The 55,807-nt window shown below is 63.6% G+C and carries 52 protein-coding genes (1 of these 52 cut by a window edge); 34 read left to right on the top strand and 18 right to left on the bottom strand.

The features are described from left to right. Positions 1 to 125, bottom strand: the 5' end (the start) of a protein-coding gene (locus ACQ5ID_RS12245) for a VOC family protein (protein WP_429912722.1). Its footprint begins 259 nt before the window's first position; 125 of the gene's 384 nt are visible here — the first part of the coding sequence; it begins with the start codon at positions 123 to 125; its stop codon lies off the left edge, out of view. A 125-nt stretch (positions 126 to 250) separates the two neighbouring features. Here ACQ5ID_RS12245 and ACQ5ID_RS12240 point away from each other — a divergent pair, with 125 nt between their 5' ends. Then, positions 251 to 505 (top strand): type II toxin-antitoxin system ParD family antitoxin, encoded by a 255-nt coding sequence (locus ACQ5ID_RS12240; protein WP_371394097.1) that lies wholly within the window; start codon positions 251 to 253, stop codon positions 503 to 505. Further along, positions 489 to 785, top strand: a complete 297-nt coding sequence (locus ACQ5ID_RS12235; RefSeq protein ID WP_429912721.1) for a type II toxin-antitoxin system RelE/ParE family toxin — start codon at positions 489 to 491, stop codon at positions 783 to 785. Before ACQ5ID_RS12240 ends, ACQ5ID_RS12235 begins: the two co-directional genes overlap by 17 nt. 4 nt (positions 786 to 789) lie before the next feature. Here ACQ5ID_RS12235 and ACQ5ID_RS12230 read toward each other — a convergent pair whose 3' ends face one another. Next, a complete protein-coding gene (locus ACQ5ID_RS12230; protein WP_429912720.1) occupies positions 790 to 1,881 on the bottom strand; it encodes a DUF5694 domain-containing protein in 1,092 nt (363 codons plus the stop codon). A 158-nt stretch (positions 1,882 to 2,039) separates the two neighbouring features. Between ACQ5ID_RS12230 and purQ the strand changes: the two genes are divergently transcribed. From purQ to purL, 3 genes are all read left to right on the top strand, one after another. Beyond that, on the top strand, positions 2,040 to 2,702 hold the full coding sequence (purQ, locus tag ACQ5ID_RS12225) for a phosphoribosylformylglycinamidine synthase subunit PurQ (RefSeq protein WP_429912719.1): 663 nt from the start codon (positions 2,040 to 2,042) through the stop codon (positions 2,700 to 2,702). Between the two features lie 232 nt (positions 2,703 to 2,934). Beyond that, the gene (locus ACQ5ID_RS12220; RefSeq protein ID WP_429912718.1) at positions 2,935 to 3,246 is read left to right on the top strand and encodes a type II toxin-antitoxin system HicB family antitoxin; all 312 of its coding nucleotides are present in this window, start codon (positions 2,935 to 2,937) and stop codon (positions 3,244 to 3,246) included. Beyond that, on the top strand, positions 3,243 to 5,477 hold the full coding sequence (gene purL, locus ACQ5ID_RS12215; RefSeq protein WP_429912717.1) for a phosphoribosylformylglycinamidine synthase subunit PurL: 2,235 nt from the start codon (positions 3,243 to 3,245) through the stop codon (positions 5,475 to 5,477). The genes ACQ5ID_RS12220 and purL overlap by 4 nt, the downstream gene beginning before the upstream one ends. A 98-nt stretch (positions 5,478 to 5,575) precedes the next feature. Here the strand turns inward: purL and ACQ5ID_RS12210 are convergent, their stop codons facing one another. The 5 genes from ACQ5ID_RS12210 to ACQ5ID_RS12190 form a co-directional block, all read right to left on the bottom strand. After that, the gene (locus ACQ5ID_RS12210) at positions 5,576 to 6,055 is read right to left on the bottom strand and encodes a hypothetical protein (RefSeq protein WP_429912716.1); all 480 of its coding nucleotides are present in this window, start codon (positions 6,053 to 6,055) and stop codon (positions 5,576 to 5,578) included. A gap of 315 nt (positions 6,056 to 6,370) precedes the next feature. After that, the gene (gene rpoD, locus ACQ5ID_RS12205; protein ID WP_429912715.1) at positions 6,371 to 8,422 is read right to left on the bottom strand and encodes an RNA polymerase sigma factor RpoD; all 2,052 of its coding nucleotides are present in this window, start codon (positions 8,420 to 8,422) and stop codon (positions 6,371 to 6,373) included. Between the two features lie 66 nt (positions 8,423 to 8,488). Next, a complete protein-coding gene (gene dnaG, locus ACQ5ID_RS12200) occupies positions 8,489 to 10,312 on the bottom strand; it encodes a DNA primase (RefSeq protein WP_429912714.1) in 1,824 nt (607 codons plus the stop codon). 18 nt (positions 10,313 to 10,330) lie between these two features. Further along, entirely contained in the window at positions 10,331 to 10,756 is a 426-nt protein-coding gene (locus ACQ5ID_RS12195) for a VOC family protein (protein WP_429912713.1), read from the bottom strand. Between the two features lie 15 nt (positions 10,757 to 10,771). Further along, entirely contained in the window at positions 10,772 to 11,239 is a 468-nt protein-coding gene (locus ACQ5ID_RS12190; RefSeq protein WP_371394086.1) for a GatB/YqeY domain-containing protein, read from the bottom strand. A gap of 169 nt (positions 11,240 to 11,408) precedes the next feature. Between ACQ5ID_RS12190 and carA the strand changes: the two genes are divergently transcribed. The 17 genes from carA to ACQ5ID_RS12105 all read left to right on the top strand — a co-directional run bounded on the left by carA (position 11,409) and on the right by ACQ5ID_RS12105 (position 30,417). Next, positions 11,409 to 12,614 carry a glutamine-hydrolyzing carbamoyl-phosphate synthase small subunit gene (carA, locus tag ACQ5ID_RS12185; RefSeq protein WP_429912712.1) on the top strand — a complete coding sequence of 402 codons (1,206 nt, stop codon included), beginning with the start codon at positions 11,409 to 11,411 and terminating at the stop codon, positions 12,612 to 12,614. Between the two features lie 100 nt (positions 12,615 to 12,714). Continuing rightward, positions 12,715 to 14,991: a S8 family peptidase gene (locus ACQ5ID_RS12180; RefSeq protein ID WP_429912711.1), complete on the top strand. Its 2,277-nt coding sequence runs from the start codon at positions 12,715 to 12,717 to the stop codon at positions 14,989 to 14,991. A gap of 39 nt (positions 14,992 to 15,030) precedes the next feature. Continuing rightward, positions 15,031 to 16,617, top strand: a complete 1,587-nt coding sequence (locus tag ACQ5ID_RS12175) for a peptide ABC transporter substrate-binding protein (protein ID WP_429912710.1) — start codon at positions 15,031 to 15,033, stop codon at positions 16,615 to 16,617. Positions 16,618 to 16,752: 135 nt separating this feature from the next. Beyond that, entirely contained in the window at positions 16,753 to 19,995 is a 3,243-nt protein-coding gene (carB, locus tag ACQ5ID_RS12170; RefSeq protein WP_429912709.1) for a carbamoyl-phosphate synthase large subunit, read from the top strand. An 88-nt stretch (positions 19,996 to 20,083) separates the two neighbouring features. Beyond that, positions 20,084 to 20,557, top strand: a complete 474-nt coding sequence (gene greA / locus ACQ5ID_RS12165) for a transcription elongation factor GreA (protein ID WP_371394077.1) — start codon at positions 20,084 to 20,086, stop codon at positions 20,555 to 20,557. A gap of 126 nt (positions 20,558 to 20,683) precedes the next feature. Continuing rightward, positions 20,684 to 21,619 carry a mitochondrial fission ELM1 family protein gene (locus tag ACQ5ID_RS12160; RefSeq protein ID WP_429912708.1) on the top strand — a complete coding sequence of 312 codons (936 nt, stop codon included), beginning with the start codon at positions 20,684 to 20,686 and terminating at the stop codon, positions 21,617 to 21,619. Between the two features lie 38 nt (positions 21,620 to 21,657). Next, on the top strand, positions 21,658 to 22,158 hold the full coding sequence (locus ACQ5ID_RS12155; RefSeq protein WP_429912707.1) for a hypothetical protein: 501 nt from the start codon (positions 21,658 to 21,660) through the stop codon (positions 22,156 to 22,158). 49 nt (positions 22,159 to 22,207) lie between these two features. Further along, a complete protein-coding gene (gene trxB / locus ACQ5ID_RS12150) occupies positions 22,208 to 23,197 on the top strand; it encodes a thioredoxin-disulfide reductase (protein ID WP_429912706.1) in 990 nt (329 codons plus the stop codon). Then, on the top strand, positions 23,194 to 23,901 hold the full coding sequence (locus ACQ5ID_RS12145; protein WP_429912705.1) for an ATP-binding cassette domain-containing protein: 708 nt from the start codon (positions 23,194 to 23,196) through the stop codon (positions 23,899 to 23,901). Before trxB ends, ACQ5ID_RS12145 begins: the two co-directional genes overlap by 4 nt. Further along, positions 23,898 to 25,157 carry an ABC transporter permease gene (locus tag ACQ5ID_RS12140; protein ID WP_429912704.1) on the top strand — a complete coding sequence of 420 codons (1,260 nt, stop codon included), beginning with the start codon at positions 23,898 to 23,900 and terminating at the stop codon, positions 25,155 to 25,157. Before ACQ5ID_RS12145 ends, ACQ5ID_RS12140 begins: the two co-directional genes overlap by 4 nt. 33 nt (positions 25,158 to 25,190) lie before the next feature. Next, positions 25,191 to 26,099, top strand: a complete 909-nt coding sequence (locus ACQ5ID_RS12135) for a LysR family transcriptional regulator (protein ID WP_429912703.1) — start codon at positions 25,191 to 25,193, stop codon at positions 26,097 to 26,099. A 290-nt stretch (positions 26,100 to 26,389) separates the two neighbouring features. After that, positions 26,390 to 26,743 (top strand): DMT family protein, encoded by a 354-nt coding sequence (locus ACQ5ID_RS12130; protein WP_429912702.1) that lies wholly within the window; start codon positions 26,390 to 26,392, stop codon positions 26,741 to 26,743. Further along, positions 26,740 to 26,964 carry a ribbon-helix-helix domain-containing protein gene (locus ACQ5ID_RS12125; RefSeq protein ID WP_371394064.1) on the top strand — a complete coding sequence of 75 codons (225 nt, stop codon included), beginning with the start codon at positions 26,740 to 26,742 and terminating at the stop codon, positions 26,962 to 26,964. The genes ACQ5ID_RS12130 and ACQ5ID_RS12125 overlap by 4 nt, the downstream gene beginning before the upstream one ends. A 69-nt stretch (positions 26,965 to 27,033) precedes the next feature. Further along, positions 27,034 to 27,507: a hypothetical protein gene (locus tag ACQ5ID_RS12120; protein ID WP_429912747.1), complete on the top strand. Its 474-nt coding sequence runs from the start codon at positions 27,034 to 27,036 to the stop codon at positions 27,505 to 27,507. 32 nt (positions 27,508 to 27,539) lie between these two features. Further along, entirely contained in the window at positions 27,540 to 28,022 is a 483-nt protein-coding gene (locus ACQ5ID_RS12115) for a hypothetical protein (protein WP_429912701.1), read from the top strand. A gap of 54 nt (positions 28,023 to 28,076) precedes the next feature. Continuing rightward, the gene (locus tag ACQ5ID_RS12110; protein WP_429912700.1) at positions 28,077 to 28,583 is read left to right on the top strand and encodes a CC0125/CC1285 family lipoprotein; all 507 of its coding nucleotides are present in this window, start codon (positions 28,077 to 28,079) and stop codon (positions 28,581 to 28,583) included. A gap of 91 nt (positions 28,584 to 28,674) precedes the next feature. Then, positions 28,675 to 30,417, top strand: a complete 1,743-nt coding sequence (locus tag ACQ5ID_RS12105; RefSeq protein ID WP_429912699.1) for a cation:proton antiporter — start codon at positions 28,675 to 28,677, stop codon at positions 30,415 to 30,417. A 12-nt stretch (positions 30,418 to 30,429) separates the two neighbouring features. On the opposite strand, the gene ACQ5ID_RS12100 is transcribed toward ACQ5ID_RS12105, so the two are convergent. The 3 genes from ACQ5ID_RS12100 to pepF all read right to left on the bottom strand — a co-directional run bounded on the left by ACQ5ID_RS12100 (position 30,430) and on the right by pepF (position 34,153). Then, the gene (locus tag ACQ5ID_RS12100) at positions 30,430 to 30,912 is read right to left on the bottom strand and encodes a MarR family winged helix-turn-helix transcriptional regulator (protein WP_429912698.1); all 483 of its coding nucleotides are present in this window, start codon (positions 30,910 to 30,912) and stop codon (positions 30,430 to 30,432) included. A 6-nt stretch (positions 30,913 to 30,918) separates the two neighbouring features. Continuing rightward, a complete protein-coding gene (gene hppD / locus ACQ5ID_RS12095) occupies positions 30,919 to 31,989 on the bottom strand; it encodes a 4-hydroxyphenylpyruvate dioxygenase (RefSeq protein ID WP_429912697.1) in 1,071 nt (356 codons plus the stop codon). Between the two features lie 229 nt (positions 31,990 to 32,218). Continuing rightward, a complete protein-coding gene (gene pepF / locus ACQ5ID_RS12090) occupies positions 32,219 to 34,153 on the bottom strand; it encodes an oligoendopeptidase F (protein ID WP_429912696.1) in 1,935 nt (644 codons plus the stop codon). A 100-nt stretch (positions 34,154 to 34,253) separates the two neighbouring features. Between pepF and ACQ5ID_RS12085 the strand changes: the two genes are divergently transcribed. Both ACQ5ID_RS12085 and ACQ5ID_RS12080 read left to right on the top strand, forming a co-directional pair. Continuing rightward, positions 34,254 to 35,558: an amidohydrolase family protein gene (locus ACQ5ID_RS12085; RefSeq protein WP_429912695.1), complete on the top strand. Its 1,305-nt coding sequence runs from the start codon at positions 34,254 to 34,256 to the stop codon at positions 35,556 to 35,558. Beyond that, the gene (locus ACQ5ID_RS12080) at positions 35,555 to 36,625 is read left to right on the top strand and encodes a phosphotransferase (RefSeq protein ID WP_429912694.1); all 1,071 of its coding nucleotides are present in this window, start codon (positions 35,555 to 35,557) and stop codon (positions 36,623 to 36,625) included. Before ACQ5ID_RS12085 ends, ACQ5ID_RS12080 begins: the two co-directional genes overlap by 4 nt. A 238-nt stretch (positions 36,626 to 36,863) precedes the next feature. Here the strand turns inward: ACQ5ID_RS12080 and ACQ5ID_RS12075 are convergent, their stop codons facing one another. Together ACQ5ID_RS12075 and ACQ5ID_RS12070 are read right to left on the bottom strand one after the other, a co-directional pair. After that, positions 36,864 to 37,331: a Dps family protein gene (locus ACQ5ID_RS12075; RefSeq protein WP_429912693.1), complete on the bottom strand. Its 468-nt coding sequence runs from the start codon at positions 37,329 to 37,331 to the stop codon at positions 36,864 to 36,866. Positions 37,332 to 37,459: 128 nt separating this feature from the next. After that, on the bottom strand, positions 37,460 to 38,671 hold the full coding sequence (locus ACQ5ID_RS12070) for a pyridoxal phosphate-dependent aminotransferase (protein ID WP_429912692.1): 1,212 nt from the start codon (positions 38,669 to 38,671) through the stop codon (positions 37,460 to 37,462). Between the two features lie 229 nt (positions 38,672 to 38,900). Between ACQ5ID_RS12070 and ACQ5ID_RS12065 the strand changes: the two genes are divergently transcribed. Beyond that, positions 38,901 to 39,068 (top strand): hypothetical protein, encoded by a 168-nt coding sequence (locus ACQ5ID_RS12065; protein WP_429912691.1) that lies wholly within the window; start codon positions 38,901 to 38,903, stop codon positions 39,066 to 39,068. A gap of 72 nt (positions 39,069 to 39,140) precedes the next feature. Then, positions 39,141 to 40,175: a hypothetical protein gene (locus tag ACQ5ID_RS12060; protein ID WP_429912690.1), complete on the top strand. Its 1,035-nt coding sequence runs from the start codon at positions 39,141 to 39,143 to the stop codon at positions 40,173 to 40,175. Here the strand turns inward: ACQ5ID_RS12060 and ACQ5ID_RS12055 are convergent. After that, positions 40,161 to 41,228: a 5-(carboxyamino)imidazole ribonucleotide synthase gene (locus ACQ5ID_RS12055; protein WP_429912689.1), complete on the bottom strand. Its 1,068-nt coding sequence runs from the start codon at positions 41,226 to 41,228 to the stop codon at positions 40,161 to 40,163. The two genes, ACQ5ID_RS12060 and ACQ5ID_RS12055, sit on opposite strands and share 15 nt — an antisense overlap. 10 nt (positions 41,229 to 41,238) lie before the next feature. Continuing rightward, positions 41,239 to 41,742, bottom strand: coding sequence for a 5-(carboxyamino)imidazole ribonucleotide mutase (purE, locus tag ACQ5ID_RS12050; RefSeq protein WP_429912688.1), 504 nt, complete (start codon positions 41,740 to 41,742; stop codon positions 41,239 to 41,241). Positions 41,743 to 41,895: 153 nt separating this feature from the next. Between purE and ACQ5ID_RS12045 the strand changes: the two genes are divergently transcribed. The 6 genes from ACQ5ID_RS12045 (at position 41,896) to ACQ5ID_RS12020 (ending at position 50,589) form a co-directional block, all read left to right on the top strand. Next, positions 41,896 to 42,627: a GGDEF domain-containing protein gene (locus tag ACQ5ID_RS12045; RefSeq protein ID WP_429912687.1), complete on the top strand. Its 732-nt coding sequence runs from the start codon at positions 41,896 to 41,898 to the stop codon at positions 42,625 to 42,627. Positions 42,628 to 42,647: 20 nt separating this feature from the next. Next, on the top strand, positions 42,648 to 43,682 hold the full coding sequence (locus ACQ5ID_RS12040; protein ID WP_429912686.1) for a restriction endonuclease: 1,035 nt from the start codon (positions 42,648 to 42,650) through the stop codon (positions 43,680 to 43,682). A gap of 53 nt (positions 43,683 to 43,735) precedes the next feature. Further along, complete coding sequence (locus tag ACQ5ID_RS12035; protein WP_429912685.1) at positions 43,736 to 44,758, top strand: threonine aldolase family protein; 1,023 nt, start codon at positions 43,736 to 43,738, stop codon at positions 44,756 to 44,758. Positions 44,759 to 45,132: 374 nt separating this feature from the next. Beyond that, positions 45,133 to 45,852 carry an ImuA family protein gene (locus ACQ5ID_RS12030; RefSeq protein WP_429912684.1) on the top strand — a complete coding sequence of 240 codons (720 nt, stop codon included), beginning with the start codon at positions 45,133 to 45,135 and terminating at the stop codon, positions 45,850 to 45,852. Next, positions 45,767 to 47,326, top strand: a complete 1,560-nt coding sequence (locus tag ACQ5ID_RS12025) for a Y-family DNA polymerase (RefSeq protein WP_429912683.1) — start codon at positions 45,767 to 45,769, stop codon at positions 47,324 to 47,326. Before ACQ5ID_RS12030 ends, ACQ5ID_RS12025 begins: the two co-directional genes overlap by 86 nt. Further along, the gene (locus tag ACQ5ID_RS12020; RefSeq protein WP_429912682.1) at positions 47,323 to 50,589 is read left to right on the top strand and encodes an error-prone DNA polymerase; all 3,267 of its coding nucleotides are present in this window, start codon (positions 47,323 to 47,325) and stop codon (positions 50,587 to 50,589) included. The genes ACQ5ID_RS12025 and ACQ5ID_RS12020 overlap by 4 nt, the downstream gene beginning before the upstream one ends. A 3-nt stretch (positions 50,590 to 50,592) precedes the next feature. Here the strand turns inward: ACQ5ID_RS12020 and ACQ5ID_RS12015 are convergent, their stop codons facing one another. The 4 genes from ACQ5ID_RS12015 to ACQ5ID_RS12000 all read right to left on the bottom strand — a co-directional run bounded on the left by ACQ5ID_RS12015 (position 50,593) and on the right by ACQ5ID_RS12000 (position 53,960). After that, on the bottom strand, positions 50,593 to 51,768 hold the full coding sequence (locus ACQ5ID_RS12015; protein WP_429912681.1) for a PQQ-dependent sugar dehydrogenase: 1,176 nt from the start codon (positions 51,766 to 51,768) through the stop codon (positions 50,593 to 50,595). A 109-nt stretch (positions 51,769 to 51,877) separates the two neighbouring features. Further along, positions 51,878 to 52,282 carry a TadE/TadG family type IV pilus assembly protein gene (locus ACQ5ID_RS12010; RefSeq protein ID WP_429912680.1) on the bottom strand — a complete coding sequence of 135 codons (405 nt, stop codon included), beginning with the start codon at positions 52,280 to 52,282 and terminating at the stop codon, positions 51,878 to 51,880. Beyond that, positions 52,282 to 52,710, bottom strand: coding sequence for a TadE/TadG family type IV pilus assembly protein (locus tag ACQ5ID_RS12005; RefSeq protein ID WP_429912679.1), 429 nt, complete (start codon positions 52,708 to 52,710; stop codon positions 52,282 to 52,284). Before ACQ5ID_RS12005 ends, ACQ5ID_RS12010 begins: the two co-directional genes overlap by 1 nt. 5 nt (positions 52,711 to 52,715) lie before the next feature. Then, positions 52,716 to 53,960, bottom strand: coding sequence for a pilus assembly protein TadG-related protein (locus tag ACQ5ID_RS12000; protein WP_429912678.1), 1,245 nt, complete (start codon positions 53,958 to 53,960; stop codon positions 52,716 to 52,718). 231 nt (positions 53,961 to 54,191) lie between these two features. Between ACQ5ID_RS12000 and ACQ5ID_RS11995 the strand changes: the two genes are divergently transcribed. Next, the gene (locus ACQ5ID_RS11995) at positions 54,192 to 55,199 is read left to right on the top strand and encodes a virginiamycin B lyase family protein (protein ID WP_429912677.1); all 1,008 of its coding nucleotides are present in this window, start codon (positions 54,192 to 54,194) and stop codon (positions 55,197 to 55,199) included. Then, positions 55,199 to 55,738: a choice-of-anchor V domain-containing protein gene (locus ACQ5ID_RS11990; RefSeq protein WP_429912676.1), complete on the top strand. Its 540-nt coding sequence runs from the start codon at positions 55,199 to 55,201 to the stop codon at positions 55,736 to 55,738. The genes ACQ5ID_RS11995 and ACQ5ID_RS11990 overlap by 1 nt, the downstream gene beginning before the upstream one ends. Positions 55,739 to 55,807: the final 69 nt, after the last annotated feature.

The following is a 55,807-nucleotide window of genomic DNA, read 5'->3' as shown; positions in this document are numbered from 1 at the left end:
CCGTGGCGGAAGGTGAAGCCGCCATGCTCATCCAGCTCCATGCCCAGCACATCGCGATACCAGGCCTTGCTGGCCTCCGGGTCCGCTGATTTCACGAACACACCGCCTACACCCAGAACACTCATGCCCGCCTCCCCGGCTGACCTGGGAGGAGGCTATCACTAGCCCCGGACGCTGGCGAGAATTGCATTTTGCGCAATTTTTAGCAAAAATTGGCAATCGTGCTGCAGACAAGCGAGGAGCGCCCGCCATGGCCACTATGAATATCTCCCTGCCCGACGCCCTGAAATCGGTGGTGGATGCGCAAGTCGGGTCCGGCCAATACGCTAGCGCAAGCGACTATGTGCGCGACCTGATCCGGCGCGACGACGAGAACAGGCGCAAACGCGCCGAGTTCGAGCGCCTCATCCAGGAAGGCATTGATAGCGGCGTCAGCGAAAAGTCATTCGACGACGTGAAGGAGGACGCCTTCCGGCGCGCGAAGGCCCATGGCGCGCCGGATTGAGTTTTCCTCAGCAGCACTCTCTGACCTGGACGAAATCGCCTATTTCGGCGCCATGGAGTTCGGAATGAGTGCGGCGCGCCGATATGTGCAGGCGCTGGATGACGGGCTGAAACTACTCTTGGCCTTTCCCGATTCCGCGCCAGCCTATGCCTGGTCCGGCACTCGGGTGCGGATCCGGTCCATCAGATCTCATCGCATCGTCTACATGGTTCAACCAGGCAACAGCTTGCGCGTGTTACGTATCCTTCACGCCCGTCAACTTCCGCCCGAACTGGCGTAATGCCCTATTCCAGCACCGCCAGCATGTCGCCGCTGCGCATATCGGTCATCATCTCCAGATAGGCATCAAGCCAGGGCTTATGCGCGGAACCGACGATCGCCAGCACGCGTCCGCCTACAGCATCGGCCGATGCCTCGCGAATATGGGCGGCCATGCGCAGATTGCGGGTATCCCATTCGGCGATACGTACCCGGCCGGCGTCTTCGGGCCATTCCCGGTCAATCATCACCAGCCACTGCCCTTCCACATCCATCACGCCGTGTTCAGGCGCGTTCAGCCGCCGGAAATAGTCCAGCATAGCTTCCGGGCTCTGCCAGTCATCGGAACCCAGCGCACTAGCCGTGAAAACCGGGTGGTCGAAAATGCTGGCAAATTCCGGTGTCTCCAGCGCGGCGGTCATTGGGCCAGCCACCCGGCCCATCAGGTGAGAGGCCGTATGGTCGTCAGCCGGGTAGATACGCTCATGGCCCAGCCGCACAGCCAGCGCCACAGCGATCTGGACGTTCTCGTTATGGGAGGCCGAGACCCTCTCCAGCAGGGCCACAAGCTCATCGGTGACGCCATCGCCCGCCACCCGCTCCGCCGCATCAAGGCGCAGCCATTGCACCAGCGCGGAAAAGATGTCGCCGGACGCCGCGAAGAGCGCGGCGAGATGGCGGCGCTGCGCTGCTACAGGTGTGTCCGGCCAGTCTGCCAGCGCCCCGTCTACAGCGACGCGGGCTTGCGGCATATCAAGGCCGGTTTCCTCTCCGGCGAGACTCACGCCTTCGAGCGCGGAACGGGCAAAAAAGCCCGCCGCCCCGTCATAGCGGGTATCATAGGCCCGCATCAGGAAAATCGTTTCCGGGCCAAGCGCCTCAATGGTGATGACGTCCGGTGCCAGCACTTCAAGACGGTCCAGCAGACCGGAGAGCGCCGCCGGATCAAACCCTTCCGCCTGCGCCAGATGCGCCGTGCCCAGCACATACGCCTCCGTCACGTCCCCATGCACCTGGGCGGCGTAGGGCCGCGGATCGAAGGGCTCGAAACGCGCCTGCGCTTCATTGGCGGCGAGTGTTGCGAGACCGGCCAACGCGGCAACGGCAAGTTTCAGCATGATGACATTCTCCCCGTCGGACCGGCACCCGTGTGCGCCAGCCTTCCTGTGTCAGATGCAGCAGATGCTGCCATCGGATGCGGCAAAGATGCAACGCGGTTACCTTAGCCGCACCCGCCTCTCGCCTTGACGGGAATCCCCTGCTAAAGCCTCGCGCCATGAAGACCGCTGTCATTGTATTCCCCGGCTCTAATTGCGACCGCGATGCGGCCGAGGCTTTGCGCATGGTTACGGGGCAGGCCCCGGCCATGATCTGGCACCAGGAAACCAGCCTGCCGGACGGGCTTGATCTCGCCGTCATCCCCGGCGGGTTCTCCTATGGCGACTATCTGCGCTCTGGCGCGATTGCCGCCCGCTCGCCGATCACGCGCGATCTGGTAAAGCGCGCCGGAGATGGCATGCCCGTGCTGGGCGTATGCAATGGCTTCCAGATCCTCATCGAGACGGGGCTTCTGCCCGGCGCGCTGATGCGCAATGCCGGCCTGCTGTTTGTCTGCGAGCGCACCCCGCTTCAGATCGAGAACACCAATTCGCGCTTCACCCGCGCCTATGGCGAGACGCGCGAGGTGACCATCCCCGTCGCGCACCATGATGGCAATTATTTCGCCGATAACGAGACGCTGGACCGGCTGGAGGGCGATGGACGGGTAGCCTTCCGCTATCTGAACAATCCCAATGGTTCGATCCGCGATATCGCCGGGATCACCAATGCAGCCGGTAATGTACTCGGCATGATGCCCCACCCCGAACGCGCGGTTGATCCGCTCCATGGCGGTACAGACGGGCTGGGCGTATTTGAAAGCCTTCTGGGGCGGGGTTAGTGTGTTGGTCGATTGTTCGCGCCAAGTGAATCAAGCCGCCGCAGAATTTCGGCCAAACGCCGTTCAAGCCACTGCTTTTGCTCCTGCGTCTGATATGCTTGTGCGTTGTCGCCCAATCGAAAATACTCGCTCTCAAGATCTTCGATTTCTTGCTGTTCGGTCTGCTTCTTCTGCCTTCGAGGCATCACGTGTCATCCATCGCATGTTTTCTAGCGGGCAGCAGGAGAGTGCCATGAGTCTTCTCAGCAACTATCCCGCCATTCTCGAGGGCGATGCTGAAACCGGTTTCAGCGTCTACTTTCCCGATCTCGACGGCTGCGTGTCAGCTGGCGACAGCGCCAACGAAGCCGCGCTCAACGCGCAGGAAGCCCTCGCCTTGCATCTTGAAGGGCTGATGGGCGAAGGCCTGCCCGTTCCCGCCCCGTCTGATCTTTCCGCGATCCGGCCAGAACCCGGCGCGCCGGAGGCCGCACGCCTCCTGGTCACCGCCTATCTGCCTGATCCCTCCCCGCTCCACCAGCCGCAACGGACGCATGCCGAATGAGTGTTGAACCCAAATACGCCCCCGGCATTACCGAACAGATCGCGCTCGAGCACGTCACGGCGGATGAGTACGAGACGATCCTGCGCGTGCTGGGCCGTGCGCCGAACACGGTCGAGCTCGGCATTTTCTCGGTCATGTGGTCGGAGCACTGCTCCTACAAGTCGAGCCGGGTGCATCTGAAGAAATTCCCCGTGACCGGCAGCCGCGTCGTCTACGGCCCCGGCGAGAATGCGGGCGTGATCGACATTGATGATGGCGATGTCGCCGTCTTCAAGATGGAGAGCCACAACCACCCCTCCTTTATCGAGCCCTATCAGGGCGCGGCGACGGGCGTGGGCGGCATTTTGCGTGACGTCTTCACCATGGGCGCACGCCCCGTGGCGCTGATGAATGCGCTGCGCTTTGGCGCGCCCGATCATCCCAAGACCCGCCAGCTCGTCTCCGGCGTCGTCGCGGGGATTGGCGGCTATGGAAACTGCGTCGGCGTGCCGACGGTCGGCGGCGAGACCAATTTCGACAAGGGCTATAACGGCAATATCCTCGTCAACGCGATGGCGGTCGGCCTGGCAAAGCGCGAAGGCATCTTCACCGCTGCCGCCAAGGAAGCCGGCTTCCCGGTTCTGTACGTGGGCGCCAAGACGGGCCGGGACGGCATTCACGGCGCGACCATGGCCTCGGCCGAGTTCGGCGAGGGCAGTGAAGAAAAGCGCCCGACCGTGCAGGTGGGCGATCCTTTCACCGAGAAAAAGCTGATCGAGGCGTGCCTTGAGCTCATGGCCGAGGACGCGATCAGCTCCATTCAGGATATGGGCGCAGCCGGCCTTACCTCATCGTCGGTCGAGATGGCCTCGCGCGGCGGGCTCGGCATCGAGCTGGAGCTTGATAACGTGCCCCAGCGCGAAACCGGCATGACGGCCTATGAGATGATGCTGTCGGAATCGCAGGAACGCATGCTGATGATCCTGAAGCCCGGCGCAGAACCCATCGCCGAGCGCATTTTCAGGAAATGGGATCTGGACGTCGCCACCATCGGCAAGACAACCGACAGCGGCCGCATGGTCCTCAAACACAAGGGCGAAGTGGTCTGCGACCTGCCGCTTGATCCCATCGGCGAGGAGGCCCCGGCCTATACCCGCCCCTGGTTCGAGCCCGAAGCGCGCGCCAGCATTGATCCGCGCTCCATGAGGGGCCCCGAGCACTTGAGCGAAGCGCTGCTGACCATCATGGCAAGCCCGGACATGGCCTCCAAACGCTGGATCTGGGGCCAGTATGACCGCCACGTCATGGCCGACACGGTAGCCTCTTCCGAAGACCCGGCAGATGCCGCCATCGTGCGCGTGCACGGCACGAACAAGGCGCTCGCCATCACCACCGACTGCACGCCGCGCTATTGCCAGGCCGACCCGTTCGAGGGCGGCAAGCAGGCCGTGGCCGAGACCTGGCGCAATCTGACCGCCGTGGGCGCAGACCCCATCGCCATCACCGACTGCCTGAATTTCGGCAATCCCGAACGCCCGGAAATCATGGGACAGTTCGTGGGTTGCGTCGAAGGCATGGCGGAAGCCTGCAAACAGCTTTCCTTCCCCGTCGTGTCGGGCAATGTCTCGCTCTATAACGAGACCGACGGCAAGGCGATCCCGCCCACCCCGGCGGTCGGCGGCGTGGGCCTGCTGCCCGATCTTTCCAAGCGCGCCGGGTTTGGCGGCATGAAAGAGGGCGATGTGTTGCTCGTCATCGGCGAGACGCGCGGGGAGCTCGGCGCTTCGCTCTACATGCGCCATGTCGAGGAGAAAGAGGACGGCGCGCCGCCCCATGTCGATCTCGCGGCTGAAAAGCGCAATGGCGACTTTGTTCGCGCGGAAATCCGCGCCGGGCGCGCACGCGTGGTTCACGACATTTCAGACGGCGGTCTGGCCTGTGCTGCCGCCGACATGGCGATGGCGTCCGGCGTTGGCGTGAAGCTCGCCTTCAACGGCAAGCTGCCCGTCTATGCGTGGATGTTCGGCGAAGATCAGGCCCGCTATCTGGTGGCCGCCGATGCGCAGACCGCAGAAGCCATCCGCCAGAACGCGATTGCCGCCGATGTGCCGGTCAGCGTGGCCGGCATTGCAGGCGGGCGGGCCATCACCATCAATGGCGGCCATGCGCTTGATCTCATCCGCCTGAAGCAGGCCCATGAAACCTGGCTGCCCCATCTGATGACGGCTGAGGCCGCCCGCGCCGCCGAATAGGCAAAAAAAGAGCCGGACCCCGCTAGAGGGGTGTCCGGCTCCACATCGCTGTCCCGGGCGGGGGGATACATGCCCGATCAGCGGAATTCCTTATCGCTCTAGCGGCAGGAGGCCGCGTTGGCTGCCGCTTGCGGGCCTGCGCCCTCAAGCGCTGCTGCTGCCGCAAAATCGGCTGCTGCCGCTGCTGTGTTGCCGGCGAGATAGTGGGCCGCGCCGCGGTTATTGAGCGCTTCCCAGCCGCCTTCATTGGCCTCTACGGCTGCGTCGCAGGCGTCCGCCGCACCGGCATCGCCCAGATTGGCCAGCGCTGCGCACAGATTGGTGCGGGCCGCTGCCATGGTCGGCGCTGCATTGCGGCGCGACAGGGCCTCGTTGGCGAAGTGGGCGGTCTCGCGCCACTGGCCGCGCTCAAGGCGCTGGACCGAGGCACGCACCGAGCGGTGCGCCGTGCTCTGCGCGACGAAAGACGGCTCGCAGGCCTGCGCCTCGGCAGCGCTGGCACTGGCGACCGAAAGCCCGGCCGCCATCATGGCGGCGGCTGCGGTCATCAGGATCGGGGAGGAGAATTTCAGGCTCATCATCAGTCTCCAAAAGATTGCCGCCCTGTTGACCGGGCGTTGCGGTGAACTCGCTCTGCCAAGATAGGGCTATGACTCGCGTTTGAAAAGTGAACATCGTTCATTTTTTCGCGAAAAAGGATGTTGCAATGCAATAGAGACCCTGTCCAGCGCAGGGCTGCATATCAGTCCATCTGACTGGTTTTAAGGGATGATCTGGCATGCTGCGGGTGCGTGGCCGACAGAGATTGCCGCGCCTGCCTGCACGCGCATACCAAAACGCCGCCGGACGAAAATCCGGCGGCGCTGCAAGAATGAAACCGAAAAGGAACCGCCCTAGCTATCCAGGAAGCTGCGCAGTTTGCGGCTGCGGCTGGGGTGTTTCAGCTTGCGAAGGGCTTTCGCCTCGATCTGGCGGATACGCTCGCGCGTGACCGAGAATTGCTGGCCCACCTCCTCCAGCGTGTGATCGGTATTCATGCCGATCCCGAAGCGCATGCGCAGCACACGCTCCTCACGCGGGGTCAGGCTGGCGAGCACCAGCGTCGTGGTTTCGCGCAGGTTTGAATGGATCGCCGCATCGATGGGCAGGACCGCATTCTTGTCCTCGATGAAATCGCCGAGATGGCTGTCTTCCTCGTCGCCAATCGGCGTTTCAAGGGAGATCGGCTCCTTGGCGATCTTCATCACCTTGCGCACTTTTTCCAGCGGCATGGAGAGCTTTTCAGCCAGCTCCTCAGGGGTCGGCTCGCGGCCGATCTCGTGGAGCATCTGGCGGCTGGTGCGCACGATCTTGTTGATCGTCTCGATCATGTGGACCGGGATGCGGATGGTACGCGCCTGATCCGCGATGGAGCGGGTAATCGCCTGACGGATCCACCAGGTCGCATAGGTGGAGAATTTATAGCCGCGGCGATACTCGAACTTGTCGACCGCCTTCATGAGGCCGATATTGCCTTCCTGAATGAGATCAAGGAATTGCAGGCCGCGATTGGTGTATTTCTTGGCGATGGAGATGACGAGGCGCAGATTGGCTTCGACCATTTCCTTCTTGGCGATACGCGCCTCGCGCGCGCCCTTCTGAACGGTCGCGACAATGCGGCGGAAATCGTCAATCGGCACGCCGGATTCCTGCGCCAGCTCGGCGATCTGCTCGCGGATCTGGGCGGCTTCCTTTTCCTCACGCTCGGCGAATTTCTTCCACGCAGCAGACTTGGTTTTCCAGTCGTCCAGCCAGTTCGGGTCCAGCTCATGGCCCTGATAGGCTTGCATGAATTCGTGGCGCGGCACGCCGTGCGCCTCGGCAGAGCGCAGTAGCTTGCCTTCCAGCACCACCAGACGCTTGTTGATGGCGTCGAGCTGTTCGACCAGCGCCTCGATACGCGCATTATTGAGGTTCAGGGAGTTGAGGTTGGCCACGATGGACTCGCGCACGCCCTCATAGGTCTCGCGGTCCTTCTTGGAGAGGTCCTTGCCCTCCATGCGCAGGCCAACCAGCTTGTCCTGCAGCTTGCGGAAAGAGGTGAAGTCACCGGCTACCGCGTCCAGCGTCTCCATGACGCCTTCGCGCAGCTCGGCTTCCATCGCCGCGAGGGACAGGTTTGCACCGTCCTCATCATCTTCCTCATCGTCGGTGGAGTTGGCGTTCTCGTTCTCTTCGCCTTCCTCGCCCTCTTTTGCGGCCTTTTCCTCGTTCTCCTCGGCGCGCGAACGCACCTGGGCGCGGATATTGGCGGCCGGGCCACGGCCGGCGTCAGGCGCACCGGTTTCGGAGTGATCCTCGCGCACGCCACCATAAGTGGCGTCCAGATCGATGATATCGCGCAGCAGCACCTGGCCGGACTGAAGCTCTTCGCGCCAGACCATGATGGCTTCAAACGTCAGCGGGCTTTCGCAAAGCCCGCGGATCATCGCGTTGCGCCCGGCCTCGATGCGTTTGGCGATGGCGATCTCGCCCTCGCGCGACAAGAGCTCCACCGAACCCATCTCGCGCAGATACATGCGCACAGGGTCATCGGTGCGGTCTTGCGCAGACGTGGTGTTCTGGCCGGCAACGGCGGTTTTCGACTTGGCAGCTACCGCGCGCGAGCGACCATCATCTTCCTCATCGCCCTCGGCGTCGCCAGCAGGCGCCTCACCGTCTTCAACATCATCTTCGGAATCGACGACCGTAATGCCCATCTCCGACAGCTGGGAGAGCACATCCTCAATCTGCTCGGAGGAAAATTCCTCAGAAGGGAGCACCTTGTTGAGTTCATCATGGGTGACGTAACCGCGCTTCTTGGCGGTTTTCACCATCGCCTTGACCGACAGGTCATTGAGATCGAGAAGCGGGCCGTCCTGATTTTCCGGGGCTGCTTCAGCCGTCTCGGTCGCTGCTTTGGTCATGCCTGACTTGAACTCCCTTGGCCGCCGGAATACCAGCTGCCACAAACAAAATCGACCGCCCGTGCGCTATCTGCGACGGCGGCTGGCCTTATACCCTGCGATCAGCTGGTGCACTTCAGCGGCATCGCCGCGCGCCAGCGCCTCGCTTTCAAGAAGACGCGCCTCACCGCGGATGCGTTCCTCTTCAACCCTTTCCATATAGGAAGCCGCCGCTTTTCGCCAAGCATTCAGCCTGCTCGACGGGTCTGCGTCCTCTCCCCCCATGGCTGCGCGCATCGGTGCCCGTTCAGCTTCCAGCTTGCGAAGGACCGGATGATGTCCCAGCCGCACGAGAGCGGACTTGAGAACCTCATGATCCGCACCTTGACCATTCGAGCATGCGTCTAGAATAGCGTCACGCAAACTGTCAAGCGGGCCGCAGTCCAGCTCGGCAAGGGTCTCGGTCTCGCTAACCGCCAGTTCGGGCCACTCAATAGCCGCCAGCAGCAAATGCCTCACCACCGGCGCAGCACGCCGCGCCTGCGCCAGCTTGCGCGTTTCAGCGACGGGCGGGGCATCCGATATGCCGTCGGCATTCTGCCGCCCACGCCACGGCGCGCGGGCCGGCTTGCGGCCAAAGGCAGACGCCAGGCGCCGGTCAAACTCGGCCTTGTATTCCTCGCGCACATCCGGATCGGCAATCTTGGAAGTCAGCGCACGCAGCCGCCGCCGGAAGCCTGCCCGGCGGTCCGGATCGGTCAGGGGCTCGGCGGCAAATTCCTTGTCCCAGAGCAGCTCTGCCAGTGAACGCGTATCGGCCACCAGCGCGCGCAGCGCCTCAGCCCCCTTGGCTTTCAGCACATCATCAGGGTCCTGCCCGTCCGGCAGGAAGACGAAACGCAAGCTCTTGCCCGGCTCCAGCATGGGAAGGGCGCGCTCTGCCGCCAACCCGGCCGCGCGCTGGCCCGCAGCATCGCCATCAAGGCATATCACCGGCTCCGGCCCGGCCCGCCACAATAGGCGTATCTGGTCTTCGGTCAGCGCTGTCCCCAGCGGCGCGACAGCATGAACGAGCCCGGCCCGGTTCAGCGCGATCACGTCCATATAGCCTTCGGCTACGACCAGCCCGCGAATACCCGCCTTGGGATCGGAGGCGGCGCTGCGCGCTTGCGGGTAGCGATAGAGGACATGGCTTTTGTGAAAGAGCGGGGTCTCTGGCGAGTTGAGATATTTCGCGCGCACATCCTTTGACAAAGCGCGTCCGCCAAACGCCACCAGCCGCCCACGCGGATCCTGGATCGGAAACATCACCCGGCCACGGAAGCGGTCAAACGCCGCTCCGCCATCTTCCGGCGCGATCAGCAGCCCGGCCGTTACCAGCTCGTCAGGCTTTGCGCCCTTGTTGACCAGAAAATCCTTCAACCCGGTACGCATCTCGGGCGCATAGCCAAGGCCGAAATTCTCCCAGTCGCGCGGGGAAAGCCCGCGCCGCTCCAGATAGGCGCGCGCCTCGCCCCCTCGCGGTCCGTTCAGCTCGCGCACGAAATATTGCTGGGCCAGCTCGTTCCACTCGGCCAGTTCCTTGCGCCGCTCATCCTTGCGCGCGGCTTCGGGATCAGGCGCTGGCATGGCAAGCCCGGCCTCGGCGGCGAGGGTTTCCACCGCCTCCATGAAGCTGAGACCTTGCGTTTCCTGCAGCCAGTTGACCGCGTCGCCATTCTTCTGGCTGGAGAAGCAATGGTAGAAGCCCTTCTCGTCATTGACGAAAAAGGACGGCGTGCGCTCTTTCTTGAAAGGCGACAGCCCCGCAAACTCGCGGCCCTGACGGCGCAGAGCCACGCTCCGCCCCACCAGATCGGAGAGGCGGATGCGCGCTTTGATTTCGTCAAGGAATCCGTCGGGAAGAGCCATGCAAACAGATTGGCAGATTTACCCGGAACTGGCACTAGCCGGTTGCCGTGCGCCCGGTTCAATCAGGTCCCAGAGGTTTCCGCAAATATCCTCGAACACGGCGACCCGGCCATAAGACTCATCACGCGGAGCCTCACGGAACACCACACCATTCGCCCGGAAGCGCTGGTAATCCCGGTCAAAATCATCCGTTTCAAGGAACAGGAAAACGCGACCGCCCGTCTGTGCGCCGATTGCCGCGCGCTGCTCAGGGGTTACCGCCCTGGCGAGCAGCAGATGACAGCCATCTTTCCTGGCTCCGGGCGGAGCAACAGTGACCCATCTCTTGCCACCGCCCAGGGGTTCATCGCTTTCCAGCGTAAAACCCAGCCGGTCCACAAAGAAGCCTATGGCCTCGTCGTAATCACGCACGACAAGTGCGACGGTGCCGAGCCGGGTTTTCATGCGCCTGTCAGCGCCTCAGGCGCGGGTCTGCAGAAGGGTTTTCACCGTCTCGCCCGCCTTGGAAAAGTCCATGCGGCCGGTATAGCGCTGTTTGAGCGCGCCCATGCATTTGCCCATATCCTTGAGGCCCGTGGCGCCCAGCTCGTCGACGACCGTCTCGGCGGCCTGCTCGATCTCCTGCTCGCACATCGGCTTGGGCAGATAGGCGCGCACGATTTCAGCCTCGGCGCGTTCACGCTCGGCAAGGTCCAACCGGCCGGCATTCTCGTAGGTTTCCGCGCTTTCCTCGCGCTGCTTCACGAGCTTCTGGAGCAGGGCCATGATCTCGCCCTCGCCACAGCCCTGACAGCGGTCCTCGGCCCGCGCAGCAATGTCCCGGTCCTTGATGGCGGCCTGGACGAGGCGCAGCGTGCTCAGCTTCAGGCCGTCCTTGGCCCGCATCGCGTTTTTCAGGTCTTCGGTAATCTGGTCGCGCAGCGACATTGTTCTTCCATTCGAACGAGTTACAGCGACGCCGCGTAACTCTTTGTTTTCAGGTTTCTTTTTCGGCTTCTAGCTTGCTTGACGTCTAGGCAAGGCTCACATACCGTCCGCGCGTTTGTTTAAGGGGCCGCCCTTTTTGTGCGGCGCACGCGTAATCAGGCGGTGAGATATGACGGAACAGGCCGGGAATCAAGTGCTGACCGCAAACCCCTGGCGCGACAGCGATCTTGACGGGGCGACCGGAGCCATCGTGCTGGCCGACGGCACGATCATCCCCGGCGAAGGTGCCGGGGCATCGGGAATCGCCACCGGAGAGCTCTGCTTCAACACGGCGATGACCGGGCATCAGGAAATTCTCGCCGACCCGTCTTACGCAGGCCAGATCGTCTGCTTCACCTTCCCCCATATCGGCAATGTCGGTGCCAATGCGCACGATGAGGAAGCGGCCAGCGGCCGCGCCCGCAAGGCTGCCGTGGGCATGGTCTCCAGAGCGCCTATCACCCCGCCCGCCAACTGGCGCGCCGAACAGAGCTTTGCCGAATGGCTGGCTGCGCGCGGCGTCGTGGCCGTGACAGGCGTCGACACCCGGGCGCTCACCGCGCGCATTCGCGAGCTTGGCATGCCTATCGCCGCGATCGCGCACGATCCGGGCGGCAAGCTGGACGCCGAAGCCTTACGCAAGGCCGCCCTTGAAGCGCCCAGCATGGAAGGCGCTGAGCTGGCTCGCCATGTCCTCACCGATGCAGACAGCGACTGGACCGAAGCTGACTGGGCCTGGCCGGACGGTCCCGGCATTGGACCGGCAGACGGCCCGCTGGTCGTGGTGCTGGACTACGGCGTGAAGGCCAACATTCTGCGCCGGCTGGCAGGCGCTGGCGCGCGCGTGAAGCTGGTGCCGGGTACGGCCAGCGTGGAAGATGTGCTCTCCCTGTCCCCGGCCGGTGTTGTGGTTTCAAACGGCCCCGGCGACCCGGCAGCTACCGGCGAGTATGCGCTGGCCACCATTCGCGGCGTTATTGATGCTGGCGTGCCGACGCTGGGAATCTGCCTTGGCCATCAGATGCTCGCCCTGGCCATTGGCGCAAAGACCCAGAAGATGACGCACGGTCATCACGGCGCGAATCATCCGGTGAAAAACCTGCTCTCGGGGCAGGTCGAGATCGTCTCCATGAATCACGGGTTTGCGGTGGACCGCGACAGCCTGCCAGACAACGCCGAGGAGACACATGTCTCCCTGTTTGATGGCACCAATTGCGGGTTCCGCCTGAAGGACAAGCCGGTCATGTCCGTTCAGCACCACCCGGAAGCCAGCCCCGGCCCGCAGGATTCCTTTGCCGTGTTTGACCAGTTCGTCGGACGCCTGGCAGGTCATTAACCCCGGTTCAAGCCCGTTGCGCCAAAGCTGTTTTCCATTCTGCCGTTTCTGATCTAGATTCAGGGACAGGGACAGGATGAAAGCTTCAGGAGGGATCGCAATGATCCGGCGTAGCGTTCTGCTTGTCTCGGTTTTCGCCGCGGTCTCGATCGGCCTGACGGGCTGTGGCGGGGGCGGAAGCCCGAGCGTCACACCCTCCCCCTCCCCTTTACCGTCTTCACCGCCGCCCCCTCCACCACCGCCGCCGCCGCCTCCACCCCCCTCTGGTATCGACCCCAGTGATTTCGAGACTGCCGAATACAACCGGCAATACGGTCTGGGCCTCATCAATGCCTCGACCGCTTATGCCTACGGCGCGACCGGGACCGGTGTGATCGTCGCGGTGGTCGACACGGGCATCAATCAGTCACACCCCGAATTCACCGGACGGATATCAGCGGCAAGCAGCGATATCGTCAGCAATCGCGGCGTAGAAGACATTGACGGCCACGGAACGGGCGTGGCGGGTGTTATCGCCGCTGCCCGGAACAATATTCGCGGCCATGGCGTGGCGTTTGAGGCCACCATTCTGGCCATTCGCACAGACAGCGTGGGAAGCTGCGAGAACGATGGCGGTGATGGCTGCCTATTCAGCGACCGGAACACCGCCAACGCCATTGATTACGCGGTGTCGAACGGCGCGCGCGTCATCAATCTTTCGCTGGGCAGATCGCCGGACCCCAATGATGACCGGAGCCGTACCTTTGCCGCAATGCGCCGGGCGGCCGAAGCCGGCGTGTTCATGGTCATGTCATCGGGCAATCGCGAGGACGCCAACACGCCGCCAACCAGCTTCCCCTCCTTTCCGGCGAGCCTGGCGGCCCATCCGGGCGCGCAAGGATTTGCTGTGGCGGTTGGCGCGGTAGACGAAAACGCTGTCCGGGCCAACTACTCGAACGGTGCACTGGGCGTGGAAACCCGGTTTCTGTCCGCTCCGGGCAGCCGCATCCTCACCCCCTTCCTCAACAATAGTCAGGGCGATCCGCGCTACGTTCTCTATTCAGGTACATCATTTGCAGCGCCCCATGTCGCGGGCGCGCTTGCCCTGCTGATAGACGCCTTCCCCAACCTCACCGGCAATGACGCGCTCCAGATACTGCTCGACACGGCGCGTGACCTCGGCGCACCCGGCCCTGACGCACAATACGGCATGGGTCTGGTCGACCTTGCAGCGGCCTTCCAGCCCGTTGGCACGACCAGCGTCGCATTCGCCGGCACCGCAGCCGGGCCGGTACCGGTCGGGACCATACTTGCAGATCCGGCCGGCGCAGCCGGAGACTGGGTATGGGCTGACGGCCTGCTGGACGGGGCGCTTCTGGAAGACCGCTACGGCCGCGCCTTCAGCTTCGACACCGCGCCGCCACGCGGCCGAGGCGATACGGCATTGGGTGCCTTCGAAACCGCTGCCGGCAATGCGCTGGCACATGTGAGCACCACCCGCGTCGGCCCCGCCACAATCAGCATGCGCATGCAGCCCGGCAGGCTTCACGCCCTGGCCAATCTGCCCGCCGAAACCTATGCCAGCCAGCCCGACCTGTCCTTTAGCTACCGTCAGGGCGGGCTATCGGTTGCGGCGGGGCGGGGATTCTCCGCTGAAACGCCGATACGCATGGCAGGCGGATCGGTCCTGTCACGCGTGCCAGCTTCAGGTGCTGTCGCAGGTCTGGCCGGTAACGAGCAATGGTCGTCAGTCAGCTACGACACCGGCACGCTCGGCTTTTCAGCGCGCACGGCCAGCTCGCAGCTGGGTTCGTTCTCGGCTGCGGGTGCTCACCTGCATCATCGTGGCCATACATTCGGGCTCGAGACCGGCACCTCGCAGGAGGCATTCCAGGCGCTTGGCGGGCCATTGGCGAGCCGGTTTGGCGGCACTGACGAGACGGATACACAATTCGTCGGCTGGATGTGGTCCGGCCCTGTTGGCGGTGGCTGGCGCGCCTCTGCCCGGTTCGAACAGGCGAGCGCCTCGGCCAGCCTGCCCTCCGGCATCGCCCTGACACGTGATATCCGGGCCAGCGCATGGAGTGCCGGCGCCGAACGCCCCGTTGCAGGCGGACTGTTCGGCCTCACCCTGAACCAGCCTTTGCGGGTGGAGCAGGGCGAGGTAAGCGTCATGGTTCCCGTCGCGCTGGATGAGGACTACGCCTACATCTATGAGGAGCGCCTGGCCTCCCTGTCTCCCTCTGGCCGGGAAATCTCGCTGGAAGCCTCATGGCGGCGCAATCTGACCGACCGTGTGGATATGACGTTGGCCGCCCGGCTTACCGATCAGCCCGGCCATGTCGCCAATGCTTCCTCCGAAGGGCTGGGCTGGGCGGCGGTACGCGCGCGCTGGTAGGCATTGCCAGACGGTCCGTAGCACCGCAAAACTAGGGCGATGAGCAAGCAAGTCCTCCTGCCCCTGTCCCGGCGCGCGCTTCTTGGCGGAGCGGTCAGCGCAGGCACGCTTGCACTCGGCGCGTGCTCTCCGCGCGGGGGTAGCGATAGCGGTCTCTTGCGCGTCGCCATTGATACCGAGCCCGACAGCCTTGATCCGCTCAAAGGCCAGTTCGCCGCCTCCGCCCTCCTCTACAAGCAGCTTCATGCGCCGCTGACCGAATACAGCCCGTCTGGCGGACTGGCACCAGGCCTTGCCCAGAGCTGGCGCTCTGAGGATGGCCGCACCTGGCGTTTCCGCCTTGCCGAGGGCCTGCAATGGTCTGATGGCATGCCGTTGACCGCCGACGACGTGGTATGGACCGCGCGGCGCGCTGTCGATCCGCGCACCGGCTTTGCCAATCTGGGCGATTTCTTTGCCGTGCGGGGCGCACGCGCTGCGCTGGCCGGACGCCTGCCATCAAGCGAAATCGGGGTCTCCGCGCCAAATCCGCGTACCGTCATATTTGAGTTGGACGCGCCCGTCGGGGCCTTCCCGGTATTGATGCGCGAGTTCTACCCCCTGCCCCGTCACGTTATCGAAGCACACGGCGACCGGTGGGTGCGGCCACTCAACTGGGTCAGCGCCGGGCCGTATATTCTGCGCCAGGCCAGCGCCCTGACTTACCTGCTCGCCCGAAATCCGCGTTTTCATGCCGAACGCAGTGTTTCCATAGAGAATATCCGGGTTGATGTAGTGGAAGACGAAGCAACACGCGCGCGCCTTTTCCGCTCTGGCGATCTGGACCTGGCCGACCGGCCGCCGGCCGAACAGATCGGCTTTCTGCGCCGCGAGATTGGTAGCCGGCTGCACGGCTTTGACGCGCCCATCCTGACCTATCTCAAACTCAATCACCGCCGCCCCGGCCTGAACGATGTGCGCGTGCGCCGCGCCATTTCACTGGCCGTCGACAGGCAGTTTCTGGCCGAGAACTTCTTCAGCGGCGAAGCCACGCCCACCATCCATGTCATCACCGCGCAGGCGCTCGAAGAGAACGGCCAGACCGCTCCGCGGCCGGACAGGGAAGCGGCCCGCACCCTGCTGGCAGAGGCCGGTTACGGGCCGGACAATCCGCTGCGGCTGGTCCTGCGGGTGTCATCGGGAAGCCGGGAGCGTATTGCCATCGCGATAGCCGATGATCTGCGCGGCGCGGGGCTGGATATCGAGATCCTTTCCTCCTACCCGCACGACATCAATCAGGCCGTCGGCAGCAGTGAGTTCGACATGACTCTCGGCTACTTCAACCGGGGCCTGAAATCGGAGCCGGACTTCATGCTGGAGCCGTTCGCGCCCGGCGGATTTGCCGATGATACCGGCTGGTCCGGGCCGGGCCGGACGCGTTTTGCGCAGCTGATGGAAGACGCACGCGGGCGCGTCTCACGCTCTGAACGCATCGCCGTTCACCGCGAGGCCGAGGCGGTATTCCTGGAGGAACAATGCAATGTGCCGCTGCTGCACGAGCGCGCCTTCTGGATGATTTCAGACCGCGTGCGCCGGCGCGACGCGAACCTCCAGCCCCAGCTCTGGCGGGATTTGTCACTTGGGTGACACCTACCCCCTCGCCATGGGAGCAAATTGGCGCTAACACCCGCTTCTAGCATGTAATCAGAGTCGAACCGCGCCCGGACTTGCCCCACAAGCCCGGCAGTGCGGCAACGCGCGCAACATACGGGATACACCTCTATGCCCAGACGCACCGATATCAGCTCCATCCTCATCATCGGTGCCGGCCCTATCGTGATCGGGCAAGCCTGCGAGTTCGACTATTCGGGCGTGCAAGCAGTCAAGGCCCTGAAAGAAGAGGGCTATAGGGTCATTCTGGTGAACTCCAACCCGGCCACGATCATGACCGATCCGGGCCTGGCCGACGCCACCTATGTCGAGCCGATCACCCCTGAAATGGTCGCCAAGATCATCGAGAAGGAGCGCCCCGACGCGCTGCTCCCCACCATGGGCGGGCAGACCGCGCTCAACTGCGCCCTGGAACTGGAAAAGCGCGGCGTGCTAGAACTGTTCGGCGTGGAGATGATCGGCGCCAAGGCCGACGTCATCGACAAGGCCGAGAACCGCCAGCGCTTCCGCGATGCGATGGACGCTATCGGGCTTGAAAGCCCGAAATCGCGCGCCGTGCATTCGCTGGCCGAGGCCGAAGCCGTGCTGGACGAGCTGGGCCTGCCAGCCGTCATCCGCCCCTCCTTCACCATGGGCGGTACCGGCGGCGGCATCGCCTACAATGTCGAGGAATACCGCGAGATCGTGTCATCCGGCCTTGCCGCCTCCCCGGTCGACGAGGTGCTGGTGGAAGAAAGCGTGCTCGGCTGGAAAGAGTTCGAGATGGAGGTGGTGCGCGACCGCGCGGACAATTGCATCATCATCTGCTCCATCGAGAATATCGATCCGATGGGCGTGCATACCGGCGATTCCATCACCGTCGCCCCGGCCCTGACGCTGACCGACAAGGAATATCAGCGCATGCGCTCCGCCTCGATTGCGGTCCTGCGCGAGATCGGCGTGGAGACAGGCGGCTCGAACGTGCAGTTCGCGGTCAACCCCAAGGACGGCCGCATGGTCGTCATCGAAATGAACCCGCGCGTGTCACGCTCCTCTGCGCTGGCATCGAAAGCCACCGGCTTTCCCATTGCGCGCGTCGCGGCGAAGCTGGCTGTCGGTTACACGCTCGACGAGATCGATAACGACATTACCGGCGGGGCGACGCCTGCAAGCTTTGAGCCGTCGATTGACTATGTCGTCACGAAAATTCCGCGCTTTGCGTTCGAGAAATATCCCGGCGCACAGAACCTGCTCTCCACCTCCATGAAATCGGTGGGCGAGGCGATGGCCATTGGCCGCACCTTCCAGGAGAGCATGCAAAAGGCGCTGCGCAGCCTGGAAACCGGGCTTTGCGGCTTTGATGAGGTCGAGATTGAGGGCTTTGAGTCTGCCGACGGACCGGAAGGGCGCCGGCAGGCGGTGCTGGCCGCGCTCTCCCGCCCGACGCCTGACCGCTTGCGCGTGATTGCGCAAGCCTTGCGCGAGGGCCTGAGCGTCGACGATATCTATGCGGCCTGCGCCTATGAGCCCTGGTTCCTGCGCCAGATCGAGGAAATCATCCACGCAGAGGAAGACATCGCCACGCTGGGCCTGCCCGGCGACGCGAAGGGCTTTCGCCGCCTGAAGGCGATGGGCTTTTCAGACCAGCGCCTTGCCCAACTGACGAAATCCACCGAGGCCAAGGTGCGCGAGGCGCGCCGGGCATTGAACGTGCGCCCGGTCTATAAGCGCGTAGATACGTGTGCAGCCGAGTTCGCTACGCCGACCGCCTACATGTATTCCACCTACGAGACCGGCAATTGCGAGAGCCGGCCCACAGGCGCGAAAAAGGCAATCATCCTTGGCGGCGGCCCGAACCGGATCGGTCAGGGCATCGAGTTTGACTATTGCTGCTGTCATGCGGCTTTTGCCTTCGCCGATATGGGCATTGAGTCCATCATGGTGAACTGCAATCCCGAAACCGTCTCCACCGACTATGACACCGCCGACCGCCTCTATTTCGAGCCGCTGAGCGATGAAGACGTGCTGGAACTGATCGCGGCCGAGCAAGCCAATGGCACATTGCTGGGCGTCGTCGTGCAGTATGGCGGGCAGACGCCGCTAAAGCTCGCGAGCGCGCTGGAAAAGGCCGGTATTCCGATCCTGGGCACCAGCCCGGACGCGATCGATCTGGCCGAAGACCGCGAACGCTTCAAGGCGCTGTTGGACAAGCTCGGCCTGCGCCAGCCGCCCAATGCCATCGTGCGCTCCGAGGAAGAGGCGCTGGAAAGCGCCAAGACGCTCGGCTTCCCGCTGGTGCTGCGCCCCTCCTTCGTGCTTGGCGGGCGGGCGATGGAGATCGTGCGCGATCAGGAAAGCCTTGAGCGCTATATCCGCGCTGCGGTTCACGTCTCCGGCGACAGCCCCCTCCTGCTCGACCGCTACCTCACCGACGCCTCCGAAGTGGATGTCGATGCGGTCTGCGATGGCGAGGAGGTGCGTATTGCCGGCGTCATGGAGCATATCGAGGAAGCCGGTGTGCACTCCGGCGACAGCGCCTGCTCCATCCCGCCCCACTCATTACCGGCCGAAACCATTGCCGAGCTGCGCGCCGAAACCGTGGCGCTGGCCAGGGCGATTGGCGTGAAGGGCCTGATGAACGTGCAGTACGCGGTCAAGGACGGCGAGATCTTCGTACTGGAGGTCAATCCGCGCGCCAGCCGCACCGTACCCTTCGTCGCAAAAGCCATCGGCACGCCCGTAGCGGGCATTGCCGCCAAGGTGATGGCGGGCGAAAAGCTCTCCAGCTTCAAGGTCTGGAATGACACGCCCGAGCACGTCGCCGTGAAAGAAGCGGTGATGCCGTTTGCGCGCTTCCCCGGCGTCGACCCGGTGCTAGGCCCGGAAATGCGCTCCACCGGCGAGGTGATGGGCATCGACATGCGCTTTGAGGCCGCGTTTGCCAAGGCCCAGCTCGGCGCAGGCGTGCGCCTGCCGCGCTCAGGCACCGTTTTTGTCTCACTGAAAGAATCCGACAAGGCGCAGATGATCGAACCCTGCCGTCAGCTGACGCAGCTGGGCTTCTCGCTGCTGGCCACGGGCGGTACGGCCAAGACGCTGGAAGAGGCCGGTGTGCCGGTCACCCGCATCAACAAGGTGTTTGAGGGCCGTCCGCACATCGTGGACGCGATCAAGAATGGCGAAGTCCAGCTGATCTTCAACACGACCGAAGGCCGCCAGAGCCAGATTGACAGCTACTCGATCCGGCGCACCGCGCTGGAGCTGAAAATCCCGTGCTACACCACTGCATCGGCCAGCCGCGCCGCCGTAAAGGCGATTGCGACCATTGATGCAGGGGAGCTTGAACCGCGCGCCTTGCAATCCTATCGTTACTAGTGCGTTCGAGGAGAACGCAAACAGCGCTTGATAGCGGGATCATTTGGGTCTTACGCTCGCAGGCGTAAAAAGAAACGAGTCCTTCCCTATGCAAAAAATCCCTATGACCGCCGAGGGTCACCGGGCCCTCGACGATGAATTGAAGCATCTTAAATCGGTTGAACGCCCGGCGGTGATCCAGGCGATCTCCGAAGCGCGCGACCATGGCGATCTGTCAGAGAACGCGGAATATCACGCGGCCAAGGAACGCCAGAGCTGGATTGAGGGCCGCGTTGTCGAGCTGGAAGACAAGCTGGCGCGCGCGCAGATTATTGACGTGTCGCGCATGTCCGGCGACCAGGTGAAATTCGGCGCCACCGTGACTCTGATCGACGAGGATACCGAGGCGGAAGCCACCTACAAGATCGTCGGCGACGACGAGGCCGACGTGAAATCGGGCAAGATTTCCGTGTCCTCGCCCATCGCGCGCTCCCTTATCAACAAGGAAACCGGCGATGTCGTCGAGGTCAACGCGCCCGGCGGGCTGAAGACCTACGAGATCCTGAAAGTCGAGTGGAAATAGGCTTTCTGCCGGCCACTCTCCAGCAATGATGGAAGCCGGCGGAGTGTTCTGCCGGCTTCTCACGTTTTTGCCCCGCCGAGGGCCGCCCCCTTGGCTTCCGGCCACATGAAGGGCTAACTGGCGCACATGGATTCCAGCCCTGCCACAGCTGAACGCGCCTGTTTCGTCGTCACCGACGGCAGGCGCGGCATGGAAAATCAGGCGCTGGGCCTCGCCGAAGCCATCGCCCAGCTGACACCCATGCGCATCCTGCCCGTTCAGGTGCCGCGCACAGGCGATCTGCCCGACCCCGGCCCCATCGCGCCAGATTTGTGGATCGGATGCGGCATGGCGGCAGTCCGCGCGGCAGGCGAGCATCGCAAAGCCTTTCCAGACGCGGTCTTTGTCTATGTGCAGGACCCGAAAATGGCCCGGCACCGCTTTGACCTCATCATCCCGCCAGAACACGACCGGATGCGCGGCGGCAATGTGTTTGAGATCACAGGTTCGCCCAACCGGATAACGCGCGAACGGCTGGACGAGGCAGAGCGGGCCTTTGCCGGACAGATCGCCGCCCTGCCCGCCCCCCGCGCGGCGGTGCTGATTGGCGGCGATTCAAGGCATCACCGTTTCACGCCCGCGATTGCCGGGACGCTGCTGGACCGGCTCAGACACCTGCGCGGTGAGGGTGTCGGCCTGATGGTCACAACCTCGCGCCGCACGCCCGATAGCTTCGTGACCGCTCTTGAAGAGGCGTTTGGCGATGATGATGGCGTGTGGCTGCACACCGGAGACGGACCCAACCCGTATTTTGCCTTTCTGGGCGGTGCGGACTGGATTTTCGTCACCGAGGACTCCACCAACATGCTCACCGAGGCTGCGGCGACCGGCACGCCCGTCTACCGGCTGATGCTGGAGGGAAAGCCCGGCAAGTTCGCCCGGCTCTACAGCGCGCTGGAGGCGCACGGCGCGGTGCGCCCCTACCTTGGCCAGCTGGACAGCTGGACCTACCCGCCTCTTCACGAAACCGAGAGGGCGGCGCACCGCGTCCTTGAAATCATGGCCCGCAAAGGCGACATCTGAACGCTGGATAATGTCCACGCGTCTGAAGGAGACCCCAAATGCTCCGCTCCGCCATCGCCGCAACGCTGATCGGCCTTGCCAGCGCGCCAGCCCTTGCCGCCCAGCCGCAGATGACCCCGATGGGTGACGATGTGCGCTTTGAAGCGCGGCCCGACGCCAGCTCTGCCCGGTCCTGGGCCAGTGACGGCCAGACCACCGTCATCAATCTGCTGACCGAAGCGGAAATGGAAGCGCTCGGTTTCGACTTCGCAGATAGCGTCATGGAAAACGGCATGATCTATGCCCATGTGCCGGTCTGGTTTTCCACCGGCCCGGAAGCCACCGATACCGTGGCCCATATCCTGACCCAGACAGACGGCCCTGTCGTTGTAATGTGCGCAGGTGCTGTGCGCGCTTCCCACATTCACGCCGCCGCCCGCATCCGTTCAGGCGAAATCACCCGTGAAGAGCTTGATGAAGCCTATCCGGGCCGGGAATGGAACGAAGGCTGGCTGAACCGCCTGCTGGGCGAGACGCCAGAAGCCGAATCCGCACAATAAGCTCTTATCAGCCGCACCCAACACGACCGCCAGAGGACATCAGCCTGCCATGACCGAAACCCGCCATTCCAAAGTCGTCATTATCGGTTCGGGTTCGGCCGGCTACACCGCCGCCATCTATGCCGCGCGCGCCATGCTCTCGCCGATCGTCATCGCCGGGCTGCAGCCGGGCGGCCAGCTGACCATCACCCACGAGGTGGAAAACTATCCCGGCTTTGCCAGCGTCATCGAAGGCCCGTGGCTGATGGAGCAGATGAAGGCGCAGGCCGAGAATGTCGGCGCGGAGATCATCGCCGACATCATCGTGGAGGCTGATTTCTCCAAGCGCCCCTTCACGATGAAGGGCGATGGCGGCACGATCTACACCGCCGACAGCGTGATTATCGCCACCGGCGCCAGCGCCAAATGGCTGGGCCTTGAAAGCGAGCAGAGCCTGCAGGGCTTTGGCGTATCGGCCTGTGCGACGTGTGACGGCTTCTTCTATCGCGGCAAGGAAGTCGTGGTGGTCGGCGGCGGCAATACCGCCGTTGAGGAAGCCCTCTTCCTCACGCGCTTTGCCAGCAAGGTGACCCTCATCCACCGCCGCGACTCCCTGCGCGCCGAAAAAATCGCGCAGGCGCGCCTGTTTGATAACGAGAAGATCGAGGTGGTCTGGGACAGCGCGGTAGAGGAAATCCTCGCCGAAGGCGATGTCCCCGGCGTCACCGGCGTGCGGGTGAAAAACCTGAAAACCGGCGAGGAAACGAAACTGCCTACCGACGGCGTATTCATCGCCATCGGCCACGCGCCTGCTACCTCGCTGTTTGAAGGCCAACTTGAGATGAAGGATGGCGGCTATCTGGTGACGAAGCCCGGTTCCACCCTCACCTCTGTTCCCGGCGTGTTTGCTGCCGGCGACGTGACCGACGACATATACCGTCAGGCGATCACGGCCGCCGGTATGGGCTGCATGGCCGCGCTGGAGGCTGAACGCTGGCTGGCCGAGATGGAGCACCACGCCGCCAGCGAAAGCAAAGCCGCCAAGTCCGACGCCGCGTGAGCGAAGCACCTGCCATATCCCTGACCGGCGTGCGCTTCTCCTATGCGCGCAAAGCCCCAGTCGTGCTCGACATGGACCGTTTCGAGGTCGCCGCCGGTGAGAAGGTGTTCCTCAAGGGCGCGAGCGGATCGGGCAAATCCACCCTGCTGGGGCTGATTGCAGGCATCATGGCGCCCACTGCCGGAGATATCGAGGTGCTGGGCGAGCCGATGTCAAAGCTCTCCGGCGGCAAGCGTGACGCGCTGCGCGCCGAGCGGCTGGGCGTCATCTTCCAGATGTTCAACCTGCTGCCCTACCTACCGGCCGGTGCGAACGTAATGTTGCCTGCACGCTTTTCTGCGCAGCGGGCCAAAGCGTGTGAAGCGGCAGGCGGAGCGGAGGCCGAAGCACGCCGCCTGATGACCCGCCTGCAGCTTGATCCGAAACAATACTGGTCCAGCCCGCCTACCGAGCTGTCCGTGGGCCAGCAGCAGCGCGTGGCCGCAGCGCGCGCGCTCATTGGCCGCCCCGGTCTGGTGCTGGCCGATGAACCGACCTCGGCGCTCGATGCCGATGCACGCGATGCCTTCCTGTCGCTCCTGATTGAGGAATGCGCGGCCAGCGGCGCGGCGCTTCTCTTTGTCAGCCATGACGGCTCTCTGGCCTCGAAGTTTGACCGCGCGGTCGATCTGTCCGAGCTCAACACGGCGGGGGTCCGCGCATGACCCGCTTCCCCATCCTCTCCCTCGCCTGGCGCTCCATCGCCAACCGGCGCGGCACGGCGCTCCTGACCATCCTCACCGTTGCCATCGCAATGACGCTGTTTCTGGGCGTCGAGAAAGTGCGCCACGGCGCGCGCGCAAGCTTCGAGAACACGATTTCGGGTACGGACCTGATCGTCGGCGCGCGGTCCAGCCCGGTAAACCTGCTGCTCTACGCGATCTTCCATATCGGCGATGCAACCAACAACATCACCTGGGAAACCTATGAGCAGGTCGCCAATGCACCGGGCGTTGCCTGGACGGTGCCGATATCGCTGGGCGATTCCCATGCCGGTTTCCGCGTGGTGGGGACGGATAATCGCTATTTCGAGCATTACCGTTATGCCGGGCGGCGGCATCTGGAATTTGCCGCTGGCGGGCCGCTCGATGATCTGTTCGACACGGTGGTAGGGGCCAGCGTCGCGCGCGAGCTGGGCTATTCGCTGGACGAGGAAATCATCGTCGCCCACGGCACAGGCCGGGTCAGCTTTGTCGAGCACGACAATAACCCCTTCACCATCGTCGGTATTCTCGAACCGACCGGCACGCCGGTTGACCGCTCTGTCTTTGTCAGCCTGGAAGCCATCGAGGCGATCCATCTGGAAGGGCCAACGGGCGCAGGCACGAGCCTCTCCATGGACGAGCTGCGGGCCATGGACCTTACACCTGACCAGATTACCGCGTTTCTGGTCGGACTGGAGACGCCGGTCGCCGCGCTGCGCCTGCAACGACAGATCAACACCTACCGGGTGGAGCCCCTGCAGGCCATCATTCCGGGCGTCGCCCTCTCCCAGCTCTGGGGCGTTGTGGGGGTGGCTGAACGCACGCTGGCCGCTGTGGCCGCCTTCGTGGTCCTGATGGGCCTGATCTGCATCCTCACCGCCATCCTGACCAGCCTGAATGAACGCCGCCGGGAAATGGCGATATTGCGCGCTCTCGGCGCGAGGCCGAGGCACATATTCGTGCTGCTGGTCAGCGAAAGCGCGCTGCTGGCTCTGGCTGGCGCGATCATCGGCACCGGTCTCACCTATGGCGCGCTGGCCATCGCGGCACCGGTGCTGGAAATGCAATACGGCATCCACCTGACCAGCAATCTGCCCGGCCTTTATGACCTCGCACTCATCGGCGTGGTCACCGGCGCATCGGCGATACTCGGCTTCATTCCCGCATGGGCCGCCTTCCGAAATTCATTGGCAGACGGAATGACAATTCGCACCTGACGGGGCGCGCGAAGCGCTCTAACGTCGCGCGCCATGGATTGGGACAAGCTCAAAACCTTTCACGCCGCCGCCGATGCGGGCTCGCTCACTGGTGCAGCCGATACGCTTGGCCTGTCGCAGTCAGCGGTCAGCCGGCAGATATCCGCGCTTGAGGCCGAGCTTGATATCAAGCTGTTTCACCGCCATGCGCGCGGGCTTTTGCTGACCGAGCCGGGGCGGCTCCTGTTTGAAGCAGCGGGCGAGATTTCAAACCGCGTGGCCGTGGCCGAAGCGCGCGTGCAGGACAGCCGCGACAAGCCGACAGGGGCCTTGCGCATCACTGCGCCGACCGCGCTGGGTTCGATCTGGCTGATCCCCCGCCTGAAACAGTTTCAGACACTCTACCCGAAGATCCAGCTCAAGCTGCTGCTGGCCGACCATGAGCTGGATCTGGCAGGGCTGGAGGCCGATATCGCCATCCGCCCATGGCCATCCACCCAGAACGAGCTGGTACAGCGCCGCCTGATGCAGGTGGAGCAACACCTCTATGCGGCGCCTGAGTATCTCGAGAAACACGGCACACCGAAGACGCTCGCCGATCTCGACAAGGGCCACCAGTTCATCGCCTACGGGCCCAAAAAGCTCGCCCCGATCCCCAATCTCAACTGGCAGCTGACCATCGGCCATGAGCCGGGCGCGCAACCACGCGAGGCGATCATCGAAGCCAACACCATCAAGGCGATGATGCGGGCCACCGAGGCCGGGTTCGGCATTTGCGGCCTGCCCGATTATGTCGCGCTGGAAAACCCCGGCCTGGTCCGGGTATTGCCCGACACGGACGGCCCCACATTCGATGTGTATGTCGTTTTCCCCGACGAGCTTAAGGGATCGCGGCGAGTTGCCGCATTCCGCGAGTTCCTGGTGGATGCGGCCAAGGCGTGGAAAGCAGAGGCCGCTGAATAATTTCGGCTTTCCGCTCCCGGCCTTGCGTCACATATTCTTCGCAAACTCGTAACGCTGCATTTTTGCATAGCTGATATTCGTTGGAACGCCTTGAAGCGGGCAGGCGTTGACGTCATATCAGACGCGAACGGTTTCCCCGTTTCTTGTTCGCATACCGTCTCCTCCCCGAACGGCATGCAAGACTGAGCCGGAAAGAGCGCCTTGCGCCTTCCGGCTCTTTTTTTGCCTATGGACAGGTGCGCCGCTTGCTGCGCAATAGCATTCTTTGCCGCCCTTGCCCCGGTCCTGCCATGCCAACCATCTCCTGGCCACACATCCTTCCAGTCATCCTGCTGATCGGCTCCAATATCTTCATGACGCTGGCCTGGTACGGGCATTTGCGTTTCAAGACCGCACCCATCCTGATGGTCATCTTCTTCAGCTGGCTGATCGCCTTTGTGGAATACACCATGGCGGTGCCTGCCAACCGGATCGGACATAATGTCTATTCGGCTGCCGAGCTGAAAACCATGCAGGAGGTCATCACGCTGACCGTGTTTGTCGCCTTTGCCGCCATCTACCTGAAAGAACCCGTCACAATCCGCCATCTGATCGGGTTTGCCTTGATTGCGGCGGGCGCAGCGGTGATCTTCTTCAAACGATGAGCCAGATAAAGCGATCCCTGTCCCTTGCCGGACACCGCACCAGCCTGGCGCTGGAAGCGGAATTCTGGGCGGTATTGGACGCCGCCTGCGAGGAGCAGGCGCGTTCGCTGGCAAGCCTGATTGCACAGATCGATGAGGCGCGCGTCACGTCCGGCGATGAAGGCGGGCTGGCCAGTGCCTGCCGGGTCTGGGTCTTGCGCCACGTCCAGTCACGCGCTTGAGTAGCATCTGGGTCGGGGCTTTTGAGGGGGGAACGACATGAAACACCCTAGCAATGAAGGCATGCTGACATGAGAGGGCCGGGCGGAGCGCTGGCCGCTTTCGTGATCGCGCCCGCCTTCGCGGCCGCTCTGGCCGTGCTGGGTCTGATCGCGCATCTCTACATCACCGACCCTGCGGCGGCTGACGTGCCATTGGCCGACTATGCCTCCATGGCGGTAAGCGTATGGATTTCAGCCCTGATGTTTGCCTACCCGGTAGCCTTTGCGCTGTTTGGGCCTCTATGGCTGATCCTGAGAAGTTTGCGTCTCTGGGGTGGTTTTACCGCCCTTCTGACGGGCGCGGCTGCAGGGCTGGCGGGCATGCTGACCTATCTCTATCGCGTTCACGGAGCGGATCTGGAACTTGGGCTGACCGGCGGCGTACCGCTCGGCGAACTCCCGTTGGCAGACAGCCTGTTCAGCCTCGCCCTGCCGCTGATCGGTGCGGCGGCCGGTGCCATTGGCGGGCTGGTCTTCACCAGCCTGGAACGGGCCGGGCGTTAGGGTCCACACTCAATCCGTGTTTGGAGCATGATATGCGCAAGGCTCGTACAACCCCGCTCATTTTTGCCCTCCTGCTCGCGCCCGCAATCGCCGGCACCGTAGGTGGGGCGCTGGTCTGGCTGGCCCTGTCGCTTCAGCTCATGCCGGACAATCCTGCCCAGGATGTCGCGACCGTCATCATTGTGGGCGGCATTGCGGCCGTATTTGTGGGCGTGATCGTCACCTACGCGCTCGGCGCCCCGGTGATACTGGCCGGCTGGCTCATCGCGCATTTCATGAAGTGGCGGTCACCTGCGCAGATGGGCGTGGCTATCGGCGTCACGGGGATGGTTTTCGCCTTTCTGTTCTTCCTCTCAGGCCGTCTGGGCGGTGAGCAATATATCGATGAAGGCGCGCTGATCGTGCTGGCCACCCTGCCCTGTGGTTTCGCAGCAGGGTTTCTCGCTGGCTGGGCAATCGGAAACCTGGGGTATGAAATGGCTCCGGATGAAACCGTTTCGCCCGGGGAAGCGTAAACTTCAATAAGCCGCTATGCTCTCAGTTGAGGGACAAACGCCACGAGGACGCCCATGACCCGACGCCCCTTCCTGATTACCGCGCTTGTCGCGACAAGCCTCGGCATGCTCGCCGCCTGCGCCCCCACCCAGACCACCTATGGACCTGCTACCGGGTCGGCAGGACAGGCAGTTGGCTTTGACTCGCTCAGGATCACCGATAATCGCTGGCGCGTGACCTTTACCGCTGGCCCGGACGCGACAGCGGCCTACGCCGAACGCCTGGCCTTGCGCCGCGCCGCCGAGCTGACCCTCGAAAACGGCTATGACTGGTTCCAGCTGGTTGACCGCCATGTGGAAACGCGCGGCAGCGGCTCCAGTCCTGTCCGCGTCGGCGGATCAGCGGGCACGACGATCGGATCAGGCGGCTATCGCGCCTCTGGCGTGGGCCTTGGCGTCAGCCTCAGCCCCGGTCAGGAGCGGCGCACCATTGTCAGCATCGAGATCATTGCCCGCTCCGGCCCGGCAGACGAATACGCCAACACCTATGACGCCCGCTCGCTGATCGCGGCCGTGGGGTAGCCCTGACCGGTTTCCCTTGGAGCTACGCACAGACCATGACACTGTGATCGCGCGCGATCCGTGACGGACCGGCGAACGGAAGGGCGGGCACGTGGCAGAGTTGATCACCCAGTCTGTGTTCTACGAGATTGCGCTGTTGCTGGTAATCGCGGCGGCGCTTGGCCTTCTCGGCCATGTGCTGCGCCAGCCCCTGATCGTCAGCTTTATCATCGTGGGCATCGCGGTAGGCCCGGCCGGGCTCGACATCGTCCACTCCAGCGAGCATATCGACCTGCTCTCCCAGCTCGGCATCGCGCTCCTGCTCTTCCTTGTGGGCATCAAGCTGGATGTGAAGCTGATCCGGTCCCTGGGGCTGGTATCGCTGGCGACGGGGCTGGGTCAGGTCGCCTTCACCTCGATCATCGGCTTTTTCATCGCGCTGGCGCTGGGTTTTGACCCTATCACCAGCATCTACATCGCGGTCGCGCTGACCTTCTCCTCCACGATCATCATCGTGAAACTCCTGTCAGACAAGCGCGAGATCGACTCTTTGCATGGCCGCATCGCGCTGGGCTTCCTGATCGTGCAGGACCTCGTGGTGGTGCTGGCGATGATCGTTCTCTCCGCGATCGGCATTGGCGGAGCCGAAGATAGCGGCGTCAGCGACCTTCTGATTGTGCTGGTCGCGGGCATCGCCATGGTGGCTGCCGTTATTCTCTTCATCCGCTATATCGCCAACCCGCTGACCACCATTCTGGCGCGCTCGCCGGAATTGCTGATTTCCTTCGGCATTGCGCTCGCAGCGATGTTTGCCGCGCTGGGGGATATATTCGGCCTCGGCAAGGAGCTAGGCGGGCTCTTGGCGGGCGTCGCGCTCGCGTCAACGCCCTACCGGGAGGCTATTTCGGCACGCCTCGCCCCTTTGCGGGACTTCCTGCTGCTCTTCTTCTTCATCGGGCTCGGATCGCGGCTCGATCTGTCGCTGCTGGGCGAGAACATCCCGGCGGCGGCCGTGTTCTCACTCTTTGTGCTGATCGGCAATCCGCTGATTGTGGTGATCATCATGGGGGTGATGGGTTATCGTAAGCGGACCGGCTTCCTGGCCGGCCTCACCGTGGCGCAGATCAGCGAGTTCTCGCTCATCTTCATGGCGATGGGCCTCGCCATCGGCCATGTCAGCAACGAGGCGCTGGGACTGGTCACGCTGGTCGGGCTGATCACGATTGCCGCCTCAACCTACATGATCACTTATTCCCACCGGCTCTATCCGCTGGTTGAACCCCTGCTCTCCCCGTTCGAGCGGCGCAATATCAACCATGCCGAAACCGAGGATGGCGCAGAGGATGCCAGCAAGCATCACGACGTGATCCTGTTCGGGCTGGGCCGCTATGGCGGGGCCATCGCGCAGCGCCTTCTAAACCGGGGCGTCTCGACGCTGGGCGTTGACTTCAACCCCTCTGCGGTGCGGCTATGGCGTGAGCGCGGACTGGACGCCGTCTATGGCGATCTGACCGATCAGGAGTTTCTCACCCATCTGCCGCTCAATCGCGTGCGCTGGATCATCTCCACGACATCCGACCATGAAACCGGCGTCACCCATGAGGACACCCGCATCCCGATGATCTCAACCCTGCGCAAGCATGGATATGAAGGCAAGATAGCGGTGACCAGCCAGCGCGGTGCGGCGCTGGAACGGCTGAAAGAAGCCGGTGCAGACCTTATCCTCTTCCCCTTCCAGGACGCCGCTGATCAGGCGGTGGAGCTGCTCATCAGCGATGCGCCCGAGCCGCAACGCATCGAAACGCCCGAAGACAGCGACGATCAGAAGCTGATCGAGGAAACGAAGGGGATCTAGGGGCCGGTGAGCCTAAAGCTCACCCCTGCCCAGCACATCGGCCTGGGCCTCCAGCCGTTCCAGCAGGCGGGAGAGTTGGTCTGCCTCTTCGGAACTGAAACCGGCCAGCAGTGAGCGTTCCCATTCCAGCGCCAGCGGGGCAATTTCCTCGTAGATCGCACGGCCATCACCGGTGAGCGATACCAGAGATGCACGCTTGTCGGTCGGACTGGTGCGCCGGACCACAAGGGAGCGCTCGGCCAGCGCGCGCAAGGCCCGGCTGACCGTCACCTTGTCCATGGCGGTCGCTTCACAGATGGCCTGCGCGGTGATGGCTTCACCAGAACCCAGCACCGCGATCACCCGCCATTCCCAGATGGTCAGGCCGAAGCGGGCCTGATAGGCGCGCGCGATCAGCCCGGACGCCTTGTTGGAAACGACCGAGAGCCGGTAGGGCAGATAGTCTGAAAGAGTAAGGGCGGGCGGCAGGTCCGCCCGGTCCACCCGCCCCGTCATGACCGCTTACTCGGCGGCGTCGGGCTTGAGCACGCCGCGGCGGATCTGATCGAGTTCGATCGATTCAAACAGCGCCTTGAAATTACCTTCACCAAAGCCCTCATTGCCCTTGCGCTGGATGATCTCGAAGAAGATCGGTCCGATATTGGTCGTGGTGAATATCTGCAGAAGCAGGCCCTGCCCGCTCTCCGGGTCACCATCGACCAGTATGGAGTTCTTTTTCAGACGCTCAAGGTCTTCCCCGTGGCCCGGCACGCGCTCATCAACCAGCTCGTAATAGGTCGGCGGGGTGGACTGGAACTCCACGCCAGCGGCGCGCAGCTTCTCGATCGTGGTGTAGATATCGCTCGTCGTCAGCGCGATGTGCTGGATGCCCTCGCCATTATACTCGCGCAGATACTCCGCGATCTGGGACTTGTCGTCAGAGCTTTCATTCAAGGGGATGCGCAGCTTGCCGCACGGGCCGGTCATGGCACGCGAGAGCAGGCCCGTATGGGCACCCTTGATGTCGAAATAGCGGATTTCGCGGAAGTTGAAGACATTCTCGTAGAAACTGGCCCAATGGTTCATCCGGCCCATGAAGACGTTGTGGGTCAGATGGTCGAGCACTTCCAGCCCCGCCCCGCCCTTGTCTTCGGCGCCGGGGATCGGTTCAAAGCTCTCATCATAGATATTGGTGTCGCCATACCGGTCGACGAGATAGAGCACCGAGCCGCCAATGCCTTTCAGCGCCGGCAGATTCTGGTCGTCCCCCCAGAGCGGCGTGCCATAGGCTTCCGCCCCGCGCGCAATCGCATCCTCATAAGCCTTTTTCGCATCGCGCACGCGGAAAGCCATGGCGTTGGCAGACGGGCCGTGCTCGGCGCGGAAATCAGCCGCCTGGCCGGTCTTCTCGCGGTTTACCAGAAACGTGATATCGCCCTGCTTGTAACGGACAATGTCGCGCGTCTTGTGTTTGGCGACAGCGGTGAAGCCGAGCAGGGTGAACAGCTGGTCGAGCTTTTCCGGCTCCGGGCTGGTGTACTCGACAAACTCGAAACCATCGGTACCCAGCGGGTTCTCGAACAGATCAGCCATGGCGAAGGCTCCTTCACAGCAAAAGGGGATGGGCCGGAACCGGGGCAGAACACTCAGCCGCTCCGCCCGTCCGGCGAACTCCCCGGTCTTTTGCCGGAAAATAGTATCATTTGCAACTAATTTGGTGTGCCCGACCCACCCATCCCGCGTTTCCCCGACGCAAGTCGGGGCCCAGCCCTTTGTCCCCGGAACCGCCAGGCGGCCCGGGGATCACAGGGGGAAGGACTGATCAGTTTTCCATTTCGGCAAGGATAGCTTCCATCTCGTCCATGGTGCGCTCCATGCGCTCCACCAGCACCCGGTAGGGCTCTGGGGTGGCGAGGTCTACGCCTGCATCAAGCAGGATCTGATAGGGATCGTCCGATCCGCCTGCACGCAGCGCGCCCAGATACCGCTCCAGCGCCTCTTCATCTCCCTCCAGAATGAGATCGGTGAAATAGGCAGCCGCCGCAAGCGAAGTGGCATACTGGTACACATAGAAATTCATGTAGAAGTGCGGCACGAACATCCATTCATGGGTGTAGAGGTCATCGACCTGCATCACACCCTCGTCATGCCCGTGATAGCGGCGCACGACATCGGCATAGATCGCGGTGATCGCCGAACCCGTCAGAGGCTCACCGCGCTCCACCGTCTCATGGATGGCCAGCTCGAACTCGCTGAACATGGTCTGGCGGAAGAAGGTCGCGCGCAGCAGTTCCAGCGCGTTGCCAAGATAGAACAGCCGCTCCTGCGGCGTCTGCGCGGTCTCAAGCATGTGCTCCTGAAGCAGGAATTCATGCACTGTGGAGGCGACTTCAGCGGTGAAGATCGAATAGCGCGCCGTCTCGAAGGGCTGGGCCTCATTGGCCAGCACAGAGTGCAGGGCGTGGCCCCATTCGTGGGTGAAGGTGGTCGCAGAGCTGTAGTCGTCCTGGTGGTTCAGCAGGACGTAAGGGTGAACGTCATAAGCCGCCCCGCTGACATAGGCGCCGGAGGTCTTTCCGGTCTGCGGATAGACATGCATCCAGCGCTGGGAGACCGCGTCGGAATACATCGCCACATAGTCCTCGCCCAGCGGGGCGAGGGAGGCGCGGGTCAGCTCGATGGAGTCCTCGATCCCGAAATCGCGGTCGATGGCAACCATGTCGGGATAGATGTCGTAATAGGCCGGATCCTCTACCCCCAGCAGCCGCGCGCGCAGGGCGAAATAGCGGTGCAGGACAGGCAGCGCCGCATTGGTCTCCGCCACCAGCGTGCGATAGACCTCCTCGGGCACGTTGCCGCCAGACAGCGCCGCAGACAGGGCGTTGTCATAGCCGCGCAGGCGGGACTGGGCGACTGCGTTCTGGACGTGGCCGTTCAGCGCCGCGCCGACTGACCCGGTAAAGGGCTGCCACGAACCCCAATAGGCGTCGAACACCGCAATACGGTCCTCGCGATTATCTAAAGCGCGGCCACGCGCATAACCGGCAGAATTGACCAGCAGCTCGGTCCCGTCCGACAGGGTGATGGTAGGCCGGGGGATTTCGGAGTTCGCCAGCTGGCCGTATATGGTGTAGCTCGCGCTCGTGGCCGGGCTCAGGGCGGCCAGCGCCCGCTCGGTCTGGTCAGACAGGGTGTGCTCGCCCTGGCGCAGGGTGGTGCGGACCATCTGGCGGAAAGGCGCGAGCTCGGCCTCGGCCTCGAAATACGACCACACTGTCTCCTCGCCCAGCGCGATGATGGCTGGATCGATCCATGCGCCCGCCTGGGAAATTTCTGAATACAGCGCCATGGCCTGTTGGCGCAGGGCCTGGCCCTCGGGATCGGCGAGGTTTTCGTCCGCGACCAGTCCGGCATAGGTCCACACCCGCATCACCGTGCGCATGGCATCCGAATAGGCCTGCATCACCCGCAGGAAGGCATCGGGACCGTCATCGAGCGTGCCTTCGAGCTGCGCGAGCTCGCCGGCCTGTTCAAGCCCGGTGCGGCGGTCGGCGTCCCAGCTCTCGCGATCGGCGTAAAGGGCGGTGACGTCCCAGGTCCAGCGCGCATCAGGCGCCGGGGCGTCCTGTGCGTGGCTGGCAGGTGCCAGCGCGATGACGGCCGTGCAGGCCAGAAGCGTGATGATATTGCGGCGCATGGCCAGCTCCCCCGTGTTGAAAGACCGCGAGATGATCGGCACGAGGACCAGTACGTCCACTTAAACTGTTGTAACATCTCACAACCCCGTGATCAGGATTTGACTTTCCGGCACGGCGCGTCCGACAAAAGCGGGAAGACAGATTTACGGGGAGGCTGACATGACACGCATATTTACGGCCCTGCTGGCCGGCATCGCGCTGGCCGGAACGGCGCTGGCACTGGACAGCGCCGACAGCGAGACCAGCGTCACCATCATTCATGCCGGCCACCTCATCGCCGTTCCCGGCGAGCGGGTACGCAATGGCGCCTCCATCATCGTGCGCGACGGACGTATCGACTCCATCGAGGACGGATATGTCGCCCGCGATGGCGCGGAGATTGTCGATCTGACCTCGCACTGGGTGCTGCCCGGCCTCATTGACGCACACGTCCACCTGCTCAGCGAGCGCGGACCGGACAGCCGTATTCAGCCCTTCACCCTGTCCAGTGCCGACCGCGCCTTTATCGGTACGCGTCACGCACGGCGCACGCTGGAGGCAGGTTTCACTACCGTCCAGGATGTCGGCGGTGATCTCGAAGCGATCCTGGCCCTGCGCAATGCCATCCGCAACGGCGATGCGGTAGGTCCGCGCATGCGTGTGGCTGGCCCCTCCATCACGCCCACCGGCGGGCATGGCGATATCAACGGCTTCAACCAGCGCGTAATCGAGAACTTCTCCAGCCCCGGCGCGTGCAATGGCCCGTCAGACTGCGCCCGCGCCGTGCGCTCGCTCATTCAGGCAGGCGTGGACACGATCAAGATCACGGCCACGGGCGGGGTATTGTCGAACACGGCCGCCGGCATCGAAGTGCAGTTCATGGACGATGAGCTGCGCGCCATCGTTCAGGCCGCCGAAATGATGGGCCGCCGCGTCACCGCCCACGCCCATGGCGTGACGGGGGTGAATGCGTTCCTGGCTGCGGGCGGGCACTCCATCGAGCACGGCACGTTTCTGGATAATGAGTCCATCCGGCTTTTCCGCAGCTCAGGCGCCTTCCTGGTGCCGACCGTCATGGCCGGTGAATTCGTCACGCTGGAAGCCGAAGCCGACGCGCCCTGGATGACACCCTTCCAGCGCGCCAAGGCGCTGCAGGTCGGTCCGCAGATGGTCGACATGCTGCGCCGCGCCCACCGGGGCGGGGTCCAGATCGCGTTCGGCACGGATTCAGGCGTCAGCCGTCACGGGGACAACGCACGCGAGTTCGAGCTGATGGTGGAAGCTGGCATGACACCTGAACAGGCCATCATCGCCGCCACCATCAATGGCGCACGCCATCTGCAGATGGAAGGCGAGATTGGCCGCATCGCACCGGGCTTTCATGCCGACATCATCGCGGTGGATGGCAATCCGCTGGAAAATATCTCTCAATTGCGAGATGTGGACTTTGTCATGGCGGCAGGCGTGATACACAAAGCCCCATGAGCGATACACAATCCGAACTCGACGCCCAGTTTTCCGGCACCAAATCCGTCGCGGACGCCCTGCGCTTTGACGAAAAGGCGCTGGAAAACTGGATGAAAACCCATGTGGACGGCTATGCCGGGCCACTGGAGGTAAGCCAGTTCCGGGGCGGCCAGTCCAACCCGACCTACAAGCTGGTAACGCCAGGGCGCCAATACGTGCTGCGCCGCAAGCCGCCCGGCGTGCTCCTGCCCTCTGCCCACGCCGTGGATCGTGAGTTCACGGTGATGAAAGCGCTGGGTGAAGCCGGTTTCCCCGCGCCGCACATGTTCGGCCTGTGCGAAGACCCGCAAATCATCGGCACGGCCTTCTACGTGATGGAATTCGTCGAGGGGCGCATCTTCTGGGATGCCTATCTGCCGGGCATGGAGCCGTCAGAGCGCCGCGCGCTCTATGACGCGTCCAACGCCGCACTGGCCCAGCTGCACGCGATTGATGTGGAGAAAGCGGGCCTGGCGGACTATGGCAAGCCGGGCAATTATTTCGAGCGCCAGATCGGGCGCTGGACCAAGCAGTACAAGGCGGCGGAAACACGCCCCATCCCGGCGATGGACCGGCTGATCGAGTGGTTGCCGGCCAATGCGCCCGAACAGGAGCGCACCAGTGTCGTCCATGGCGATTACCGCCTCGACAACATGATCTTCCACCCTACCGAGCCGCGCGTCATCGCGGTGCTGGACTGGGAGCTATCCACGCTGGGTGATCCGCTGGCGGACTTCACCTACCAGCTCATGCAATGGCGCACGCCCAAGGAGATACGCTCCGGTTTTCTGGGTGTGGATCTGAAATCGCTCGGCATCCCCACGGAAGAAGAATACGTCGCGGCCTATTGCGAACGCACCGGGCGCAGCGGCATCCCCAAGCTCGATTTCTATATCGCCTACAACATCTTCCGCCTGGCCGGCATCGCCCAGGGCGTCTACGCCCGTGGCCTGCAGGGCAATGCGTCCAACGAGCGCGCGAAGGAACTTGGCGCTCTCGTAGAACCGATGGCCGAATACGCCTGGACGATCGCGGAGAAGGCTTAGAGGGCATCTTTTAGTGATGCTCCGCACATCCGTGCGTCGCGCCTCGCATTAGCTCGGGCGCGCGTTCGCGCTTGCGGCGCTGCGCGCCGGGGAGCCATCACGGCCCCGTCAGGGGCCGCAAGGGCGACCGGCCGCCCGCGACTGCCTGCCCCCGCGCAGGCGGGGGTTCGCGGAACACCGCAACGCGGCCTGCCCCCGGCTACGATCGGGGGATGCGTTGCGGAACTAGAAGAGCCCCCTACCCCAGCGTTGCCCGCAGCATCCAGGCCATCTTCTCATGCGCGGTCACACGCGGCGCGATAATGTCTGCCGTCGCCTCATCGCCATGGGTATTGGCCAGCTCCAGCGCGGCGCGGGCGGTGCGCACCACCGTCTCGTGGCCAGCCAAGAGATTGGCGACCATCTCGTCGGCCTTGGGCGTCTTGCTGTCGGGCCGGATCGAGGCGGAATTGGTGATCTCGTCATAGGAGATCGGGGCCATCACGCCGAGCGCGCGGATACGCTCGGCAATGTCATCGGTTGCCGTCCACATCTCGGTGTATTGCGTCTCGAACATGGCGTGGAGGTCGTGAAAGCGCGGCCCCGTCACATTCCAGTGATAGGCATGCGTCTTGAAATAAAGCGCATAGGTGTCGGCCAGCAGCCGCGTCACGGCCTCGGCCATTTCCTCGCGCTGCGCCTGGCTCAGTCCCATATTGATCTGCATGACATACTCCTGTCTGCGAAAAGGCGGCGAGGGAGCCGCCCGGTAAGGTCTCACTGCCTTACGTATAGGGGCGCTGCGCGTTCCAATCCAACTGGAACGCCGACTGCAACTTATAGAAAATTTCTATACTAGCGTGCTGACGCACAGAACTCCGCTATGCGCGTGCCAGCCTTTTCCAAAGCCTCATCGGACGTTGCATAGGAGATGCGGAAAGCCGGGCCGGAGCCAAAGGCCGTGCCTGGAACGACCGCGACATGCGCCTCTTCCAGCAGCGCGTCACACACATCGCCATCCGTTTTCAGCGCCTTGCCCTTGCCAGAGGTTTTTCCGATGAGTCCGGCGCAGCTGGCGAAGACATAGAACGCCCCTTCCGGCACCGGCGCATCCAGCCCGTCGCTGGCCGCGATATGACGCAGTACGAGATCACGGCGGCGCACGAACGCCTCATTGCGCGGTTTCAGGAAATCATGCTGGCCATTCAGCCCGGCGACAGACGCCCACTGGCTGATCGAGCACGGGTTGGAGGTCGTCTGCGTCATCACCTTGGCCATCGCCTTGATGAGCGCTTCCGGCCCGGCGGCATAACCGATGCGCCAGCCCGTCATGGCGTAGGATTTGGACACGCCATTCATGGTCAGTGTGCGGTTGTACAGCGACGGCGCGACCTCAGCGATGGTGGCGAATTTGAACCCATCATAGACGAGGTGCTCATACATGTCGTCGGTGAGGATCCAGACATGCGGGTGACGCTCCAGAACCTCTGCCAGCGCTTTGAGATCATCGGCTGAATAGGCAGCGCCCGTGGGGTTTGACGGCGAATTCAGCACCAGCCATTTCGTGCGCGGCGTGATGGCCGCTTCCAGCGCTTCAGGGCGCAGCTTGTAGCCGTCCTTTGCCGTGGCCTCGGCAAACACAGGCTTGCCGCCGCACAGCAATGCCATGTCGGGATAGCTGACCCAGTAAGGCGCAGGCACGATCACCTCGTCTCCGGGGTTCAGCGTGGCGGCAAACGCGTTGTAGATCACCGGCTTGCCACCCGGCGACACATTCACCTGCGAGGGCTTGTACACTAGGCTGTTATCGCGCTTGAACTTGGCGCAGATCGCCTCTTTCAGCTCCGGGATACCGTCCACGGCGGTATATTTGGTTTCGCCGCGCCGGATCGCCTCAATGGCCGCTTCCTTGATGTGGTCGGGAGTATCAAAATCGGGTTCGCCCGCACCCAGCGAGATCACATCAATGCCCTTGGCTTTGAGCTCACGCGCCTTCTGGGTCGCTGCGATGGTGGCAGAGGGCTGGACGCGGGACAGGGCTTTGGAAACCTCGAACGGGGCGGACATGGACACTCCTGATGCGGGTGGTGGAAGGCGGAGGGAAACTACCGTCCGTTTACCGTAAACCGCAATACGTGTTGCGCTGCGGCACTGAGTTGATGCCTTCTTTGTGCCGTAATTGATCTTGAGTTCGCCCGATTTTGAACTTTTCCGGGCCGCGAAGCGCGGGAAATCTGTTCATCAGGCATTCATCGGATCAGCTCAGAGCGTGGGCTCTGAAAAGAGGGAGGGGATCATGGCTGACTTTTCTGCTGGCAATGGCCGTCCGGGCCGGGAGATCAACCTGGGCGCCCTTCTCATCGCGATTGCCATGTTTGGCACCTGCCTGGTTCTGGCCCATGCCTCTGGCGTGCTGGGAGATACATCTTCCAGCCTGTTCATCGCCCAGAGCGGCGAAGGCTAGCGCGCAAACGCCACTGACATTGCTGCCGATTTAATTTGAACCGGCCGCCACCAGCGGCCATCTCTCATAATCGTGAGCGTTCGTGGACCGGCCCTTTCCCGTGCATCGGCACCCGCGTTCAGCCGCTTGCGGCTGGGCGCCTATATTTGCGCGGGCCTTCTCCATGCCGGGGCTATCGGCGCGATTGCCGCGCTGCCGCCGGAAACCCTTGAGCGTTTTGTCAGCACCGGCACCAATATCGAGCTGCGCTTCTTCACCATCAGCGCCAGCGATGCCGAGAGCGATCTGCCGCTCAACGTGCCCTTGCTGGCTGACAGGGGACAAGCGGGCGCAGACACCGGCGGCGATGCCGGCAGCGCAGACTCAGCCCAGTCCGAAGCGGCCGGTGACACCGACGGCGAAGAGCTGACATCAGAAGAACCGGAGACGCCGCCCGATACGGCCGTGGAAGCGGAGCCTGACGACACACCGCCCGCGCCGGTATCTGAAACCGGCACCCGGCCTGCGGACCCTGACGCACCCGAAACACCCCGGCGCCCTGCCCAGCCCCGGACCGATACCGCCGGGCGCGCATTCTCCGTCACACCGCCCGATACACCGGTGGACACTATCCTGCCTGAAGAGGAAGACGCCGCCATCGTGGAACGGCGCATACCGACCTTTGCTTCAATTGCCGCGCGCGCCGAGACCGGGCTGCGCGTGGAAGATTTTCAGGTCAGCCCTATCGAGGGCGGTGTAAGCGCGGTCATAGCCGAGGTGTTCTGCCTGTCATCAGGTGATGCCAACCGGGAAGTCGGCGATTGCGGCGATGCCCCCAATGCCGCCCAGGCTGAACTGGCCGTCTATCACCTCCGGGCTATGAGCCGGGGACCGCTGGAGTTCGCCGAGAACATGTCCCGGCTGGAATACGAGCTGGCCCAGCTGGGGGCAAATCCGTCCACACTTCAGATGCTGCGCGTGCATATGGCCAATGAGCACCGCGAGCAGACCCGCCGCTCGCCGCTGCTGAACGCGATGGAACGTGACCGGTCCACCCGCACCGACCATCTGGGCATCAGCCCGTCCATCACCCCGCGAAGGGCGCTTGATCCGTCAGGAGAGCGGTGAGAGCCGGTTTACATGGCCCATCTTGCGGCCCGTCCGCGCCTCGCCCTTGCCATAGAGGTGCAGGCATACGCCCGGCTCGGAGGCCAGCGCCTGCCAGCGCAGCGCATCACCACCGATCAGATTGTCCATGCGGGCGGCGGAATGGGGCGCCGGATCTCCAAGCGTCCAGCCAACCACGGCGCGGACATGCTGCTCAAACTGGCTGACTGCACAGGCATCCATCGTCCAGTGGCCGGTATTGTGAACGCGCGGGGCAATCTCGTTGACCCACAGGCGGCCATCCTCCAGCACGAACAACTCCACCGCCAGCACCCCCACATAGCCCAGCCCTTCAAGGATGGCCGTAGCAATGCGCAGGCCCTCCCCGGCCAGCACATCCGCGCCGGGCGCCGGGGCGATGGAGGTGCGCAGGATTCCGCCCTCATGCTGGTTTTCCGCCAGCGGGTAGGCCGCGATCTGCCCCTCAACGCTGCGCGCGGCGACGACCGAGACTTCGCGCGTGAACGGCGCAAACGCTTCCAGAATGCAGGCCACACCGCCCAGCGCCTCGAAGGCAGCAGCGGCGTCTTCGGCCTTGCGGATTACCTGCTGCCCCTTGCCGTCATAACCCATACGCCGCGTTTTCAGGATGGCAGGCGCGCCAAGCGCTTCTATCGCCGCCTCAGCCTCGTCCATGCTGGAAACTACCCGCCAGGGCGTCGTCTCGATACCGGCATCATTGACGAAGCGCTTTTCCGTCACCCGGTCCTGACACACTTCCAGCGCTTTCACACCGGGGCGCAACGGCGCGTGTTCAGCCGCCTTGCGCGCGGTCTCTACGGGTACGTTCTCAAACTCGTAGGTCACGACATCAACGCCGGCCGCAAAGCGCGCCACGGCGTCCAGATCGTCATAGGGCGCGACCGTGCAGGCCGCCGCCACGCGCGCGGCAGGACTATTGTCCTCGGGCGTGAAGATGTGCACGTCAAAGCCCAGACGCGCCGCGTCCATCGCCAGCATGCGCCCCAGCTGGCCGCCGCCGAGAATACCGATACGCGCGCCGGGCTTCAGCATGATGGCGGGCCTAGTCCTCTACACTGTCGGGAACGCTATCGCTCTGGCCGGCCCGCCAGGCGGTCAACCGGTCTGCAAGGCCAGTGTCGGTCAGCGCCAGTATGGAGGCTGCCAGCAGCGCGGCATTCTTCGCGCCAGCCTCGCCAATGGCCAGCGTGCCAACGGGAACACCGCCGGGCATCTGGACAATGGACAGAAGGCTGTCGAGCCCTTTGAGGGCTTTGGACTTTACCGGCACGCCGAGCACGGGCAGTTCGGTCAGCGAGGCGACCATGCCCGGCAGATGGGCCGCGCCCCCTGCCCCGGCGATGATCACTTTCACGCCGCGCGCCTTTGCCGACTTGGCGAAATCCACCATGCGGTCTGGCGTGCGGTGAGCGGAGATCACGCGCGCATCATGGGCCACACCGAGAGCGTCCAGCGCTTCGATGGCGTGCTGCATGGTCGGCCAGTCCGAGCGCGAGCCCATAATGACCGCTACGGGCGGTGAGGGATCAGGAAAACGGGTCGCCATACGCAGCCTCCGGGCAGCGGAAAGCGCGCGAGCCTAGCCATAAGCGTTTGCGCGTCAAGCGGCAGGTGAACCACCCTGGCAAACCCGCTTGAGCCTTTATTAACCACGATCACCAAGACTGCATCCTTGAGTCGATTGGGAAGGATCGGGGATATGCGGGTACGATCCAGTGGAGCAGCGGGCAATGTGGCGTCTGCCGGGCCGGTTGGCGGCACTGTGCGCAGCGAGGCCGCAAGCGCGGCATCTGCCCCCTCTCCGGTGCGGCGCGCCAGCGATACAGCCTCCATCATGGGCGTGCCGGAAGCGGAACTGACCCCGAATGTCCAGCGCGCGCTCCTCACCCTGATGGGCGAGGTGGACCAGCTGCGCAAGGAAACCGATGCGCTGCGCGCCAAGGTGCGCGATCTGGAAAGCCTCGCTGACCGTGACGTGCTACTGCCCGTTCTCAACCGGCGTGCCTTCCTGCGTGAGGTATCGAAAGCCCTGTCCCTCGCCGAGCGCCATGATGCACCTTCAGCGCTGGTCTATTTCGATCTTAACGGCTTCAAGGCGATCAACGATACGCACGGCCACGCCGCCGGGGACGAGGCCCTGAAAGTCGTTGCCGATACGCTTGCCGCCCGGTTGCGCGACACCGATGCAGTGGGCCGTCTCGGCGGCGACGAGTTTGGCGTGGTCCTGGTGCTCACCGCGGTCGAAGCCGCAGAGCGCAAGGCCGAGGAGCTGGCCGAGGCCATTGCAGCAGCGGCCATTCCTTTTGAAGGCCAGACGCTGCATCTCAAGGCCGCATGGGGCGTGCAGGCGCTGGAACGCGGCATTACGCCGGAAACCGCCATGGCCGAAGCCGATGCCGCCATGTATGCGCGCAAGCAGGCGGTCGCCTGAAACTCCCGAAAGGAATAAGCATGACACGCGCTTGGCTCGTCAGGCTCGGGAAATATGGCGAGGGCGAAGCCAGCGCATTAAAAAGCGGGATTCTCGCGACCGGCTGGGAATTCGACGCCGATATGTCGAAAGCGTCAGATCGCGAAGAGATACTGGATTTCCTCAAGCATCAGTACGCTGACGAGAAAAAAGGTACGTTGCAAAATTGGGCTGCTCAGCTGAACCAATTCAAGAATGAAGCAATAATTGGTGACTTAGCGGTTGTCCCACTCAAGACGACACGCGAAATCGCCATCGGCCGCATATCAAGCGACTATTTTCAAGCTGATGGTTCATCGCCAGCAAGAAAAGTAGAATGGCTTCGAACTGATTTGCCACGACCAGCAGTCAAACAAGATCTCCGATTTAGCCTCGGCGCATCGCAGACGGTCTGCGAGATCAGCAGAAACAACGCCGCAGAAAGGCTCTCGGCTCTAGCGACAATCGGGTCTGATCCCGGCCCCGTCTTCGGAAACTCAGACTTGGACGGCCCAGCAGACGAAGTGGTCCCCGATAGTTCGCTCGCCGTCGATCTCTCTGATCTGGCGCGTCAGCAGATCGAACAACACATCGAGGCGAACTTCAGTGGGCATGGCTTTACAGAGTTGGTCGCGGCGATCCTGCGAGCGCAAGGCTATCGAACTGAAGTGAGTCCTCCCGGTCCCGATCGTGGTGTTGACATTGTTGCCGGAAAAGGTGCGCTGGGGTTCGAAGGCCCGAAACTGGTAGTTCAGGTTAAGTCGGGCTCCGTCGTCGTTGACCAACCGACCCTGCAAGGACTTCTTGGATGCATACAAGACACCCATGCGGATAATGGACTTCTCGTTAGTTGGTCTGGTTTCAAGGACACTGTCCGGCGTCGGGTGAACGAACTTTATTTTCGTGTCCGCCTTTGGGATCGAGATGAAGTCTTGGATGCCTTATTTGTCGTCTACGAGCACCTCCCAGAAGAAGTGCGGGCCGACCTGCCGCTGAAACGTCTCTGGACATTAGTGCCTGACGATGATGTCGCCTGAGCGCCGCTTCAAGGCATTGATCGCGCGCCTTTTCTCGTGTCAGCTGCGCGCCCATGAGCTTCCTGTCCGACACCACCGCACCCGCCCATCCTGCCCTTCTGGAGGCGCTTGTACGCGCCAATGAGGGGGCGCAGGCCAGCTATGGCAGTGATAGCGTCTCGGCGCGGGTGAAGGCGCAGCTCAAAGAGATATTTTCCACCGATCTGGAACTGGTGCTTACCGTGTCGGGCACGGCCTCGAACGCGCTGGCGCTGTCTGTACTGGCGCCGGGTGATACGGCGATCCTCTGCCATGACGAGGCGCATATTCACCGCGACGAGCGCGGCGCGCCGGAATTCTTCACCGGCGGAGCCAAGCTAGTGCCCCTGCATGGCGATCATGCGCGCCTGACGCCTGCAACGCTGGAAGCAGCACTGGCTGAATGGCCGTCAGAGTTCGTGCACACCACCCCGCCTTCCGTGCTCAGTCTCTCCAACCTGACCGAGTCCGGCACCGCCTATGATGTGGCGGCTGTGAAGGCACTGGCCGGGATCACCAAAACGCGCGGGATGCGCGTTCACATGGACGGGGCGCGCTTTGCCAATGCGCTCAGCTTCCTCAAATGCGACCCGGCAGACATTACATGGCGCGCTGGCGTTGATGTGCTCAGCCTCGGCGCGACCAAGGGCGGGGCACTGGCGGCAGAGGCCGTGATCCTTTTCCCCTCTGTCATGGACCGGTTTTCTGCCTTGCAGGTGCGCCAGAAGCGCGCCGGGCACATGCTGCCGAAAATGCGCTTTGTCGCCGCCCAGTTCGAGGCCTGGCTGGAGGGTGGCCGCTGGCTGGAGCTGGCCGGTCACGCCAACGCGATGGCCAGCGAACTGGCCGCAGGTTTTGCAAGCATTCCCGGCGCGAAACTGCTCCACCCGGTTGAAGGCAATGAGGTCTTCATCGACCTGCCGCAAGAAACCGTCGATGCGCTGAACGCCGTCAATGCCGGTTTCTACCCCTGGCCCCATGGCGGCTTCCGCTTCGTCACCAGCTGGCAGACGAAGCCTGAAGACGTGGCGCGCGTGGTGAAGGCCGCGCGGGGGTAGGGTTTTCAACCCCCACGCTGTCATCCTCCGGCCGAGCGCAAGCGAGGTCCGGGGGAGCCATGCCTCTTTTAGTGCCGCAACGCATCCCCGATCGTAGCCGGGGGCAGGCCGCGTTGCGATATTCCACGCATTGGCACGGTCGGCCTTGGGGCGTTGCGCGCCAGCTGGGTTCCGAGATTTCGTGCTTTGATCTCTGGGTCCCCCGTCGGGGCGGGGGACCCCGGTGGTTTACATCATCTACCTATCAACCGGGTTCCCGGGCTTGACCCGGGATCCAGTCTTTTGGCGATGCTCGACCCATGCCGGGCCTGCCCAAAAAAGGATATCCGAATCACCCCTCTTGACTCTTGGCCGTAAGAACAAAATAAGAACATATGGCCCGTGCGATCCTCACCGATCTGCCCCTGAAGCGTCTCTCCGCGCACGTGGAGAGTGAGGCTGCGCGTCTGGAAGACAGGCTCGGCGCACCCTTGCAGGGCGTACACGAGATCGCCCCCGCCGCCTTTGCAGACATGGCAGCCGCGCTGGGGCTGGCGGTGGGATTTGCGCAGACAAGGGGCCACGGAGGCTGGCTGTGGGTGCGCACGCGCCGCCAGCGCCTTGATCTGGGGCGGATCAGCGCGCGCGGGCTGGCAGCACTCGGCGCGGACCCGGCCCGCGTGATGCTGGTGGAGACCCGCGACCACAATGCGGCCCTGCGCGCGATTGACGAGGCCGCGCGCTCACGCGCCATCGGGGCCGTCATCGCGGAAGTGGAGGCGGCTGATTTCACCTTCACCCGCCGCCTGACGCTGGCCCATGAGGCAAGCGCCACGCCTGTCATCCTCGTGCGTTCATGGCGCACTGAAGGGGCGACGGCCGCGCATAATCGCTGGCGGGTGGCGGCGGCCCCTTCTGCGCCCAATGCGTTTGATCCACGCGCGCCCGGACGCGCGCGCTGGCAGGTCACGCTGGAGCGCTCGCGCGAATTTGCGCAACGGGCCGGAGAGACATTTCTGATGGAGATGGATGATGCGCCGCTTCGTGTGCGTCTGGTTCCCGCACTGGCCGATGGAGCGCCTGAAACGCGCCCGCACCGGGCCCTGGCCGGTTGAGGACGGCGCGCCCTTCGTGCTGACCGAGACTTGCGTACATGGCCGCACGCTGGCGGCGGTGAACGATGGCGCACGCGCGCTGGGGCTGGAGCCGGGGCTTCGCTTTACCGATGCGCGCGCCCGCGTGCCGGAGCTGGTGGCCGAAGAGATTGATCGCGAAGCCGATCATATCGCCCTGAAGCGCCTCACCCTCTGGATGACGCGGTTTTCCCCCCTCACCGCCATGGACGGGCCGGACGGCATACGCCTCGACGTGACAGGCTGCGCGCATCTGTTCGGCGGGGAGGATGCCTTTCTGGCCACCATGAAGCGCGCGCTCGAAACCCTGGGCCTTACCCCGCGCCTGGGCCTGGCCGATAGCGCAGGCGCGGCATGGGCGCTCGCCCGGTTTGGCGACAGCGCGGTGCAGATCAGTGGATCGGGAAAGGCGCGCGAAGCACTCTCCGCCCTGCCCATCGCTGCCCTGCGGCTGGAGGCTGGCACGGCGCAGACTTTACGCCGTTTCGGCCTGACCCGCATCGGCCAGCTCTTCGCAATCGAGCGCACCGCCCTTGCCCGCCGCTTCCGCAATCGCGAGGCCGCGCAGGACGTGCTGTTACGCCTCGATCAGGCGCTGGGGTTGCGCCCGGAGCCGCTGATCCCGTTGAAAGCGCCCGCGCGCTTCACCGCGCGGATTTCCGGCCCGGAACCGCTATTGAGCCTTGAGGGAATCGAGGATGCACTCTCCAAGCTGCTCACCGAGCTGACGCGCCAGCTGGAAGAGGCGGGCAAGGGGGCGCGGCGCTTCATCCTCACCGGCTATCGCTCTGACGGCACGCGTACCAGTGCCAGCCTTGCCCTCTCCCGTCCGGGGCGGGATGCGGGCGCTATCGCGAAGCTCTTCGCGCCGCGCCTTGAGGCGATGGATCCGGGCTTTGGCATCGACCTGATGACCCTCTCCGCCCATGGCACTGGCCCGCTCGAAGCGATTGCCTCCGCCCTGCCCGATGGCGCGGCCCTGCCGGGCGCGGACGCGGCCGAGACAGCCGCGCTGGTGGACCGGCTGAATGCAAGGCTGGGCGATGATCTGGTGGCCGTTTTCACGCCGTTTGAGAGCCATGTGCCGGGCCGCAGCGAGGCGCTGACACCCTTTCCCGGCGCGCTGAAACCCTGGCCACAGACCACCCACCGCACTGGCCCGCGTCCGCTCATCGTGCTCGACCGGCCAGAGCTGGTGGAAACCATCGCCATCCTGCCCGACGGTCCGCCCGCGCGCTTCACCTGGCGGCGGGTGACGCGCAGCGTGGCGCGCGCGGACGGGCCGGAGCGGATCGGCCCGGAATGGTGGCGGGGCAGGGCGGACGGCGTGCGCGCGCGCGATTATTACCGCGTGGAGGATGAGGACGGGCATCGCTACTGGCTGATGCGCGAAGGGCTTTACGATGACCAGCGCGGCGGCACTCCGCGCTGGTATGTGTGCGGGCTGTTCCCATGAGCGCCGCCCCATACGCCGAACTGCAGGTGACCACGAATTTCTCCTTCCTGCGCGGGGCAAGCCATGCCGGCGAGCTTGTGGAACAAGCCAAGGCGCTGGGGCTTTCCGCGATTGGCGTGGCGGATCGCAACACACTGGCCGGTGTGGTGCGCGCCTATATCGCGGCGAAGGAACACGGGCTGAAACTGCTGGTCGGGGCGCGGCTGGACCTGGCCTGCGGCTTAAGCCTTCTCTGCTACCCCGAAACCCGCGCCGCCTATGGCCGCCTCTCCGCCCTCATCTCGCTAGGCAAGATGAAAGCCCCCAAGGGCGAATGCCACCTGACCCTTGAGGATGTGATGGAGGCCGCTGACGGCCAGTGCTTCATCATCATCCCACCGGAAGAACCCGATGCCGCCTTCGAGGCCGTGCTGGCCCGTTTGGGCGCGCTCTGGCCGGGGCGGGTATGGCTGGCCGCTGCCTGGCGATACCGGGGGCGGGACCGGGAGCGGATCGCCCAGCTGGATGCGCTAGGACGCCGCGCAGGCGTGCCGATCATCGCCGTGAATGACGTGCTCTATCACGCGCCGGAACGCCGCCCCTTGCAGGACGTGATGAGCTGCATACGCGAGCACTGCACCATTGAGGAGGCAGGCTTCCGCCTCGAACCCCATGCCGAGCGGCACCTGAAAAGCCCGGCCGAGATGACCCGCCTCTTTGCCGGGTTTGAGGCCGCTATCGCGCGAACCGGGCACATCGCCGCGCGCTGCACTTTCAGCCTGAATGAGCTGCGTTATGAATACCCGGACGAGCCGGTGCCGCCCGGCTCCACCCCGCAAGGTCATCTGGAATACCTCACCTGGAAAGGCGCGGACTGGCGCTACCCGCAAGGCGTGCCGGGCAAGGTGAAGGCGCTGCTGGAGAAGGAACTCGCCCTCATCGCGGAGCTGGACTACGCGGCCTATTTCCTCACCGTGCATGACATTGTGGCGTGGGCGCGCGCGCAAGGCATTCTGTGTCAGGGGCGCGGCTCGGCGGCTAATTCCGCTGTCTGCTACTGCCTGGGCGTCACGAGCGTTGATCCCGCCACCAGCAGCCTCCTCTTTGAGCGCTTCCTGTCGAAGGAGCGCCGCGAACCTCCTGATATCGATGTCGATTTCGAGCACGAGCGGCGCGAGGAGGTGATGCAATATGTCTATGCCCGCTATGGCCGCCACCGGGCGGGGCTGACCGCCACCGTCATCTCCTACCGCCCGCGCTCTGCCGTGCGCGAGGTATGCAAGGCGCTGGGTCTGACCGAGGACGTGTCGGCGGCGCTCGCCGGCACAGTCTGGGGCTCGTGGGGGAAGACGATCGAGGACAAACACATAAGCGAAGCCGGCCTAGACCCGCAAAACCCGATGATCCGCCGCGCGATCATCCTCACCCGCCAGCTGATCGGCTTTCCGCGCCACCTCTCCCAGCATGTGGGCGGGTTCGTGCTGACCAAGGGTCTGCTGACCGAGACCGTGCCCATCGGCAATGCCGCGATGGAGGACCGCACCTTCATCGAGTGGGACAAGGACGATATCGATGCGCTGGGCATCATGAAGGTGGATGTGCTGGCGCTCGGCATGCTGACCTGCATCCGCAAGGCGTTTGATCTGCTCGAGCAGCACAAGGGTATCCACCACACGCTCGCCAGCATCCCGCCCGACGACAAGGCCACCTACGAAATGCTGTGCCGGGCCGACAGCCTTGGCGTCTTCCAGGTGGAAAGCCGCGCGCAGATGAACATGCTGCCGCGCCTGAAGCCTCAAGCCTTCTACGATCTCGTCATCCAGGTCGCCATTGTGCGCCCCGGCCCCATACAGGGCGATATGGTCCATCCCTATTTGCGCCGCCGCAAAGGCACTGAAGCCGTCACCTATCCCTCGCCCGCGCCGGAGCATGGCCCGGCAGACGAGCTGAAAAGCATCCTCCATCGCACGCTCGGCGTGCCGCTCTTTCAGGAGCAGGCCATGCAGATCGCCATTGATGCCGCCAAATTCACGCCCGACGAGGCCAATGGATTGCGCCGCGCCATGGCGACCTTCCGGCGCGTAGGCACGATCCGCAATTACGAGGAGAAGATGGTGCAGGGCATGGTGGCGCGCGGCTATGCGCCGGAGTTCGCCGCGCGCTGCTTTGACCAGATCAAGGGCTTTGGCGAGTACGGCTTTCCTGAAAGCCATGCTGCCTCGTTTGCGCTGCTGGTTTATGTCTCCTCATGGATCAAATGCCACCATCCGGAGGTGTTTGCCGCCGCCCTGCTGAACGCTCAGCCCATGGGGTTCTACGCGCCCGCCCAGATCGTGCGCGATGCCAGGGAGCATGGGGTGGGGGTGCGCCCCGCCGACATCAACCATTCGGGCTGGGACAATACGCTGGAACCCGCGCAAGGCAGCCAATGGCCCTTCGCGCTGCGTCTGGGTCTACGCCAGATTGATGGCCTGAAGGAAGAAGAGATGGCGCGGCTGACGGCCCTGCGCGGTGATGGCTATGCCAGCCCGGCAGACCTTCGCGCCCGCACGCGCCTGCCGCGCGCCACGCTGGAAAAGCTCGCCAGCGCCGATGCCTTCACCTCGCTGGACCTCTCCCGGCGCGAGGCGCTGTGGGCGATACGCGGCGAGACAGTCGAGGCCCCGGCCCCCCTGCTGGCGCTGGCGGGCGATGGGGTGGAGAAGACACGCACGGAGCTGCCGCAAATGCCGCTGTCTGAGCATGTCGTGCAGGACTACCAGACGCTCCGCTTGTCGCTCAAAAGCCATCCCATGGCGCTTTTAAGGGGGCTGTGGCGCGAGGAACGCCTCGCGACAACACAGGAAGCCTGCACCACGCCGACGGGCCGCAGGGTGCGTACAGGCGGGCTGGTGCTGGTGCGCCAGAAACCCGGCACCGCCAAGGGCGTGCTCTTCATCACCATCGAGGACGAGACCGGCATCGCCAATCTGATTGTCTGGAAGAAGGTGGCAGAGCAATTCCGCCCGGTCGTGATGGGCGCGCGTATCCTCGCCGTGACGGGCCGGGTGCAGACGGCCGACAATGTCACCCACATCATCGCGGAAAGGCTGGAGGACCGCTCCGGCGATCTCCTTTACCTGAGCGAGGACGCCCAGCGCGAGATGCTGGACGGCGCGATGGCCCCGGTCGATGAGGTGCGCCGGCCCGTCATGGCGCGGCGCGGCCCGCCACCAAAGGACAGCTCGCACGCCCGCCATCCGCGCGATGTGCGCGTCATCCCCAAAAGCCGGGATTTTCACTGAGCATCAGCCCTCGGGTACAAGGCGCAGCACAACGCCATCAGCGTGGTCTGTGACCATCCAGATCGCACCGTCAGGGCCATTGCGTACGTCACGCACGCGATGGCCAAGCTCGATCAGTTGCTGACTTGCCAACACATCACCCTGCAACTGCACGCGTACCACGCCTTCGGCATAGAGCCCGCCGACCAGCATATTGCCTGACCAGTCCTGGAAGGCGCTTTCCGCAGTGACAAATGCCAGCCCCGAGGGCGCGATAGTCTCATCAAATACATGCACGGCGGGGGTCATGCCTTCCATCTGCTCGCCCACACCGAGCGGCGCGCCGGAATAATCCTCGCCGCCAGTGACGAAGGGCCAGCCATGATTGGTGCCGGAGGCAAGGTGGCGGATCGCGTCGCCGCCTTCAGGGCCATGGTCAGCAGCCCAGAGCTGGCCGCCGCCGGGGCGCATGGCGAGTGCCTGAATGTTGCGCACACCGATTGCGTAGACATACGGATCGGACAACTCTCCATCTCCCTCGGTCTCAAAAGACGGATTGTCGGGGTGGGCCTCGCCGCTATCGGTCATCCGCAGTACAGCGCCTGCCTGATCGCTGGCGTCCTGCGAACGGGAAATGTTACGCCGCTCACCGACCGACAGGAACAGCGAGGCATCGGACGGATCGAACGCCATGCGCCCGCCAAAGTGCAGGCCGCTGGAATCCTGATCGTCCTCCTTCATCACGAAGATGTCCTCGACATCGCTGAAGGTGACGTCCCTGTCCTCCCGGGAGACCGTTCCGCGCACCACGACAAGCGCTGCGCCGCGCTCGGTCTGCCGCGAATAGCTGATATAGACCCAGCCGTTTTCCTCGAAGTGCGGATGCAGCTGGACATCGAACAGGCCCGCCTGGCTGCGGCTGGTTTCGCCCTCGAAACGGAACAGATCGTCCGCTTCCCAGATCGGGTCTGACAGGGTGCCATTCACATTCCCGGACCGCAGCGCGCCCGAGTTGCGCTCAGTCACCAGATAGGTGTCATCTGTAATGAAGGCGAGCGCCCAAGGGTGCTCAAGGCCGGTGGCAACCGTGTGCAGGGCGAGCGCCTGTCCGCCAGCCTCGATGGCCTCTTGCGCCAATCCGGGCGCACTGGCGAAAATAATAGAGCTTGTCAGGAGCATAGTCCTCAGCGGCAGGATCATGGGTGCCTCCAGCAGGTGTCGGGTAGCTGGCCCATTCAACCGGCGCGCGCCATCAAGGTTCCGAAAAAACCCGAATTGAACTGAGGCGCTCGTCCAGAGTCTGCTTTCACTACCCCACAGGGCGCGGCGCATAGGTTTCAACCGGATAGGTCAGCCACACCGGGTCCATCAGCGGAATCCGTACCGGGTAGCGCAGAATGGTGCGCACCTGCATCACCTCGATCTCGCCGTAATTCTCCGTGGCGTAGCTGACATCGAAATCCATGCCGGTGAAATTCTCCGTCAAGGCCCGCACACGTGCTTCATACTGGGCCTCACTCAGACTGCCATCAATCATCAGATCGCGCGCCGTGCGCTCCACAGCCCACTGGACCGACCCAATCGCGTAAAAGCCCTGACCGAACGCCACGCCTGCCACCAGCAAAACGATGAAAACCGGTGCCAGCATGGCAAACTCCACCGCACTGGTACCCGCAGTCTGGGCAAGGAAGCGCTGCCAGGTCCGATATGGCATCAGCGTACCCTCACCTTGTCGCTCACGGAGGAATAGTGCGTGAGGAAAAGCCCGGCCATCGGCGCTTCAATCGTAATCACCGCATAAGCCAGAGGCACGCTCTGATCCGGACAGAGCAGGTTGCAGGACGCCTCCACATCGCCGCACTCGCAGATGCGTTCTACCCGCACTACCGCTTCGTCAGGCCGCGAGCCCCAGGCATCCTCCACAATCACCTTTGCCCGGTCCGGATGAGTACCCCCGGCCATGAAATACTGGGTGCCCGACCGGATCGCGCCGGTCATGTCCGAACGCTGGAACGCGATATGGGCCACATCGCTGGCCGCGACGATCAGAACCAGAAATACCGGCGCCAGCAAGGCAAACTCCACCGCCGGGCTGCCGGACCTATCCCGCAGGAAACCCTTGAACCGCATGAAGTGGAGCATCACACCTACTCCACCAGCCGGACAAAGCCGGGGGTCTGCATCGACACCATGCCCGAGCGTGAACAATTGATGTTCAGGCTGGAGTTACCGCTCATTTCCACCCGGTAGGCGATGATCCGCATACAACCATCACTGCCGGAGAAATTCCCGCGTATATTGAGGGTCTGAGACGGAAAGTAGAGCGCACCCTTGAGCGAGCTGGCCGCTGTGCCGTTGAACTGAGCGGTGGTATTGGCCGCATTGTCCCGGTCCCCCCAGAACAGCACGCCTGCATACTCGCCCGTCTCCGGCGCGCTGAGGAAGATGTCGGCATTACCGTTCATCTGCACGGTCGCATTGTTCGTGAGGTAGATGGTTACGTCGTCGCCCGTGACATGGGCGCCGCCATTCAGGCGGAACGCACCGCCATCAACGATGTAGACGCCTGGCTCGAGATGGACATCTCCGTTGAAGGTCATGCCATTGCAATACCGCCCCGGGCTGATCGTGCGCAGTCCACCCCCGCCGCCAGCGGGCAGGTTACGGCACCCCCCGGCAATCGGCGGGACGAGATCGGCCAGCGGGTCCAGGGCCGGCGGCATGTTCAGGCGCGGCTCCAGGCAATCGGTCAGGTCAAGCTGACCGGAGATGTTCATGCCCCCGACCGAATTGGCACAAGAGGTGATGACCTGCCCGGATCCGGTAATGGCCAATGCCTGGGTATTGATCGAGTTCGACATCAGATCGCAGCCCGCGAGGGTCACATCCGTCGATCCCGAAAAAAGGAGCGACTGCTCGCCGGCAGGATCGAGCGCAAGAAGGCAGGCCGGACCCGGCTCGTCAAAACGGGCCACCGCACGCACCGTGAAGGTGATGTCGCGATCAAGGAACATGCGAGAGAAATGGCGCGGGTGGGTCTGCTGGATGATGACCTCGACCGACCGGATATTCCGGTTGGCCCCGCTCAGGGGCGGATTGTTCACCTCGATACCCCCCCGAGCCGGACGGTAGCCATGACGTTCCGCCTCGGCCAGCGCGGTCGCGCTGATGACTTCCAGGGGCTGTCCGCTGCGAGCCTCCACAGCACCGGCGAATGCCGACACATCGGCGCTCATCTGCGCCACGCGTTGCTGAAAGTACCAATAGCCGCTCTCGGCGCCGATACCGGCACCGGCGATCATCACAGGCGCGCAAATCGCGGCGATGACAGCAATCTGTCCGCGCCGGTCCCCAAAAAATCCCGTCAGATGGCCCCTGATGTTCGCGATCATCGCTTCTTTCCGCGCAATCCACACATCAGGATGATGATCACACCTTAAGCGCCTATAAAAAAGTTCGGTGAATCAGTGGTTTACCAAATCCGCTCCATTTCGCGCCGGGCTTACAGGCAAGCGGCTATGCACCTGCGCCCTCACGAAGGCGTGAACCGGGTCTTCCTGCAGGAACCGGCCCGGCGCGATAGAGTTACTTCCGGTATGAAAATACGAACGGGAGGACTTTTGATGACACGCCTCATGCAATCGCTGTCTTTGAGCGCGGCGCTCGCCCTGTCGGCCAGCCCTGCCGTACTCGCGCAGGAGACCCATGGCGCGACGGTGGATATCCATGAATGGACGGTGCCTTACGAGGAAAGCCGGCCGCGTGACCCTTATGTCGCCCCTGACGGCACGATCTGGTTTGTCGGCCAGCGCACGCACTATGTGGCCACGCTTGACCCTGAAACCGGCGAGTTTACCCGCACCGATCTCGTTGACGGCGCTGGCCCGCACACCGTGATCGCGGACGAAGAAGGCGCCTGGTATGCAGGCAATCGCGTCGGCCATATCGGCTTTGTCGATCCGGAAACCCGCGAGATCGACATTATCGAGATACCCGGCGATGGCCGCCGCGACGTCCACACCATGGATTTTGATTCTGAGGGCAATCTCTGGTTCACCCTGCAGGGTGCCAATCAGCTGGGCTTCATGGACCGCGAAACCCGCGAGATCACGCTGTGGGATGTGGAACGGCCAGGTTCCCGCCCCTATGGCCTGCTGGTCGATGATAATGACCAGCCCTGGGCCGTGCTGTTCGGCACCAATCGTCTGGCGACTATCGTAGATGGCGAAATTCAGGAAATCGACCTGCCGCGCGAGACCACACGGCCCCGCCGCATGGCCCTGCCCGGCGATGGCACGGTCTGGTATGTCGATTACGCCGACGGCTATATCGGCCGCTATGACCCCTCTAGCGAGGAGATCACCGAATGGCGCTCGCCTTCGGGCGAAGATTCCCGCCCCTATGCCATGGCCAGCGATGATAATGGCATGCTCTGGTTCGTGGAGACCGGCCCGCAGCCGAATCTGTTCGTGGGCTTTGATCCGGAAACCGAGACCTTCACCGCCCCGGTGGCCGTTCCTTCGGGCGGCGGCACGGTGCGCCACATGGTGTTTGACGGCGAGACCCGCTTCATCTGGTTCGGTGCCGACACCAACACAATCGGACGCGCCGCCGTGCAGGACGCGCCATAATGAAGCGCCGTCTCTGGCTGGCAGGGGCGCTCGCCTCTGCCAGCCTTGCCTTCCTGCCGTCCGCAATCGCATTCCCTGAGGGCGCGCTGCTGGGCCATACGGGCGGGTTTGGCGAGGGGAGCTGCGCGTCCTGTCATTTCGGCGGCTCGCAAGGCGACGACATCGCCCTGCGCGTTGAGGGGGTGGATGTGTACGCGCCCGGAGAGCGCTATCGCTTCTTCGTGCGCGTGATGGACGCCGATGCCGCCGTGGCGGGCTTCCAGCTCTCGGCAAGGTTTGAAGACGGTGCCAGCGCCGGCCAGCTCGGTGCCGGAAGCGGCAGCCAGACAGGCACGCTGGACGAGGTGATCTATGCCAGCCATTCCGCCCCGCAGCCCGTTGAGGACGGCGAGGCGGTATGGGAGCTGGAATGGGTGGCACCGGAGGATGCAGCGCAGCCGGTTATCCTGCACGCCGCCAGCGTCAGCGGTGCCGACGACCAGTCACCTATTGGTGACAATGTGCTGACGCTGGAGCTCAGAATGGAACCGGCAGAGTAGGCCGCCCGGTCAGGTATAGCCGATCCAGACCGCCAGCATCAGAGCCAGCGCCCCGGCAATGGTCAGCTT

The organism is Glycocaulis sp., from assembly GCF_050485565.1.
Lineage (GTDB): Bacteria > Pseudomonadota > Alphaproteobacteria > Caulobacterales > Maricaulaceae > Glycocaulis.
The sequence above is the reverse complement of the archived record's forward strand: the minus strand, read 5'-3'. Positions and strand labels throughout refer to the sequence as shown.

What these genes read in the sequence shown, in the direction of transcription:
- rpoD (WP_429912715.1), bottom strand. Translation starts at nt 8,422, where the DNA reads ATGACCAAAGCAGCGACCGAGACGGCTGAAGCAGCCCCGGAAAATCAG.
- ACQ5ID_RS12110 (WP_429912700.1), top strand. Translation starts at nt 28,077, where the DNA reads ATGACCCGACGCCCCTTCCTGATTACCGCGCTTGTCGCGACAAGCCTC.
- ACQ5ID_RS11990 (WP_429912676.1), top strand. Translation starts at nt 55,199, where the DNA reads ATGAAGCGCCGTCTCTGGCTGGCAGGGGCGCTCGCCTCTGCCAGCCTT.
- purQ (WP_429912719.1), top strand. Translation starts at nt 2,040, where the DNA reads ATGAAGACCGCTGTCATTGTATTCCCCGGCTCTAATTGCGACCGCGAT.
- ACQ5ID_RS12010 (WP_429912680.1), bottom strand. Translation starts at nt 52,282, where the DNA reads ATGCCATATCGGACCTGGCAGCGCTTCCTTGCCCAGACTGCGGGTACC.
- ACQ5ID_RS12040 (WP_429912686.1), top strand. Translation starts at nt 42,648, where the DNA reads ATGACACGCGCTTGGCTCGTCAGGCTCGGGAAATATGGCGAGGGCGAA.
- ACQ5ID_RS12055 (WP_429912689.1), bottom strand. Translation starts at nt 41,228, where the DNA reads ATGCTGAAGCCCGGCGCGCGTATCGGTATTCTCGGCGGCGGCCAGCTG.
- ACQ5ID_RS12045 (WP_429912687.1), top strand. Translation starts at nt 41,896, where the DNA reads ATGCGGGTACGATCCAGTGGAGCAGCGGGCAATGTGGCGTCTGCCGGG.
- carA (WP_429912712.1), top strand. Translation starts at nt 11,409, where the DNA reads ATGACGGAACAGGCCGGGAATCAAGTGCTGACCGCAAACCCCTGGCGC.
- ACQ5ID_RS12190 (WP_371394086.1), bottom strand. Translation starts at nt 11,239, where the DNA reads ATGTCGCTGCGCGACCAGATTACCGAAGACCTGAAAAACGCGATGCGG.
- ACQ5ID_RS12015 (WP_429912681.1), bottom strand. Translation starts at nt 51,768, where the DNA reads ATGATCCTGCCGCTGAGGACTATGCTCCTGACAAGCTCTATTATTTTC.
- ACQ5ID_RS12160 (WP_429912708.1), top strand. Translation starts at nt 20,684, where the DNA reads ATGGATTCCAGCCCTGCCACAGCTGAACGCGCCTGTTTCGTCGTCACC.
- ACQ5ID_RS12075 (WP_429912693.1), bottom strand. Translation starts at nt 37,331, where the DNA reads ATGCAGATCAATATGGGACTGAGCCAGGCGCAGCGCGAGGAAATGGCC.
- dnaG (WP_429912714.1), bottom strand. Translation starts at nt 10,312, where the DNA reads ATGGCTCTTCCCGACGGATTCCTTGACGAAATCAAAGCGCGCATCCGC.
- ACQ5ID_RS12025 (WP_429912683.1), top strand. Translation starts at nt 45,767, where the DNA reads ATGATGCGCCGCTTCGTGTGCGTCTGGTTCCCGCACTGGCCGATGGAG.
- ACQ5ID_RS12240 (WP_371394097.1), top strand. Translation starts at nt 251, where the DNA reads ATGGCCACTATGAATATCTCCCTGCCCGACGCCCTGAAATCGGTGGTG.
- ACQ5ID_RS12085 (WP_429912695.1), top strand. Translation starts at nt 34,254, where the DNA reads ATGACACGCATATTTACGGCCCTGCTGGCCGGCATCGCGCTGGCCGGA.
- ACQ5ID_RS12135 (WP_429912703.1), top strand. Translation starts at nt 25,191, where the DNA reads ATGGATTGGGACAAGCTCAAAACCTTTCACGCCGCCGCCGATGCGGGC.
- ACQ5ID_RS12155 (WP_429912707.1), top strand. Translation starts at nt 21,658, where the DNA reads ATGCTCCGCTCCGCCATCGCCGCAACGCTGATCGGCCTTGCCAGCGCG.
- ACQ5ID_RS12070 (WP_429912692.1), bottom strand. Translation starts at nt 38,671, where the DNA reads ATGTCCGCCCCGTTCGAGGTTTCCAAAGCCCTGTCCCGCGTCCAGCCC.
- ACQ5ID_RS11995 (WP_429912677.1), top strand. Translation starts at nt 54,192, where the DNA reads ATGACACGCCTCATGCAATCGCTGTCTTTGAGCGCGGCGCTCGCCCTG.
- purE (WP_429912688.1), bottom strand. Translation starts at nt 41,742, where the DNA reads ATGGCGACCCGTTTTCCTGATCCCTCACCGCCCGTAGCGGTCATTATG.
- ACQ5ID_RS12080 (WP_429912694.1), top strand. Translation starts at nt 35,555, where the DNA reads ATGAGCGATACACAATCCGAACTCGACGCCCAGTTTTCCGGCACCAAA.
- purL (WP_429912717.1), top strand. Translation starts at nt 3,243, where the DNA reads ATGAGTGTTGAACCCAAATACGCCCCCGGCATTACCGAACAGATCGCG.
- ACQ5ID_RS12030 (WP_429912684.1), top strand. Translation starts at nt 45,133, where the DNA reads ATGGCCCGTGCGATCCTCACCGATCTGCCCCTGAAGCGTCTCTCCGCG.
- ACQ5ID_RS12175 (WP_429912710.1), top strand. Translation starts at nt 15,031, where the DNA reads ATGAGCAAGCAAGTCCTCCTGCCCCTGTCCCGGCGCGCGCTTCTTGGC.
- ACQ5ID_RS12000 (WP_429912678.1), bottom strand. Translation starts at nt 53,960, where the DNA reads ATGATCGCGAACATCAGGGGCCATCTGACGGGATTTTTTGGGGACCGG.
- ACQ5ID_RS12125 (WP_371394064.1), top strand. Translation starts at nt 26,740, where the DNA reads ATGAGCCAGATAAAGCGATCCCTGTCCCTTGCCGGACACCGCACCAGC.
- ACQ5ID_RS12005 (WP_429912679.1), bottom strand. Translation starts at nt 52,710, where the DNA reads ATGCTCCACTTCATGCGGTTCAAGGGTTTCCTGCGGGATAGGTCCGGC.
- ACQ5ID_RS12100 (WP_429912698.1), bottom strand. Translation starts at nt 30,912, where the DNA reads ATGACGGGGCGGGTGGACCGGGCGGACCTGCCGCCCGCCCTTACTCTT.
- ACQ5ID_RS12020 (WP_429912682.1), top strand. Translation starts at nt 47,323, where the DNA reads ATGAGCGCCGCCCCATACGCCGAACTGCAGGTGACCACGAATTTCTCC.
- ACQ5ID_RS12035 (WP_429912685.1), top strand. Translation starts at nt 43,736, where the DNA reads ATGAGCTTCCTGTCCGACACCACCGCACCCGCCCATCCTGCCCTTCTG.
- ACQ5ID_RS12220 (WP_429912718.1), top strand. Translation starts at nt 2,935, where the DNA reads ATGAGTCTTCTCAGCAACTATCCCGCCATTCTCGAGGGCGATGCTGAA.
- trxB (WP_429912706.1), top strand. Translation starts at nt 22,208, where the DNA reads ATGACCGAAACCCGCCATTCCAAAGTCGTCATTATCGGTTCGGGTTCG.
- ACQ5ID_RS12230 (WP_429912720.1), bottom strand. Translation starts at nt 1,881, where the DNA reads ATGCTGAAACTTGCCGTTGCCGCGTTGGCCGGTCTCGCAACACTCGCC.
- ACQ5ID_RS12130 (WP_429912702.1), top strand. Translation starts at nt 26,390, where the DNA reads ATGCCAACCATCTCCTGGCCACACATCCTTCCAGTCATCCTGCTGATC.
- carB (WP_429912709.1), top strand. Translation starts at nt 16,753, where the DNA reads ATGCCCAGACGCACCGATATCAGCTCCATCCTCATCATCGGTGCCGGC.
- ACQ5ID_RS12120 (WP_429912747.1), top strand. Translation starts at nt 27,034, where the DNA reads ATGAGAGGGCCGGGCGGAGCGCTGGCCGCTTTCGTGATCGCGCCCGCC.
- ACQ5ID_RS12140 (WP_429912704.1), top strand. Translation starts at nt 23,898, where the DNA reads ATGACCCGCTTCCCCATCCTCTCCCTCGCCTGGCGCTCCATCGCCAAC.
- ACQ5ID_RS12065 (WP_429912691.1), top strand. Translation starts at nt 38,901, where the DNA reads ATGGCTGACTTTTCTGCTGGCAATGGCCGTCCGGGCCGGGAGATCAAC.
- greA (WP_371394077.1), top strand. Translation starts at nt 20,084, where the DNA reads ATGCAAAAAATCCCTATGACCGCCGAGGGTCACCGGGCCCTCGACGAT.
- ACQ5ID_RS12180 (WP_429912711.1), top strand. Translation starts at nt 12,715, where the DNA reads ATGATCCGGCGTAGCGTTCTGCTTGTCTCGGTTTTCGCCGCGGTCTCG.
- ACQ5ID_RS12210 (WP_429912716.1), bottom strand. Translation starts at nt 6,055, where the DNA reads ATGAGCCTGAAATTCTCCTCCCCGATCCTGATGACCGCAGCCGCCGCC.
- hppD (WP_429912697.1), bottom strand. Translation starts at nt 31,989, where the DNA reads ATGGCTGATCTGTTCGAGAACCCGCTGGGTACCGATGGTTTCGAGTTT.
- ACQ5ID_RS12115 (WP_429912701.1), top strand. Translation starts at nt 27,540, where the DNA reads ATGCGCAAGGCTCGTACAACCCCGCTCATTTTTGCCCTCCTGCTCGCG.
- ACQ5ID_RS12235 (WP_429912721.1), top strand. Translation starts at nt 489, where the DNA reads ATGGCGCGCCGGATTGAGTTTTCCTCAGCAGCACTCTCTGACCTGGAC.
- ACQ5ID_RS12195 (WP_429912713.1), bottom strand. Translation starts at nt 10,756, where the DNA reads ATGAAAACCCGGCTCGGCACCGTCGCACTTGTCGTGCGTGATTACGAC.